Source organism: Actinokineospora spheciospongiae (assembly GCF_003182415.1).
Lineage (GTDB): Bacteria > Actinomycetota > Actinomycetes > Mycobacteriales > Pseudonocardiaceae > Actinokineospora > Actinokineospora spheciospongiae.
In genome coordinates, this window is record NZ_QHCP01000008.1 from 115,343 (window position 1) to 171,974 (window position 56,632).

General features: G+C 72.9%; 54 protein-coding genes (1 of these 54 only partly in view). 38 read left to right on the top strand and 16 right to left on the bottom strand.

From position 1 onward, the window contains the following. Nucleotides 1-66 precede the first annotated feature (66 nt). The 3 genes from DFQ13_RS21425 to DFQ13_RS21435 are packed head-to-tail and all read left to right on the top strand — an operon-like array spanning nucleotide 67 to nucleotide 3,309. Entirely contained in the window at nucleotides 67-1,284 is a 1,218-nt protein-coding gene (locus DFQ13_RS21425) for an aminotransferase class I/II-fold pyridoxal phosphate-dependent enzyme (protein ID WP_035283447.1), read from the top strand. 7 nt (nucleotides 1,285-1,291) lie between these two features. Further along, nucleotides 1,292-2,521 carry a beta-ketoacyl-[acyl-carrier-protein] synthase family protein gene (locus DFQ13_RS21430; protein WP_110081098.1) on the top strand — a complete coding sequence of 410 codons (1,230 nt, stop codon included), beginning with the start codon at nucleotides 1,292-1,294 and terminating at the stop codon, nucleotides 2,519-2,521. Then, nucleotides 2,518-3,309 (top strand): MaoC/PaaZ C-terminal domain-containing protein, encoded by a 792-nt coding sequence (locus tag DFQ13_RS21435; RefSeq protein WP_110081099.1) that lies wholly within the window; start codon nucleotides 2,518-2,520, stop codon nucleotides 3,307-3,309. The genes DFQ13_RS21430 and DFQ13_RS21435 overlap by 4 nt, the downstream gene beginning before the upstream one ends. 63 nt (nucleotides 3,310-3,372) lie before the next feature. Here the strand turns inward: DFQ13_RS21435 and DFQ13_RS21440 are convergent, their stop codons facing one another. Next, nucleotides 3,373-3,924: an AraC family transcriptional regulator gene (locus DFQ13_RS21440; protein ID WP_233438514.1), complete on the bottom strand. Its 552-nt coding sequence runs from the start codon at nucleotides 3,922-3,924 to the stop codon at nucleotides 3,373-3,375. Nucleotides 3,925-4,215: 291 nt separating this feature from the next. Between DFQ13_RS21440 and DFQ13_RS35180 the strand changes: the two genes are divergently transcribed. From DFQ13_RS35180 to DFQ13_RS21455, 3 genes are all read left to right on the top strand, one after another. Continuing rightward, nucleotides 4,216-4,584, top strand: a complete 369-nt coding sequence (locus DFQ13_RS35180; protein WP_233438515.1) for an alpha/beta fold hydrolase — start codon at nucleotides 4,216-4,218, stop codon at nucleotides 4,582-4,584. Between the two features lie 91 nt (nucleotides 4,585-4,675). Continuing rightward, entirely contained in the window at nucleotides 4,676-5,059 is a 384-nt protein-coding gene (locus tag DFQ13_RS21450) for a hypothetical protein (RefSeq protein WP_084175695.1), read from the top strand. 72 nt (nucleotides 5,060-5,131) lie between these two features. Continuing rightward, a complete protein-coding gene (locus tag DFQ13_RS21455; protein ID WP_233427635.1) occupies nucleotides 5,132-5,656 on the top strand; it encodes a DUF3558 domain-containing protein in 525 nt (174 codons plus the stop codon). Between the two features lie 57 nt (nucleotides 5,657-5,713). On the opposite strand, the gene DFQ13_RS35185 is transcribed toward DFQ13_RS21455, so the two are convergent. From DFQ13_RS35185 to DFQ13_RS21495, 8 genes are all read right to left on the bottom strand, one after another. Further along, entirely contained in the window at nucleotides 5,714-5,818 is a 105-nt protein-coding gene (locus tag DFQ13_RS35185) for a S8 family serine peptidase (RefSeq protein ID WP_146241318.1), read from the bottom strand. Between the two features lie 334 nt (nucleotides 5,819-6,152). After that, nucleotides 6,153-7,142 (bottom strand): AraC family transcriptional regulator, encoded by a 990-nt coding sequence (locus DFQ13_RS21465; protein WP_035283452.1) that lies wholly within the window; start codon nucleotides 7,140-7,142, stop codon nucleotides 6,153-6,155. 221 nt (nucleotides 7,143-7,363) lie between these two features. Further along, nucleotides 7,364-8,797, bottom strand: coding sequence for a multicopper oxidase family protein (locus tag DFQ13_RS21470; protein ID WP_110081101.1), 1,434 nt, complete (start codon nucleotides 8,795-8,797; stop codon nucleotides 7,364-7,366). Further along, nucleotides 8,784-9,389, bottom strand: coding sequence for a hypothetical protein (locus DFQ13_RS21475; RefSeq protein ID WP_110081102.1), 606 nt, complete (start codon nucleotides 9,387-9,389; stop codon nucleotides 8,784-8,786). Before DFQ13_RS21475 ends, DFQ13_RS21470 begins: the two co-directional genes overlap by 14 nt. Beyond that, the gene (locus DFQ13_RS21480; protein WP_110081192.1) at nucleotides 9,386-10,048 is read right to left on the bottom strand and encodes a DUF6875 domain-containing protein; all 663 of its coding nucleotides are present in this window, start codon (nucleotides 10,046-10,048) and stop codon (nucleotides 9,386-9,388) included. The genes DFQ13_RS21475 and DFQ13_RS21480 overlap by 4 nt, the downstream gene beginning before the upstream one ends. After that, on the bottom strand, nucleotides 10,045-10,677 hold the full coding sequence (locus DFQ13_RS21485) for a hypothetical protein (protein WP_110081103.1): 633 nt from the start codon (nucleotides 10,675-10,677) through the stop codon (nucleotides 10,045-10,047). The genes DFQ13_RS21480 and DFQ13_RS21485 overlap by 4 nt, the downstream gene beginning before the upstream one ends. A 38-nt stretch (nucleotides 10,678-10,715) precedes the next feature. Beyond that, nucleotides 10,716-12,110 (bottom strand): pyridoxal phosphate-dependent decarboxylase family protein, encoded by a 1,395-nt coding sequence (locus tag DFQ13_RS21490; protein WP_325050949.1) that lies wholly within the window; start codon nucleotides 12,108-12,110, stop codon nucleotides 10,716-10,718. Continuing rightward, entirely contained in the window at nucleotides 12,107-13,675 is a 1,569-nt protein-coding gene (locus DFQ13_RS21495; protein ID WP_110081104.1) for a flavin-containing monooxygenase, read from the bottom strand. Before DFQ13_RS21495 ends, DFQ13_RS21490 begins: the two co-directional genes overlap by 4 nt. Nucleotides 13,676-13,867: 192 nt before the next feature. Between DFQ13_RS21495 and DFQ13_RS21500 the strand changes: the two genes are divergently transcribed. From DFQ13_RS21500 to DFQ13_RS21530, 7 genes are all read left to right on the top strand, one after another. Further along, nucleotides 13,868-14,128, top strand: a complete 261-nt coding sequence (locus tag DFQ13_RS21500; protein ID WP_035283455.1) for a hypothetical protein — start codon at nucleotides 13,868-13,870, stop codon at nucleotides 14,126-14,128. A 10-nt stretch (nucleotides 14,129-14,138) separates the two neighbouring features. Next, a complete protein-coding gene (locus tag DFQ13_RS21505; protein WP_035283457.1) occupies nucleotides 14,139-15,125 on the top strand; it encodes a 3-oxoacyl-ACP synthase III family protein in 987 nt (328 codons plus the stop codon). Beyond that, the gene (locus DFQ13_RS21510; protein ID WP_035283458.1) at nucleotides 15,122-15,886 is read left to right on the top strand and encodes a 3-oxoacyl-ACP reductase family protein; all 765 of its coding nucleotides are present in this window, start codon (nucleotides 15,122-15,124) and stop codon (nucleotides 15,884-15,886) included. Before DFQ13_RS21505 ends, DFQ13_RS21510 begins: the two co-directional genes overlap by 4 nt. 538 nt (nucleotides 15,887-16,424) lie before the next feature. Then, complete coding sequence (locus tag DFQ13_RS21515) at nucleotides 16,425-17,768, top strand: AAA family ATPase (protein WP_035283460.1); 1,344 nt, start codon at nucleotides 16,425-16,427, stop codon at nucleotides 17,766-17,768. 42 nt (nucleotides 17,769-17,810) lie between these two features. After that, a complete protein-coding gene (locus DFQ13_RS21520) occupies nucleotides 17,811-18,209 on the top strand; it encodes a hypothetical protein (protein WP_110081105.1) in 399 nt (132 codons plus the stop codon). Between the two features lie 474 nt (nucleotides 18,210-18,683). After that, nucleotides 18,684-19,142: a PH domain-containing protein gene (locus DFQ13_RS33235; protein ID WP_035283464.1), complete on the top strand. Its 459-nt coding sequence runs from the start codon at nucleotides 18,684-18,686 to the stop codon at nucleotides 19,140-19,142. Between the two features lie 56 nt (nucleotides 19,143-19,198). After that, the gene (locus DFQ13_RS21530) at nucleotides 19,199-19,762 is read left to right on the top strand and encodes a phosphoribosyltransferase family protein (protein ID WP_233438516.1); all 564 of its coding nucleotides are present in this window, start codon (nucleotides 19,199-19,201) and stop codon (nucleotides 19,760-19,762) included. A 200-nt stretch (nucleotides 19,763-19,962) separates the two neighbouring features. Here the strand turns inward: DFQ13_RS21530 and DFQ13_RS21535 are convergent, their stop codons facing one another. Next, entirely contained in the window at nucleotides 19,963-23,325 is a 3,363-nt protein-coding gene (locus DFQ13_RS21535; RefSeq protein ID WP_181400093.1) for an ATP-binding protein, read from the bottom strand. Nucleotides 23,326-23,880: 555 nt separating this feature from the next. On the opposite strand from DFQ13_RS21535, the gene DFQ13_RS21540 reads away from it, so the two are divergent. The 15 genes from DFQ13_RS21540 to DFQ13_RS21610 all read left to right on the top strand — a co-directional run bounded on the left by DFQ13_RS21540 (nucleotide 23,881) and on the right by DFQ13_RS21610 (nucleotide 37,205). Continuing rightward, nucleotides 23,881-24,813, top strand: coding sequence for a MaoC family dehydratase (locus DFQ13_RS21540; RefSeq protein ID WP_110081108.1), 933 nt, complete (start codon nucleotides 23,881-23,883; stop codon nucleotides 24,811-24,813). Beyond that, nucleotides 24,773-26,302 (top strand): AMP-binding protein, encoded by a 1,530-nt coding sequence (locus DFQ13_RS21545; RefSeq protein ID WP_084175689.1) that lies wholly within the window; start codon nucleotides 24,773-24,775, stop codon nucleotides 26,300-26,302. Before DFQ13_RS21540 ends, DFQ13_RS21545 begins: the two co-directional genes overlap by 41 nt. Further along, complete coding sequence (locus DFQ13_RS21550) at nucleotides 26,299-26,562, top strand: phosphopantetheine-binding protein (RefSeq protein ID WP_110081109.1); 264 nt, start codon at nucleotides 26,299-26,301, stop codon at nucleotides 26,560-26,562. The genes DFQ13_RS21545 and DFQ13_RS21550 overlap by 4 nt, the downstream gene beginning before the upstream one ends. A gap of 1 nt (nucleotide 26,563) precedes the next feature. Beyond that, the gene (locus tag DFQ13_RS21555; protein ID WP_110081110.1) at nucleotides 26,564-27,589 is read left to right on the top strand and encodes an anthranilate phosphoribosyltransferase; all 1,026 of its coding nucleotides are present in this window, start codon (nucleotides 26,564-26,566) and stop codon (nucleotides 27,587-27,589) included. Beyond that, nucleotides 27,582-28,409, top strand: coding sequence for a tryptophan synthase subunit alpha (gene trpA, locus DFQ13_RS21560; RefSeq protein ID WP_110081111.1), 828 nt, complete (start codon nucleotides 27,582-27,584; stop codon nucleotides 28,407-28,409). Before DFQ13_RS21555 ends, trpA begins: the two co-directional genes overlap by 8 nt. Then, nucleotides 28,406-28,780, top strand: a complete 375-nt coding sequence (locus tag DFQ13_RS21565) for an ectoine synthase (RefSeq protein WP_035283469.1) — start codon at nucleotides 28,406-28,408, stop codon at nucleotides 28,778-28,780. The genes trpA and DFQ13_RS21565 overlap by 4 nt, the downstream gene beginning before the upstream one ends. 75 nt (nucleotides 28,781-28,855) lie before the next feature. Next, on the top strand, nucleotides 28,856-29,995 hold the full coding sequence (locus tag DFQ13_RS21570; RefSeq protein WP_110081112.1) for an acyl-CoA dehydrogenase family protein: 1,140 nt from the start codon (nucleotides 28,856-28,858) through the stop codon (nucleotides 29,993-29,995). A gap of 1 nt (nucleotide 29,996) precedes the next feature. Continuing rightward, on the top strand, nucleotides 29,997-30,764 hold the full coding sequence (gene trpF / locus DFQ13_RS21575) for a phosphoribosylanthranilate isomerase (RefSeq protein ID WP_219994575.1): 768 nt from the start codon (nucleotides 29,997-29,999) through the stop codon (nucleotides 30,762-30,764). Then, complete coding sequence (locus DFQ13_RS21580; protein ID WP_219994577.1) at nucleotides 30,761-31,483, top strand: beta/alpha barrel domain-containing protein; 723 nt, start codon at nucleotides 30,761-30,763, stop codon at nucleotides 31,481-31,483. Before trpF ends, DFQ13_RS21580 begins: the two co-directional genes overlap by 4 nt. A gap of 483 nt (nucleotides 31,484-31,966) precedes the next feature. Continuing rightward, nucleotides 31,967-33,028: a PfkB family carbohydrate kinase gene (locus DFQ13_RS21585; RefSeq protein WP_110081197.1), complete on the top strand. Its 1,062-nt coding sequence runs from the start codon at nucleotides 31,967-31,969 to the stop codon at nucleotides 33,026-33,028. A gap of 29 nt (nucleotides 33,029-33,057) precedes the next feature. Continuing rightward, nucleotides 33,058-33,822, top strand: coding sequence for a thioesterase II family protein (locus tag DFQ13_RS21590; protein WP_110081113.1), 765 nt, complete (start codon nucleotides 33,058-33,060; stop codon nucleotides 33,820-33,822). A 259-nt stretch (nucleotides 33,823-34,081) separates the two neighbouring features. Further along, entirely contained in the window at nucleotides 34,082-34,918 is an 837-nt protein-coding gene (locus tag DFQ13_RS21595; protein WP_181400094.1) for an NmrA family NAD(P)-binding protein, read from the top strand. 135 nt (nucleotides 34,919-35,053) lie between these two features. Next, nucleotides 35,054-35,683, top strand: a complete 630-nt coding sequence (locus DFQ13_RS21600; RefSeq protein WP_110081115.1) for a hemerythrin domain-containing protein — start codon at nucleotides 35,054-35,056, stop codon at nucleotides 35,681-35,683. Between the two features lie 141 nt (nucleotides 35,684-35,824). Beyond that, a complete protein-coding gene (locus DFQ13_RS21605) occupies nucleotides 35,825-36,601 on the top strand; it encodes an ABC transporter ATP-binding protein (RefSeq protein ID WP_052021655.1) in 777 nt (258 codons plus the stop codon). A 52-nt stretch (nucleotides 36,602-36,653) separates the two neighbouring features. Further along, nucleotides 36,654-37,205, top strand: a complete 552-nt coding sequence (locus DFQ13_RS21610) for an anthrone oxygenase family protein (RefSeq protein WP_110081116.1) — start codon at nucleotides 36,654-36,656, stop codon at nucleotides 37,203-37,205. Nucleotides 37,206-37,266: 61 nt separating this feature from the next. On the opposite strand, the gene DFQ13_RS21615 is transcribed toward DFQ13_RS21610, so the two are convergent. The 5 genes from DFQ13_RS21615 to DFQ13_RS21635 all read right to left on the bottom strand — a co-directional run bounded on the left by DFQ13_RS21615 (nucleotide 37,267) and on the right by DFQ13_RS21635 (nucleotide 40,975). Further along, nucleotides 37,267-38,109 (bottom strand): phosphotransferase family protein, encoded by an 843-nt coding sequence (locus DFQ13_RS21615; RefSeq protein ID WP_233438517.1) that lies wholly within the window; start codon nucleotides 38,107-38,109, stop codon nucleotides 37,267-37,269. Nucleotides 38,110-38,143: 34 nt separating this feature from the next. Continuing rightward, nucleotides 38,144-38,638: a glycine-rich domain-containing protein gene (locus DFQ13_RS21620; protein ID WP_110081118.1), complete on the bottom strand. Its 495-nt coding sequence runs from the start codon at nucleotides 38,636-38,638 to the stop codon at nucleotides 38,144-38,146. 295 nt (nucleotides 38,639-38,933) lie between these two features. Continuing rightward, nucleotides 38,934-39,227, bottom strand: coding sequence for a hypothetical protein (locus DFQ13_RS21625; protein ID WP_146241319.1), 294 nt, complete (start codon nucleotides 39,225-39,227; stop codon nucleotides 38,934-38,936). Nucleotides 39,228-39,445: 218 nt separating this feature from the next. Continuing rightward, nucleotides 39,446-40,273, bottom strand: a complete 828-nt coding sequence (locus DFQ13_RS21630) for an NAD(P)-dependent oxidoreductase (RefSeq protein WP_325050950.1) — start codon at nucleotides 40,271-40,273, stop codon at nucleotides 39,446-39,448. A 63-nt stretch (nucleotides 40,274-40,336) separates the two neighbouring features. Beyond that, nucleotides 40,337-40,975 carry a DedA family protein gene (locus DFQ13_RS21635; RefSeq protein ID WP_110081120.1) on the bottom strand — a complete coding sequence of 213 codons (639 nt, stop codon included), beginning with the start codon at nucleotides 40,973-40,975 and terminating at the stop codon, nucleotides 40,337-40,339. Between the two features lie 187 nt (nucleotides 40,976-41,162). Between DFQ13_RS21635 and DFQ13_RS21640 the strand changes: the two genes are divergently transcribed. The 10 genes from DFQ13_RS21640 to htpG all read left to right on the top strand — a co-directional run bounded on the left by DFQ13_RS21640 (nucleotide 41,163) and on the right by htpG (nucleotide 56,289). Continuing rightward, a complete protein-coding gene (locus tag DFQ13_RS21640) occupies nucleotides 41,163-44,699 on the top strand; it encodes a penicillin-binding transpeptidase domain-containing protein (protein WP_110081121.1) in 3,537 nt (1,178 codons plus the stop codon). 190 nt (nucleotides 44,700-44,889) lie between these two features. Then, complete coding sequence (locus DFQ13_RS21645; protein ID WP_110081122.1) at nucleotides 44,890-46,986, top strand: protein kinase family protein; 2,097 nt, start codon at nucleotides 44,890-44,892, stop codon at nucleotides 46,984-46,986. Continuing rightward, complete coding sequence (locus tag DFQ13_RS21650) at nucleotides 46,983-47,666, top strand: hypothetical protein (protein WP_110081123.1); 684 nt, start codon at nucleotides 46,983-46,985, stop codon at nucleotides 47,664-47,666. The genes DFQ13_RS21645 and DFQ13_RS21650 overlap by 4 nt, the downstream gene beginning before the upstream one ends. Nucleotides 47,667-47,677: 11 nt before the next feature. Beyond that, nucleotides 47,678-49,414 carry a hypothetical protein gene (locus DFQ13_RS21655; RefSeq protein WP_146241320.1) on the top strand — a complete coding sequence of 579 codons (1,737 nt, stop codon included), beginning with the start codon at nucleotides 47,678-47,680 and terminating at the stop codon, nucleotides 49,412-49,414. Next, nucleotides 49,411-51,486, top strand: a complete 2,076-nt coding sequence (locus tag DFQ13_RS21660) for a hypothetical protein (protein ID WP_035286288.1) — start codon at nucleotides 49,411-49,413, stop codon at nucleotides 51,484-51,486. The genes DFQ13_RS21655 and DFQ13_RS21660 overlap by 4 nt, the downstream gene beginning before the upstream one ends. Continuing rightward, on the top strand, nucleotides 51,486-52,622 hold the full coding sequence (locus DFQ13_RS21665) for a hypothetical protein (protein ID WP_110081124.1): 1,137 nt from the start codon (nucleotides 51,486-51,488) through the stop codon (nucleotides 52,620-52,622). Before DFQ13_RS21660 ends, DFQ13_RS21665 begins: the two co-directional genes overlap by 1 nt. After that, nucleotides 52,619-53,098, top strand: coding sequence for a hypothetical protein (locus DFQ13_RS21670; protein ID WP_035286294.1), 480 nt, complete (start codon nucleotides 52,619-52,621; stop codon nucleotides 53,096-53,098). Before DFQ13_RS21665 ends, DFQ13_RS21670 begins: the two co-directional genes overlap by 4 nt. A 67-nt stretch (nucleotides 53,099-53,165) precedes the next feature. Next, nucleotides 53,166-53,759: a hypothetical protein gene (locus DFQ13_RS21675; protein ID WP_110081125.1), complete on the top strand. Its 594-nt coding sequence runs from the start codon at nucleotides 53,166-53,168 to the stop codon at nucleotides 53,757-53,759. A gap of 90 nt (nucleotides 53,760-53,849) precedes the next feature. Next, nucleotides 53,850-54,329: a hypothetical protein gene (locus DFQ13_RS21680; RefSeq protein WP_110081126.1), complete on the top strand. Its 480-nt coding sequence runs from the start codon at nucleotides 53,850-53,852 to the stop codon at nucleotides 54,327-54,329. A 64-nt stretch (nucleotides 54,330-54,393) separates the two neighbouring features. Beyond that, nucleotides 54,394-56,289 (top strand): molecular chaperone HtpG, encoded by a 1,896-nt coding sequence (gene htpG / locus DFQ13_RS21685; protein ID WP_110081127.1) that lies wholly within the window; start codon nucleotides 54,394-54,396, stop codon nucleotides 56,287-56,289. A gap of 90 nt (nucleotides 56,290-56,379) precedes the next feature. On the opposite strand, the gene DFQ13_RS21690 is transcribed toward htpG, so the two are convergent. Further along, nucleotides 56,380-56,632 carry the end of a hypothetical protein gene (locus DFQ13_RS21690; protein WP_146241321.1) on the bottom strand. It continues 350 nt past the right edge of the window, so 253 of the gene's 603 nt are visible here — the last part of the coding sequence; its start codon lies off the right edge, out of view; the stop codon is at nucleotides 56,380-56,382.

Here is a 56,632-nt window from a genome sequence, read left to right on the forward strand (position 1 = left end):
GTGTCGTAGAACAAGCCTCGACGAGGTTTCAAGCGGTCTTGCGGAACCCACGGTGAGGAGAGGCATGTGAACGACTCAGTTGCGTGGCGACACATCACGCCGAAGGTTGAGGCGATCAACCATCGGATCAGGGAGCTGGAGTGGGAGCCCGCCCGCCGCAACAACTTCGTGGCGTACACCCCGGAGGTGGGCACCCCGTACGTCCACCTCGACGGCGAGCGGTTCCTGATGATGTCCGGCTACGGCTACGTCGGCCTCAACGGCGACCCCCGGGTGCTGGAGGCGGCCAAGGCCGCGGTCGACACCTACGGCACCGGCACCCCCGGCGTCCGCGCGCTGGCGGGCACCGTCCCGCTGCACGAGGAGCTGGAGGGCGAGATCGCGAAGTTCTTCGGCCGCGAGGGTGCCCTGGTGTTCAGCTCCGGCTACGCCGCCAACGTCGGCACCATCGGCGCCCTGGTCGGCGCCGGGGACACCATCTTCCTGGACAAGCTCGACCACGCCAGCATCGTCGACGGCGCGCAGCTCAGCGGGGCGAAGCTGACCCGCTTCCGGCACAACGACCCCAAGCACCTCGACAGCCGCCTGGCCGCCGCCGACAAGTCCGGCACGCTGCTGGTCATCGTCGACAGCGTCTACTCCATGGACGGCGACATCGCCCCGCTGCCGGAGCTGCGCGAGGTCTGCGACCGCCACGGCGCGCTGCTCATGGTCGACGAGGCGCACGCCCTCGGCACCATCGGCGCCACCGGCCGCGGCATCGAGGAACACTTCAACTACGAGGTCAAGGCCGACATCAAGGTCGGCACGCTGTCCAAGGCGGTCCCGTCCAACGGTGGCTACCTGTGCGGCTCGGAGGCGTTCCTCCAGTACCTCAAGCGGCTGGCCCGGCCGTTCCTGTTCTCCGCCGCCCTCAACCCGGCGGCGGTCGGCGCGGCCCTGGAGACCATCCGCATCCTGGACCGGGAGCCGTGGCGGGTCACCCACGCGCAGACCGAGTCGGCGCGGTTCCGCTCGATCGTGCAGGAGGCGGGCTTCGACACCGGCCTGTCGCAGACCGCCGTGGTGCCGCTGATCGTCGGCTCCGACGAGAACGCCTGGGACTTCGCCACCGCCTCCCGCAAGGCGGGCGTCATCGGCCTGCCGGTGATGACCCCGGCGGTGGAGAAGGGCCGGGCCCGGCTGCGCATCGCCATCACCGCGGCGCACTCGAAGGACGACGTGGACGCGGGCGCCGAGGCGTTCATCACCGCGGCCCGCCAGCTCCGGCTGATCGGCGGCTGAGGCCACCATGGGCACGACCGAGATCGCGGTCACCGGCCTGGGTGTGGTCACCCCGGCGGGCTCGACCGTGGACGACTTCTGGACCAACGTCGTGGCGGGCAAGTCCATGGCCGCCGACCTGGTCACCGACGAGGACATGAGCAAGATCGGCACCCGCTTCGGCTGCGCGGTGCGCGGGTTCGACGAGGTCGGCATCCTCACCAAGAAGGAAGCCCGCCGGATGGACCCGTTCGCCCGGTTCGGCGTCACCGCCGCCCTGGCCGCCTACCGCGACGCCGGTTCCCCGCAGCCCGACCCGGCCCGCACCGCGATCGTGGTCGGCAACGCCGTCGGCGGTCGCCAGACCACCGACGCCGAGGTCGGCAACTACTTCCTGCACGGCCCGGCGAAGGTCAACCCGCTGCTGCCGCTGGTGTCGATGCCGAACGCGGCGGCGGCCCTGCTGGCCATGCGCCTGGGCTGGCACGGCCCGGCGCTGACCATCGCCACCACCTGCGCCAGCGGCGTCGACGCGATCGGCCACGCCATGCTCATGCTGCGCGACCGCCGCGTGGACGTGGTCATCGCCGGTGGCGCCGAGTCGACGCTGAGCCCGGTCACCCTGGCCGCGTTCAACAACCTCAACGCCGTCTCCTCCCGCAACGACGCCCCCGAGCTGGCCTCGCGCCCGTTCGACGTCGACCGCGACGGCTTCGTCATGGGCGAGGGCGCGGGCTTCGTGGTGCTGGAGCGCCTGGAGGACGCCAAGGCCCGCCAGGCCCACGTGTACGGCCTGGTCTCCGGCTACGGCTCCAGCGCCGACGCATACCACCTGGCCATGCCCCTGCCGGACGGCTCCGCCGCCATGGCCGCCATGCACGGCGCGATCACCGACGCGGGCCTGTCGGTCTCCGACATCGTCCACGTCAACGCGCACGGCACCTCGACCCCGCTCAACGACCGCGCCGAGGCCCAGGCCCTGGCCAAGGTCTTCGGCCCGGCGGGCCCCCCGGTCACCTCCATCAAGGGCGTCATCGGCCACCTCATCGGTGCGGCGGGCGCGGTCGAGGCCATCGCCACCCTGCTGACCCTGCGCGACGGCCTCATCCCGCCCACGGCCAACCACGAAACGACCGAACCCGGCCTGGAGATCGACGTGGTGCACAAGGCACCCCGGCAGATCACCCCCGGCCCCGCCCTGTCGAACTCGTTCGGGTTCGGCGGCCACAACGCCTGCCTGGTGGTGAGCCCCGCATGAGCCTGGAATCCAGCTTCGAGCACGAGGTCTCGGCTGCTGAACTGACCGAGTTCCGCTCGGTGGTCCGGTCGCCGTTGGGCTCCAGTGCCGAGGGTGCGTCGCCGCTGCACGCGTTCGTGCTGGCGCACCGGGGTTTCGACCTGACCTTCGACAAGCTGGCGGTCACCGGGGACGTCTCCCGGGTCCACGTTAGCCAGGAGATCACCGTGCACCGGCCACTGGTCGCCGGGGAACGGGTCACGGTCACGACCGGGGCCCTGGGCGGCAAGCCCGAGGGGGCCGGGGTCCGGATCGCGTTGCGGGGCGTCATCGAGGCCGAGGACGGCACGGTGGTCGCCTCCCTGGTGACCGGCGCGATGCTCTCCGGCGCAACCGGCCCGGAGGCGTTCGGCGAACTGCCCCGCTACCCGATGCACCGGGGGACAGGGGAAGCCGTCACGGTCACCCTGACCATCCCGGAGGGCATGGTCCCGCGCTACGCGGTCGTCGCCCACGACGAGAACCCCATCCACCTGGACCCGGAAGCCGCTGCGGCGGCCGGGTTCCCGGGGGTGATCGCGCACGGGATGAGCGTGCTGGCGGTGGTGACGGAGGAACTGGTCGACCGCTTCGCCGGTGGGGACGCGTCGGCGCTGAAGGGGATCGGGACGCGGTTCTCGAACCCGGTCCGGCCGGGGGTGCCGCTGGAGGTGACGTTCCAGCCCGGGGAGAACGGGGTGGTGGCGTTCACCGTGCGCACGCCGGAGGGCATCGCGCTCAAGGCCGGGTGGGCGCAACTGGCTGTGTAGCGCGGAACCGACGATGACACCGGACGGCCTGGCGGCTGTTCGGTGTTGTTGTCGTCCCCGGGGTCAGCGGTATTCGGTGGGGGTGCAGCCGGTGAGGGCGCGGAAGTCGCGGTTGAGGTGGGGCTGGTCGGTGTAACCGCAGCGGTGGGCCACCTCGGCGAGCGGCAGGGCGGAGGGGTGGTTCAGGAGGGTGACGGCGCGGTGCAGGCGGGCGATCCGGGCCACCGCCTTCGGGGTGAGGCCGACCTGCTCGCGGAAGCGGGTGCTCAGGTGCTGCCGGGTCCAACCGATTTCGTCGGCGACCGCGGGGGTCAGGGCGACGATGATGCCGCGGTTGGCGCCACCCTGCTCGATCACCAGGGGGCGGTCGCGCAGGCCCATGACGGGGGAGGCCGCCGGGGTCCGGCGGAGTGGCGGGGCGGCCAGATCGATCGTCACGGTGACGGCGCCCAAGGGGGCGATGCGCCAGGGAAACGCTTCCGAGTCCGGGAAGTCGTGGGCGGTGCAGGTGAGGACGTGGTCGGCGAGGCTCGGGTGCGGGGTGGCGAAGACGCGCTCGGCCGGAGCCCGCTCGACGTCCCAGCCCGCGTCCACCAGCGACCAGCCCGCGTCCACGGCCGCACCTACCTTCGTCCAATACGGCGCACCGGGGATTTCGTAGGTTCCCCGCATGAGAGGGAATCGACTGGGGGAGTTCAGGTCCGCCCCGGGGCGGGAGCGGTACTTCGCCGCCTACGACCTGGCGATGGCTCGGTGTCCGCAGCCGGACGAGGTGCACGACGTGGTGACGGCGCACGGCAGCACGAGGGTGTACCGGTTCGGGAGCGGAGGGGCACCGGTGGTGCTGCTGCCCGGGATGATGGGGACGGCGACCTGCCACGCGGAACTGATCCCCTCGGGTACGGGGTGCTCGGCGGTCTCGTCAACCGGGACTGGGTGTGGCGGCGGTTCCTGCGGTGGTCGGCCGGGGCTGACGTCCTGGACCGGGCGGACGTGCGGCTGGTGTTGGCCGGTATCCGGGAGTACCGCGTGCGGGTGCCGTTCCAGGTGCGGCCCGCGGCGGAGCAGATCAGCGCGCTGTCGGTGCCGGTGCTGGCGATGTTCGCCGCCCGCAGCGCTGTGCACGACGGGGTTGCCGCAGCTCGGTTGCTGGCGGAGCTGCTGCCTGGTGCGGACGTTGAAGTGCTGCCGGAGGCTGGGCACTTCGTGTACCTGCGGGCACCGGATCGGGACCGGATCGCGGAGCGGGTGCGGGGGTTCGTGGAGCGGGTGTAGCGCGGTCGGGGGAATGTTTCGATGCCCGGGACGAGCTGTGGTTGCGGTGGCTATCGTGATGGCATCGGCACGGAGCGTGAGGGGGCTGGCGATGTACATAGACGAGGGCGCGGGGGCACCGCTCGACGCCATCGGCAAGTCGATCGACGCCTTCGCGGGCGCCGCCGCCGCAGGCCAGTTCGCCGTCAACCGGACAGGCGGCGACGCGCTGTTGGCGGCGATCAAGAAGATGAAGGACTGGATCAACGAAAAGCAGGGTGACCTGGGTGCCTTGGAGCAACAGCCGATGCTGGGCAGCAGCAACGCGGCACAGGTGATGAAGCCGTTCATGCAGCAGGTGGCCACCGATGAGCGGGGCTTCATCACCCAACTCATGGCTTTTCGCGAGACCTTGCAGCAGGCCGAGGACGCGATCAAGCAGGCGATGGAAAACTACCGTGAGGCCGATGAGACGAGTGCGAGCAAGTTCGCGTGAGAGGGGCGTGGTCTTCCGGTGAGGCGTTCGCTGGCGGTTGTCACTTCCGCTGTTGTACTGCTGGGCGGTGTCGTGGGGTGCTCGCAGGAGACGCCGGGAAATCCTGTCGGGAATGCGAGCGCGACCGGTGCGCCCACCACTGGTGATTCCGGTGAGTCGAGCAGCCCGAGCACGACTTCCTCGGAATCGGGTGGTGGTTCGTTGGCTTCGCTCGACCCGTGCGAGATGCTGACCGATGCGCAGAAGCGCACGTTGGGGGTCACCGGGGAGCCGAAGCCGAACGAAACCACGTCCTCCAAGTACTGCCAGTGGCAGGTGGATGACAACCCGGCTGTTCCAGACGGCTATGCCCTGGGGGTGCTCGTGTTCCCGGAGTCGGGGATCGATCAGGTGAATGCCGTCGGGGAGAAGACGCCGGTGACGGTGGGGTCCCGGCGGGCGATCCAGTCTGTCCGCGCTGGTGGCAGCGTGTGTGCGATCTCGATCGAGGTGACGGCGACCTCGCGGGTGGACGTGCAGGCGTCCGGTGATGATGCGCCTGAGTTGTGCACTGCGGCTCTGGACGCCGCCAAGGTGGTCGAGCCCGAACTGCCGTGAAGCTCGACGCGGTCCCGCGCCGGGAGGGTCACCGGCGCGGGACCGCGGTTCAGCGGGTCACAGGCCGCCGGTCTGGCTGCTCTTGAAGAGGGCGGCCACGCCGACCACGTGCGGGGTGGCCACGGAGGTGCCGCTGATGGTGTTGGTGCCGCCGAGGGACATGTTGGCGACCGATGACGGGCGTGGTTGGCGGTGACCCAGTCCATGCCCGCGATGACGCCGGACCAGGTGCCGCTGCCGCCGCGGAGTCGGACGTTCTCGGCGACACCGTGCGCCGCGCCGCCGATGGTGCCCGCGACGTGGGTGCCGTGGCCGTTGCAGTCGTCGTTGCTGCCGTCGACCGAGTCGTGGGCGTTCTGGCCCCGGCCGGTGAAGTCGGGGTGGGTTGGGTGCCTGCGGTGGCCGATCGTCGACCCCGCGCTTGCGGCCGGACGGCGGTCCGGAACGCGAAATCGCCCGCCCCCGGGACGGGGACGGGCGATCGGCGGCGGGGGGCTCAGCCGACGGCGGCCATGTTCTCCACGACGCCCGCGTTCTCCGCGGCCTGGCGCAGGTACTCCTGGGGGCTCATGCCGCGCACCCGCTTGAACGCGGTGCTCAGCGCGAACGAGCTGCCGTAGCCGACCTTGCGCGCCACCGACCCGATGGTGGCGTCCTGCTCGCGCAGCAGGTCCGCCGCGAGTGCCAGCCGCAGGCTGGTGAGGTAGTTCATCGGTGGTTCGCCGACCAGGGCGGTGAAGCGGCGGGCGAGGGCGGCGCGGGAGACGCCGGAGGCGGTGGCCAGGCCCGCGACCGTCCACGGGCGGGCCGGTTCGTTGTGCAGCATCCGCAGGGCCGCGCCGACCACCGGGTCGTGCTGGGCCCGGTACCACGCCGGGGCGCCCTGGCCGGGTGCGGCGAGCCAGGCGCGCAGCACGCTGACCAGGACCAGGTCGAGGATGCGGTCGAGGACCAGTTCCTGGCCCGGGTCGGTCTTGCCCATCTCGGTTTCCAGCAGTTGCACCAGGGCGCTGTCGCCCGCCTCGATCGGGCGGACCAGGACCTGCGGCAGGGCGCCGAAGAGGCGTTGGCCGATCTCGCGCTGCATCTGGTAGGTGCCGCTGAGCATGACCGTCTCGCCGGTGCTGTTGTCGCCCCAGGTGCGGACGCCGAGGGACTTGGCGTCGCCGATGCCGCGGCCGTCGACCGTGGTGCAGATCTGCCCGGGGGAGATGATCACCTGGACGGGGGTGCCGGGCTTGTCGCTGATCGTGTAGGGGGTGGGGCCGCGCAGGATGGCGATCTCGCCGACGCTCAGCGGGACCGGCTCGCCCCCGTCGGGCATGATCCACGCGCTGCCCCGCACCAGGGTCACCAGCGACAGCGGGGCCCGGTCCTCGATGCGCATCGACCAGGGTTCGCTGAGGATCGAACGGAGCAGGAAGGCACCGCGAGCCCGGGGGCCGTCCAACAGCCCCGTCAGGGTCTCGTCCGCCAGCGTTTGCATCACACCATCCTAGACGGTCAGCCATTGCGCGAACCCCGGGCGCGGTCAGCGTCTCAAGGGGCCGCGAATGGGTCCAGCCACTGCATATCGATCATGTCGGTACCGCTTTCAGAGTGCCCTGCCGGGGGCTCGCTAGGGAAGCCCCCCTATCACCGGGCGTGCCCGCCCACTCCGTTGTGGGCGCCCGGATCGCGGCGAACGGGTGACCGGGGTGCGCCCGTTCAGGGCACGATGCGCATCTGCGCCATCATCGCCACCGACGAGTGGTCGACGAAGTGGCAGTGGAACGGGTAGACGCCGGTGTACTCGCTGTCGAACGTGGCCAGGATGCGGACCGTGCTGCCCGGGGGGACGCGGACGGTGTCCTTCGGGTAGGTCTCCCACTCCGGCACCTTCACCCCGTCGCGGTCGAGCACCTTGAACTGGATGAGGTGCAGGTGCAGCGAGTGCGGGATCTGGAACTGGGTGTCGGTGTTGGTGATCTCCCACAGCTCGGTGCTGCCGCGCTTCACGGTGAAGTCCACCCGTTCGGGGTCGAACTGCTTCCCGTTGATGAGGAAGACACCATTTGCCGCGTCGAAGCTGAGCACGACCTTGCGGGTCACGGTGGGCTTGCGGTCGGCCGGGGCCGGGACGAGGGTGGCGGGCACGTAGCTGGTGTCCGCGTTGAACAGACCGGGACCGTCGGCCACGTCGAAGCGCAGCAGTTGCTTCGCCGTGTCCACCTCGCCGTCGGCGTTCTCGAGCATGATCTGGGTACCGGCCTTGAACGGGGCGAAGTCCACCACGACCTCGGCGCGCTCGGCGGGCCAGAGCACGACCTCGGTGCGGCTGACCGGCCTGGGCAGGAACCCGCCGTCGCTGGCGACCTGGAGGAACGACGCGCCGTTGCCCAGGGTGAAGCGCATCGAGCGCTCGTTGGAGCAGTTGAGCAGGCGCAGCCGGTAGCGGCGGCGCTGCACGGTCAGGTGCGGCTGGGCGACGCCGTTGACCAGGACCGTGGAGCGGTTGGGCTGGCCGAACAGCTCCCAGGTCATCGTGCCGTCGGCGCCCAGGTTCACGTCGCGGAACATCAGCGGGATGTCGTGCTTGCCCGACGGCAGGCGGAACCGCGACACCGCGTCCTCCACGATGTAGAGCCCGGACAGGCCGCGGTAGACCTGCTCGGCCTCCATGTGGTGGGCGTGGTCGTGGTACCAGAGCGTCGCCGCGGGCTGCCGGTTCGGGTACAGGTAGGTCCGCGACGCGCCGGGCTTGATCACGTCGAGCGGGTGGCCGTCGCTGGCCTGCGGGGTGTTGCCGCCGTGCAGGTGCACCGCGGTGTCGGCGGCGAGCCGGTTGTGCACGTTGACCTGCACCAGGCGGTTGCGCCTGGCCACGATCATCGGGCCGGGGAAGGTGCCGTTGTAGGACAGGATGGGCGTGCGCACCCCGGGGACGATCTCCGCGGTCGACTTGTCCACGGTCAGGTCGTAGACGTCGCGGTCCAGCCGCAGCCGCGAGGGGCGCATCGGGGTCGGGACGGGCAGCGGGCGGCTGAACGCCCCCGCCGACCAGGACGGGCCGAAGACGCTCGCGGCGACCTTCTCCAGGGGCAGGGCGACCACGGCGCCGGTCACCGCGCCGAGCTTGATCACGTCTCTACGCTTGAGCATGGGTCAGGGTCCTTGGTCTTCCGGCCCGGTCATCCGGTGCGGGGTGGTCGGCGGACACCTCGGGGACGGAGGTGCGCCACGGGGGGCCGAGGACGGCGGTGACCAGGACGGCGCCCACGAACGTGGTGCGCAGCACCTGCACGGCCGACTCCAGCGAGTCGAGCGCCGTCACCGCGCTGCCCAGGGCGGCCCCGGCGACCGCGGCGGTCACCAGGGCCGCGGACAGCGCGGCGAGGGCGGCGAAGACCAGCCTCGGGGTCATCCCGAGAGCGGGCCGCCGCCCGGTGAACAGCCGCCGGGTGAGCGCGGCGGCGCAGGCGATCCCGGCGGCGGCGGGCAGGACCGCCAGCGCCACCAGGCCCACCTGGTTGGCCAGCGCGTCGCCGACCACGTCCGGCGGGGGGACGTACTGGCCCGGCACCGGGCCGTGGTGCGACACCGAACCGGCGAGCGCGTGCGCCTTCGCCGACCCGGAGACCAGGGGCCGCGCGTGCCCGCGCAGCTCCCACGCCGCCAGCGCGGCCACCAGGCCCGCGCCGAGCAGCACGGGCGTTTCCCGGACCCGCCCCAGGGCGTTCCCCCCGCCGCTCACGCCGTCACCCCCACCGGGACGCCGGGCACGCCGGTGGGGCGCAGCCGCACGGTGAGCAGGTCGCGCACCCGCGACGGGATGGCCGGGGCGAACCGGCGCAGGTAGCTGTCCAGGTGCGCCTCGTCGTCGACGACGAACAGCAGGTCGAACACGAGCATCTGCCGGATGGCCAGCAGCGGGACCGGTGACACCAGTGGCCGGAAGTCGTCGTTCCACAGCCCCGGTTCGGCGCACACCGGGTGGAACTGGCCGATCATCAGGCCCTCGGCGACGAACTCGTCCTTGGCCGCCCGCTGCACCGCGTCCAGCTCGGTGGAGTCGGTGTGGTCCAGGTGCGGCAGCGCCACCAGGATCGTCAGCAGCTCGCGGTCGGCGTCGGACAGGTCGGCGGCGAAGCGCTCGTACCAGGACCGCAGCGCGGCCACGGTCGCGCCCAGGTCGCCGGTGCGCGTCACGGCCAGGTGGTAGAGCCCCTTGCGCAGCGACGACTGGGTGTACGGGCACACCGGGCCGGTGCGGCCCAGGTCGGGGTGCGGGGAGACGAGGAACTCCTCGCTCCAGTCCAGGACCGTGCGCAGCACGGCCGCGTGCTCGGCGGGCACCCGCCCGCGGGCGACCTCCTCGGCGGAGAAGAGGAGGACGTGCCGGTCGCCGTTCACGCCCCGGACCTCCGCGCCGGGCGCCACATCGGGCGCAGCACCGGGCCGTCGGGCAGCCGGATCTCCGTGCCCAGCGGCGCGAACCCGTTGCGCAGGCTCACCGCGTACCCGCCGGGGGAGCTGGCCTCGACGTAGGTGGGCACGCCCTCGGCGTCGGCGCGGGCGACCAGCAGGCTCAGCATCCCGGTCATCCACCCGCCCTGCTGCTCGCCGGGGCGCACCGCGCCGAAGGAGGCGTAGTACTGCGGTTCCTCCGACGGGTGGTGCGCGGCCTGCATCGCCAGGATGGTGAACAGCGCCGCGGTGCCGGAACCGACGGCCTCGGCGAGCCTGCGCTGCACGTCCTCGTCGCGCTCCTGCGCCTCCTCCCACCCGGCGGGGGACAGGTACAGCAGCGCCGCGGCGAAGTCCCCACCGACCAGGACCCCGCCGTGCGCCAGCGACAGGTCGACGAAGACCCGGAAGAACGCGGGCAGCGCCGCCGCCCGTTCGACCGGGTCGGGCAGAATCCACGCGGTCAGCGGGTCGTCCTGGAACGCCTCGGCCAGCAGTCCGCACAACCGGTCGGTGTCCTCCGGCCCGCCGGGCCGGATCGTCCGCGCCGCGGTCGCGGGCTCGGTGTAGGTCATGGGGGGATCTCCCTCCGCCTCGTCTGGGGTGCGCGCGGTCATGGGGCCGCGAGCGCGCGGACCCGGTCGTGCAACCGGTCGAGGTGGTCCTCGGCCTCGGGTTTGATCAGCACGCTGCGCGCGATCCGGGCGGGTTCGCCGGGGCGCGCGGCGATGTCGGGGTGGCGGGCGCGCAGGTCGGCGCCGTCGATCCGGAGCACGCTGAGGTACACCGGGTCGTCGGCGGCCATGCCGTCGCGCAGCAGCCGGTCGGCCGCCGCGTCCACGGTGGTCGCGTCGGCGGGGGTGGGTTCCGGGAAGAAGGTGACGATGTCCAGCTCGGGCCGCTGGTACAGGCGCAGCTCGGTGCTCGCCTCGATCCGGTCGGCCCAGCCGGTGGCCGCGCGCCTGCATGCGGCCAGGATCTCGCCGAAACCACCGCGGTCCAACGGGAGCAGCCGCGTGGTTAGCCACAGCGCCGCCGCGGCGGCACCGGCCCGGGAGCACTCCAGGCTGATCTCGCCCAGGTGCAGGTCGCTGTCGGTGAAGTAGGTGTAGGGCGAGTCGTGCGCGAAGTGCCTGCCGATGCCGGGGTCGGCGAAGAGCACCGCGCCGCAGCCGTAGGGTTGCAGGCCGTGCTTGTGCGGGTCGACCACCACCGAGTCCACCCCGGCGATCGCCCGGAACGGGCGGCCGTCAATCTCACCGGAGTCCTTCAACAGCGCGTAGAAACCGCCGTACGCGGCGTCCACGTGCACCCGCACGCCGTACTCCCTGGCGATGGGCAGGACCTCGTGCACCGGGTCGACCGCGCCCAGACCGGTGGTCCCGGTCGTGAGCACGATCGTCCCGATCCGCCCGCCCGCCATCGCCTCCCGCGCCGCCTCGACGTCCAGGCGGCCGAGGTCGTCCACCGGCAGCCGGTGGCCCTCGACGCCCAGCACGTGGCACATCCGCTGGTGGGTGTAGTGGCACTCGCCGCTGTAGGCGATCCCCTTGCCCGGGTGCGCCTGGCGGGCGACGTAGAGCGCCTCCAGGTTGGCGATGGTGCCGCTGGTGGTCAGGTGCCCGACGTGCCGGGGCAGCCCGAACATCGCCGCGAGGTCGGCCACGACCTCCTTCTCCATCGCGGTGGTGGCCGGACCGCCCTCGGCGGCGTGGTTGTTGGGGTTGTGCAGCATCGCGGTCACGTAGCCCACGACCGCCGCCGGGTGCGGCGGCTTGACCATCTGACCCGCGTAGCGCGGGTGGAAGAACGGGTAGTTGTCGGTCATCCGGGCCGCGAACACCTCGAACGCCTCGGCGAAGGCGGACTCGTCGACCCGGTTCGCGGGGTGCGCGGTGAACGGGCCGAACCGCTCGCCCCACGCGGCCACCACCTCGACCGCCCGCGGCAGCCAGTGGCGCAGGTCCACGCCGCTGCCGAGGGCGGGCCGCAGGTCGGTCGCGGTCACCGCGGGCCGGTGCCGGTGCTCCGGGCACCCACCACCGGGGTCGCCACGCCGGTGGTCGCGGTGTACGCGGTGAGGTCGACCTTCTTCGTCTGCTTGAGGAAGCGCCACGAGTAGGTCGGGAACACCGACGGGTTGGTCTCGTGCTCGCCGATGTACCAGCTCTGGCAGCCGCCCGGCGCCCACACGGTGCCGTCGAAGCGCTCCTGGAGCCTGGTGTTGTAGGCCGTCTGCGCCTCGGGCTTGACCTCCAGGGTGGACAGGCCGCGCTTGTCCATCGCCTTGAGCGCGTCGAGGGTGTGGTTGATGCCGCCCTCGATGGTCAGGGTGACCGAGGAGTGCGCCAGCACGGTGTTCGGGCCCAGGATCAGGAACAGGTTCGGGAAGCCCGCGACGGTGGAGCCGACGTAGGCGGTCATGCCTTCCTCCGCCCACGTCTGGGCCAGCGAAACCCCGCCGCGACCGCGGATGCGGTGGGCGATGGGGCGGTCGGTGGCGGAGAACCCGGTGGCGGCGACGATCACGTCGACCTCGCGGCGGGTGCCGTCGGCGGTCACCACGGTGTTGCCCTCGACCCGGGTGATGCCGTCGGTGACCAGCTCGACGTTGTCCTTCTCCAGCGTCGGGTACCAGTCGTTGGAGAACAGCATCCGCTTGCAGCCCACGGTGAAGTCCGGGGTGAGCCGGGCGCGCAGGGCCTCGTCCTTGACGTTCTTCCTGAGGTTCTTCTCCGCCATTCCCTGGAGGGTCTTGGTGGCGGCCTTCGGGCGGGCCAACCAGAACGCGACGATCTCGCGACCCCACTTGTTGAAACCCCGGCGGAACTTCTGGTAGCCGGGCACACCGCGGCGCAGCGCCAACTGGAGCTTGCCGATCACCTTGTCGTTCTTCGGCAGCACCCAGCCGGGCGTGCGCTGGTGCACGTGGAGCTGCCCCACCTCGGGCTGGATCGCCGGGACGATCTGGATGGCCGAGGACCCGGTGCCGATCACCGCGACCCGCTTGCCCCTGAGGTCGACGTCGTGGTTCCAGTTCGAGGAGTGGAACAGCTCGCCGGTGAACGAGTCGAGGCCGTCGATGTCGGGCAGCTTCGCGTCGCTGAGGTAGCCCGCGCCCGCCACCAGGACCTGCGCGGTGAAGGCGCGGCCCCCGGCTTGGACGTGCCAGCGGCCCTCGCGCTCGTCCCACTCCGCGCCGGTGACCTCGTGGTCGAACAGGATGTGCTCGCGCACCCCGTACTTCGCGGTGCAGTCCTTGAGGTAGGCCAGCAGCTCGTCGCGGGTGGCGAAGGTCGTCTTCCACTCGGTGTTCGGCGCGAAGGAGAACGAGTAGAGCAGCGACATGATGTCCCCGGCGCAACCGGGGTAGGAGTTGTCCCGCCAGGTGCCGCCGACCTCGCCCGCGCGCTCGAAGACGACGAAGTCGTCGATCCCCTGCTGCTTGAGGCGGATCGCCGTGCCCAGGCCGGAGAAGCCGGTGCCGATGACCGCGACCCGGAAGTGCGGGGTCGGCGCGCCCTGGCTGTCCGCGGGCGGTTCGACGCGCCCGGGATTGATGGTGCTCGTCATGAGAGATCTCCACTCATCCTCGGCTCCACGGCGAAGCCGCCCATGAGCGAGAGCCAACCCCGGCGAACGCAACAGCCCCGCAACACGGGCCGGGTTGCGCGGCTGTTGCGCCGCCCTGGGTTGTATTCGTCCCAAGCACCGACAGCCGCAACGGAAGTCGGTCGGTCGGAACCAAACCCGAGGAGCGAAGTCATGAGCGCAGAACTGCCCACCGTCGAGGAGCTCGCCACCCAGTTGCAGGCCGTGTCCGGCGCGGACGAGGTGGACGTGGACGCCGCCCTGCTCCAGCTCTCCGACGTCGACTCGCTGGACCTGATGGAGTGGCTCTACGGGTTCCAGAACCAGTACCCGCACATCCCCGCCGACGAGTCGCTGTTCAAGGACATCGACGACAGCACCACGCTGCGCACCGTGCACCAGCGCCTGCTGGACCTCGTCCCGGCCGCGGGCTGAGCGCACGGCCATGAGTGGATTCGAGATCGCCGGCTGGGGCATCAGCGTCCCGGACCAGGTGCTCACCAGCACCGAGCTGGGCGACCGGCTCGGTGTCGGTGAGGACTGGATCGTCAGCCGCTGCGGGATCAACGAGCGGCGGATCGTCGAGGACGGCCAGACCACGGCCTCCCTGGCCATCGAGGCCGGTCGGCGGGCGCTGGACAAGGCCGGTCTGACCGGCGCCGACATCGCCCACCTGATCGTCGCCACCGCCACGCCGGAGCAGCTGTCCCCGGCGACCTCGGCCTTCGTCCACACCGCGCTGGGGATCGCCGGGAGCGCCCACGACGTCAACTCCGAGTGCTCGGGCTTCGTGTACTCCCTGGTCACCGCGGCCGGGCTGATGATGATGGACCCCAGGCCCATCCTGATCGTCGGGTCGGACACCCACTCGCTCACGGTGAACCCGGAGGACCGGGACCTGAGCATCCTGGTGGGCGACGGCGCGGGGGCGGTGGTGCTCACCCCGAGCCCGGACACCTGGATTCGGGCCTGGAACCTGGGCGCGGACGGCTCCAAGCACGACAGCCTCAAGGTGGTGGCGGGCGGCAGCCGGATGCCCACCACGGCGGAGACGGTCGCGCAGGGCCTGCACTACGCGAAGATCAACGGCAACGAGATCTACCTGAACGCCGTGCGGTTCACCGTGCGGACGGTCAAGCAGACCCTGGAGCAGGCGAAGGTGACCGTCGACGACGTCGACCACATCATCCCGCACCAGGCCAACATCCGGATCATCAACTCGATCCTCAGCCACACCGGGCTCGACCCGGCGAAGCTGGTCACCAACCTGGACCGCTACGGCAACACCGCGTCCGCGTCGATCCCGATCGCGCTGGCCGAGGCGCTGGACGGCGGGCGCATCAACAACGGTGACCTGGTTCTGCTGGCCGGTTTCGGCGCGGGCATGACGTGGGGATCGGTACTGCTGGAATGGGGAGGGGTGTCCACATGAGCGGCGCTGGGAACGGTGGGAAGGTTGGAACGCGGCCGGAGCAGCCGGTCGTGCTGGTCACCGGCGGGTCCGGCGGCCTCGGGCAGGCGCTGAGCGTCGAGCTGGACGCGCTGGGCTGCCGGGTGGTCGTGCACTACGCCAGCTCCCGGGAGAAGGCGCAGGCCGTCGCGGACAAGCTGGAGAACGACTCGCTGGTGGTCGGCGGCGACGTCGCCGACTGGGAGCAGGTCCAGGCGATGTTCGCCGAGGTCGAGCAGAAGTTCGGCGGCGTGGACGTCCTGGTCAACAACGGCGCGATCCGCTCGGACGCGCTGATGGCGATGCAGGACCCGGCCGACTGGCGGAGGGTCATCGAGACCAACCTCATCGGCAGCTTCCACACCTCGCGGGCGGCGATCGGCCACATGCTCCGCAAGCGCTGGGGCCGCATCGTCAACGTCGTGTCCCCGTCGGGCATCATCGCCACCTCGGGGCAGACCGCCTACGGCGCGTCGAAGACCGGCCTGATCGGCCTGACCCGCACCCTGGCGGCCGAGGTCGGCCGCCGCGGCGTCACGGTGAACGCCCTGTCCCCCGGCTTCATGATCACCGAGATGACCAAGACGCTGTCCGACGGGGTGCAGGACGCGATCAAGGGCAAGTCCCCGATCCCGCGCTTCGGCACCACCGAGGAGGTCGCATCGGCGATCCGGCTGTTCCTGGACGCGGACTACATGACCGGGCAGGTCATCAGCATCGACGGCGGCATCAGCGTCACCTGAGCCGCCAGCACGTCCCCGACCGGGGTGGTCCGCCGACGCGGACCACCCCGGTTCCGTTTGTGCGGCCAGCCGGTCGCGCGTTGTTCGGCAATTCGTTACGCCATTGCTGTGAATTAGGCCGATCGGCGTACCCGCTGCGACGGTGGATATCTGTTGGGGTGCAATTGCGGTGCTTTTGTCTCACCGCGCCCGCATCGCGGATGTGCGGCCTGACCTGTGGTTTGTTCTCGACCGGCAAAGCCTGGCGCGACAATGGGGTGGACCGGCACGTCCTGTTTGACTGTTTCGAGTGGAGACAGCTAGGATTCGTACCCAATACCGACGCGCATTCACCCGGTGGACCGGGGACAGCCACCGCGGGAAACGCACGCGGTATTGTCCGGATCAGGGGTGGCGGGAGAGGTGGGGCGATGCGGTCGACTACGCGACCCGCCCGCCCCGACGCGCTCGGGCCCCCGGTCGACCGCCGTCCGCCAGCACCCCTGGCCCGACTCCGCGACCACCGGGAACACCGGTCCGCGCGCGCGAGGAGACCCGCATGTCCGTGACCCGCCGTCCCCCCGTACCCCCACCCGCCGACCCCGCCACCCACCGCGCCCACGAACTCGCCGCCTCGCTGCGCAGGCTGGTCGCCCAGCCGTGGCCGCGCGAGGACAGCTCCACCGGCCCCGGCCTGCTCACCGCCCTGGTCGTCGAGTTCGGCGCGGGCGACCCCGGGGTCGCCGTCCGGGTGAACGACATCGCCCTGCGCTTCGGCGGCCAGGACCTGGCCGTGCCGAGGGTCGGGGACAAGCGCGTGCTCAGCGCGCTGTTCCCCAGCGTGTGCGACGCGACCAGGGCGGCGCTGGAGATCGCCAGCATGGTCGTGGTCGCCACCTCGACGGCCCGCGCCCCGGTGGCGCCCGCTGTGTCGATGCCCGCTGTGCCAACGCCCGCTGTGCCGACGTCCGCCGTGCCGATGGCGGCGGTGCGGGTCGTGCTGTGCACCGCCGCCGACTCCGGGGACACCGCCCCCGGGACCGCGGCGCTGCGGCACGCGGGCGCCCTGCTGCCCCGCGCCGCCGCCGGGCAGATCCTCACCACCGCCCCCACCGCGATGGTCGCCGGCCCCACTCTGCCCGCCGGGATCGACCTGCTCGCCCGCGACCTGTGGACCCCGGTCGAGGGCGGCCCGGCCGAGCGGGTGTACGAGCTGCGCGTGGGAACCCAGGCGGTCGACGGGCTCGGGACGTCCAACCTGGACTGGGCCCGCCGCGCCGTGCACGCCGGGGTCACCCCACCCGGGGTCGACGGGGTGATGTCGGCGTGGACCCCGGTGCGCGCCAACACCGCCCGCCTGGTCCTCATCTCCGGCGGCGACGGGGCGTCCCGGATCGCGGTCGCCGCCGAGGCGGCACTGCGCCTGCACGCGGCGGGAGCGCTGGTGCTGCACGGGCGGTGGAGTTCCGGGTCGAGCTGGGGCGCCTTCCGCGAGGCCCTGGGCACCTACGCCGACGGCGTCGAAACCCGCCGCCTCGCCGCCGACCTCGAAGGCTGGGCGGACGAGATCTACCGCGTCCTCCCCGAGGTCGGCGCCCGCGTCGGCGGCCGGACGATGACCCGCACCACGGGCGACCCCGACCGCTCCGGCGTCGTCGAAGCCCTGTGCGCCTGGATCGGAGCCCTCACCAGGAGAACCCCCACGGTCCTCGTCCTGGCCGACGCCCACCGCGCGGACCCGGCGTCGGTGGCGCTGCTGTCGCAGCTCTGGCACGCGCTGCGCGGACAGCCGCTGATGGTCGTGGCGACCACGGAGGGAACCCGGCACCCGGTGACGGACCGGGTGGTGGACGTGGTGACCCACCCGGACCCGGCGGCACTGGTGCGCGTGCAGTTGGCGTGAGCGGTCCGCGCGAGGACGGCGACTCGGGCGGGAGGAGTTCCGGTGTCGGAAGCAGGGTGCGTCGAGTTCGTGGCCGATGGCGTTCGAGCCCTCGTCCCGGGGGTGACCGTCGACGCGCGCGCGTCGGGCGGCCACGGGGGTCACCTGGTGGACGTGGAGGTGCCCGGCGGGCTCGACGCGCAGGTGCTGGTCGCCGACCGGAGCGCGTTCGGCACGGTGCTCTTCGGCAGGTACGTGTTCGACGCGGTGGCGATCGAGCGGCTCCCGGCAGTTGTGGCCAAGCTCGTCACCGGCGATCTGAGCCTGGTGGTCACCGGTCTGTCCAGGAGGACGCTCGAGCTGACCGTCGACGTTGCCGAGGAAGCGCACACGGTGTGGGGCAGCCGTTCGTTCCCGCCGTTGGAGGACTGGGAAGTCGAGGCCCTCGGCGAACAGCGGTAGTCCGATGTCCGGGCCCGCCCGCCGGAGGTGTGGTGCGCCGGTATCGTGCCGTGTCGGCGACGATCTGCGCCGCCTTCCACGTGCAGTCCTTCGTCGACAAGAGGGAGTCGAAGTGATCCAGGCGACCCGGCGCGGATGGTGAGGAGAAGTCGTGGGGGGATCGCAGCATCCCGATGAGGTGTGGTCGTGGGTGGGACCCCGTGTTGTCGTTGCACTTCTGGTCATCTGCGGTCTGGTCTGCGCCGGGTTCCAGGTCCGGGTCTTCGTGGGGTGTGCCCTCGCGGTCATCGCGGTGTGCTGGGTCGGGTTCTGCTTCCGGACCTCCCGGCGGTGGCGGGAACTGGGTGGGCATTCCCGGTGGTACGTTTTCTGCGAGCGGTTCGGTCGCCCCTTCCACTCGGCCTGAGCGGTGAACCGCTGTGCGATGGCGACGAAAGCGTTCTGGGGCAGGGACAACCGCTGGAGGGACCACCCGTGACCGGCCAGTCCTGCTCCGTGACGTCGAAGTGGCGGTGGCTCGTCCTCGTGATCGCCCTGCTGTTCCTCCTGCTCGCCGTCGCCCAGGTGGTGGCGGGGCGGGTGGGGGTGGCGGACGTCGTGCTGGCCGTGCTGTTCGCACTCGTGGCAGCGGGTGCGGGGTGGGCGGCCGTGCGGTCGAGGGTCGAGGCGGGGCCGGAGGGGCTGGTCGAGGTGCCGTTCTTCGGCCGCCGAACCCGGGTCGATTGGGCTGAGGTGGTCGGCATGGAGATCAGTGCGGGCGCTTCCGTCCTGCCGTCCCGGATGCCGGTCATCACCACGGTCCCGCACCGGGAGGACGTGTACCTCTCGGCGCTGTCGTTCTACACCTTCGGCACCGACCACGTGCCCGCGGGCGTTCGGAAGTTGAAGGCCACGGTCGAGGAGCTGGCGGCCGGGGTGGGCAACGGGAGCTGAGTGCCGGGCGCGGGATTCCGGTTGACGGGGCGGTGGGGGGTCTGGACGATCGCGCCGTGAAAGCGGATTCGTCCAGGCGACGGCTGGTCGAGCGGTTGCGGGGGTCGTTCGCGTGGCGGGGTGACCGGACGGACGACCGGAGCCGGGCGGACGTCACCGGGTGGTGGCATGATCCCGGGCTGCTCGCCGAGCTCGGGCCGGGGTTGGCGGACAGCTTCCGCGAGGAAGCCCCGACGGTGGTCATCGGTGTCGAGTCGAGGGGGAGTCTGCTCGGGCCGTTGGTGGCGCTGGACCTGGGTGTGGGGTTCGTCGAGGTCCGCAAGGACCGCTCGCCGCTGGCCGACAGCGATGCCTGGCTGCGGCGGACCACGCCGCCGGACTACCGGGACCGGCACCTGGGCCTGGGCTTCCCCAGGAGGTTGCTGTCGGGTTCGGACCGGGTCCTGCTGGTCGACGACTGGATCGACACCGGCGGGCAGGCCCTGGGGGCGCTCGGCCTGGTCGAGGACTCCGGGGCTTCCTGGGTCGGCGCCTCGGTGATCGTCGACTCCTTGGAGAGCAGTGAGATCCGACGGCGGTTGAACGTCCGGTCGCTGGTGCGGCAGAGGGATTTGCCGTAGCGGCGGGTGGGGATTTGTCCCTGGATGAGGCTTTGCCACCCGTTTCGGGTGGTGGGTTGTCATGATCTTGCGGGTCGTTCGGTATTCAACCGAGGGGCTTGGTGGTGAATCCGGCGCTCGGGTGTTGGTGGTCGAAGGGTTGGTGTGGGGGAAAGGGCTTTCGGATACGCGGGGGTGAGACCCTTGCTGCTGACACCGGGTTACGCGTACCTGCGGACCCCGAGGCTCGCCAGGGTCCAGCTCGCCTCCGTGCGCAGGGCCTCCGCGCACCGGCGGTCGCCGATCTGGTTGCGGTTCTCCAACGCCTGCGCCAACGCGTGCTGGGCCACCGCCATCCACGGCCGCGCCCGGCGGGCCGAGAGCTGTGACAGCGCCGAGGACAGGTGGCGCTCGGCCTCGTCCCACTCGCCGATGACCACCGCCAGCCTGCCCAGGTGGAACGACGAGGTGCCGACGAAGCTGCGGTAGCCGACGCCGCAGGTCAGGTCCGTGTGCGGGGTGAGCAGGGCGCGGACGGCCTCCGCCGTGTTGGGGTCGCCCAGTTCCACCGCGCACAGCGCCAGCACGCCGACCATGTGCGGCCACTCGTCGCCGGTGGGGAGGGCTTCGGCGCCGATGGCGAGGGCGCGGACGGTGAGGTGGGCGGCGCCCCGGTCGCCGCGCAGGATTGCCGCCAGGGCGCGTTCGGCGCTGCCGGGGGTGGTGGTGGCCTCGTCGACCCGGCCGCCGTTGACCAGCCAGCGGGCGATGAGCATCTGGCGCTGGGCCAGGCCGCCGGGGGCGAGTTGGCGGGCGGTGGCCGCCGCGTCGGTGAGCCTGCCCTGGGTGACCGCGAGGGCGACCGCGTGTTCGGCCAGCAGGTCCTCGCCGTCGTCGTCGCTGTCGGCGATGGCCGCGGCCAGGGCGGCCAGGGCGGTGTCGCGCCCGGTGAGGTCGCCGGTGAGGTCGGCGGTGGCGGCGCGGTGGTGCGCGGCGACGACCCTGGCGCCGGTGTCGCCCACGGCCTCGGCGACGGTGAGCGCCTCGGCGGCCAGCGTGGCCCGCCAGGTGAGGTGGTCTGGACCTTCCAGCAGGCGCAGTTCCCCCGTCATCGCGTGCAGTGCCCTGGTGGCCGCCGGGTCGGCGGTGACCCGGGTCAGGTCGCACTGCCGCGCCAGGAGCCTGCCCACCGTGACGTCGTCGACGGTGCCGCCGACGCTGGGGCCCTCGCCCCGGGACAGGGTGCGCAGCAGCAGGTCGATCAGGGCGGCGGCCTCCGGGCGCAGCCGGGGGCGGGTGCGCACCGCGTCGGCCAGGCCCAGGGCGGCCTGCGCGGCGATGGTGAGCCGGTGCCAGTGCAGGGCCTGGATGAAACCGTCGAGGAGGGTCTGGTCGCAGTCGCGGTGGCCCGCGGCCAACTGGGCCAGGCCCAGGCGGGTCAGGGCGTCGGCGTGCAACTCGTTGTCGGCGGCCGGGACGTGGGCGAGGGCCTGCTCGAACAGGCGCACCGCCTCGTTCGGCGAACCCTGGCGGCCTGCCCAGGCCGCGGCGTGCCAGCTCGCCTGGACGGTGCGGGTGTCGCCGTCGGCCTCGGCGCTGGCGGCGCGGTGGTGGGCCAGGGCGCGGCTCTGCAAGCCGAGGTCGCCGGTGCGCCTGCGCTCGATGGCGTCGGCGAAGCGGGCGTGCAGCCACCGGCGCCGGGTCTCGCTGAGCTGCTCGTAGACCGCGCGGCGCACCACGTCGTGCTTGTAGCGGTACTTGGTGACCGGGCGGGAGCCGTAGCCGGTGGCGATCACCTCGGCCACCAGGCCCAGCTCCACCAGCACGTCCAGGGCGTCCATCGCCTCGTCCTGGTCGTGCCCGGCGGCGTCGGCGGCCAGGTCCAGCTCGAAGGCGAAGCCCGCCACGGCCGCGGCGCGCAGGAACCGGCGCGGACCGGGTTCGAGCGCGGCCAGGCACGCCTCGGCGTAGTCGTGCACCCCCGAGGGCAGCCGCCGCCCCGGCTCGGCGGGGCCCTCCTGGTACCAGCGCAGCAGTTCCACGGTCAGGTAGGCGTTGCCCGCGGTGTCGGCGATCAGCCGGTACGGCGGCGGCACGTCGGCGCCCGCCGCGGTGGGGACCAGCTTGCGCGACAGCGCCCGCACGTCCGACTCGTCCAGGCCCGCCAGCGGGACCCGGCGCAGCTTGCCGTACCGGTCGGCCTCCTGGACGAACTCGGCGAACGCCGCGCCGACCCGCGCGTCGGCCCGGCCCGCGGCCCGGCTGCCCGCGGTGGCCAGCAGCAGCACCGAGCCGTTCGTGGCCTCCGCCGCGCCCGCGGCCCGGTTGAGCGCCACCCGGCGCAGCACCGCGAAGGTGCCCTCGTCGGCCAGGTCCAGGTCGTCGACGACCAGGCACAGCGACTCCTGCCCGAGCGCGCCCAGCAGGTCGGCCAGCGCGGTGACCGCCTCGCCGCGGCGCGCGCCGAACCCCGGGTCGGCGGCCAGGGCGGCCAGCGTCTCGCGCGGGCCGGGCGGCAGCACCGGCAGCGAGTCCGGCGGGGTGGCCGCGACGTACTCGGCCAGCGCCTGGGTGATCGGCTGGAACGCGGTGGCGGCCCCGGGCTGGCAGCGGCCGTAGACGACCAGCCCGCCGTCGCGGCCGATCCGCCCGGCGGCCTCGGTGGCCAGCCGGGTCTTGCCGACCCCGGGTTCGCCGGTGACCAGGGCCAGGTGGCAGTCGCCGTCCTCGGCACGCGACCAGGACTCGGCCAGCGCGGCCAGTTCCCCGCGCCTGCCGCTGAACGGCACGGCCGCGCCGGGGGCCGAGCGGGCCCGGTCGCGGCCGACGCGCACGCCGAGCAGTTCCACGTAGGCCGACTGGGTCTCCGGGGACGGGTCGATGCCCAGCTCGTCGGCCAGCACCTGGCGCAGCCGCTGGTAGGCGCGCAGCGCCTCGGCGCGGTCGCCTCCGGTGCTGTGCGCGGTCATCAGGCAGCGGTGCGCGCCCTCGCTCAACGGGGAGCGGCGCACGGCCTCCTCGGCCAGCCGCACCGCTTCCCGGTCGTCGCGCTCGGCCGCGGCGGCGGTGCTGGCCGCCTGCAACGCGGTCTGCAGCAGACCGTCCACGTGGTCGCGGACGCCCTGCACCCACTCGCCCTCGTGGTGCGGCAGGAACGGCTCGCGCAGGTGCTCCAGCGCGGACTGGGCCAGCCTGCGCGCCTCGGTGTGCGCGCCGTCGCCGAGCGCGCGGACCGCCTCGCCGACCGCCCGCTCGGCCAGTTCGACGTCGACCTCGGCGGTGTCGGGGAGCTTGAGCACGTAGCGGCGGCCCTGGGCGACGAGCGGCGGTTCGCCGGTCTCGGTCGGCCCGACGGTGCCCGCCATGAACGCGCGCACCCGGCTCATCAGGCTGCGCAGCGCCGAGGCCCAGGTGTCGGGCAGCCCCTCGGGCCACACGGTGTCGGCGAGCTGGTCGCGCTCGGTGCCGCCCGCCCGCTCCATGATCAGCCGGGCGAAGGCGACCTGCGCCTGGGCGCTGGACATGTGCCGGGGCTGCCCGTCGTCGCCGGTGACCGACACCAGTCCGATGAGCCTGATCAGCATGACCGCACTCCTCGGTGGTCTCGCCACTCCACGATTGTCCGTCGAATTCGCTCCGCGCCGAAATCGGTTCCGGATTCGCGGAGGAACCATACAACCGGGCGGGATTGGCGTGTCAAGTGTTGCCCCTGATGTCGTGTCGACTCTGGAACATCGACTGGGCGAACACCTCGTTAATGGCCCGCCACAATGGCGGAATGGAGTACCGCGTTGCGCCGAACAGTCGAACTGGCGAGACGCGGTCCCGTTTCGCGATCTTCCCTCGCCCTGGGACCGCTGCCTCGAAGGGGTCCGTCGTGGACGGTGTGCACCCGGTGTGAGCACCCATGTTCCAGCGTCTCACCCCGGGGGTGGGGTGCGTGTTGCGGTGCGCTTGCGCGCGGCCCCGTAGAAATGGTCCAACGAGGAGGCACCCGGCGACCACAGGGGTCGGAATGCGCGTCCTCCGGCATTGGTGGCACGGGCGATCGCGACTCGGCCGGATTGTGCGCCGCACGGTGATCCGGCCGAATCCGATTTTCGGGCTGTCGGGGCCAATACGAATTCGAGGAGACGCACGTGAGCACAGTCGCCGCCCGGCCGGGCGAGGCAGCCGCGGGTCGGCACGCGGACCGGTACGCCACCACGGACATGCGGGTGGTCACCGCCGCCGAGATCAGCGACTTCCGCGGCCTGCTGCGCACCGCCATCGAGGCCAGGGCCGCGGCCGGGACGCCCAAGGCGTCGCCGGTGCACCCGTTCCTGCTCTCCTCGAACACCTACGAACAGCTCGTCGGCCAGCTCACCCCGGCCGAGGGGCCGCGCCCGACCGCGGTGCACCTGGGCCAGCAACTGTGGCTGCGCGGCCTGGTCAAGCCGGGGGAGCGGGTGGCCATCGACCTGGAGGTGCTGGCCGCCCGGCGCGAACCGCGCGGGGTGCGGCTGGCCATCCGGTGCGTGCTGGTCGGCGGCGACGGGACCACGCTCTCGGAGCTGCGCACCGCGGTCCTGCTGGTCGGGGCGACCGAGCCCGCGGCCTTCGGCGTGATGCCGGTGGCCGTGGTCCGCGACGCGGAGCCGGACCCGGGGCCGGTCGAGTCGACCGCGGTGACCTGCGTGGTCACCCGGGAGACCGTCGACCGGTTCGCGGCCACCACCGGCGAGCGCAACCCGGTGCACAGCGACGACGGGGCCGCGGTCGCCGCCGGGTTCCCCGGCCGGGTGGTGCAGGGGATGTGCCTGGTGGCGCTGATCGTCGAGGACGTCATCGACCGGTTCGCGGGCGGTGACGCGGAGCGCATCGCCGGGGTGGGGGCGCGCTTCACCGCGCCCGCGTTCCCGGACGAGGCGCTGGAGATCTTGTACACCACCACCGAGAGCGGACCGCTCGTCGGCTTCACGTGCGCCTCGGCGCGCGGCCCGGTGGTCAAGGGCGGATGGGTGCGGATCACCGCCGAAGGAGGCGAGAGCGATGACAACCACGATCACCACGACAGCGGCACCGCTGCCTGAGCCGGTCCTCCCGCACGACGGGCTGGTCGCCGGGTTCCTGCGCCAGGCCGAGAGCCGCCCGGACGCGGTGGCCCTGGTCTGGCACGACACCCGGATCGACTACGGCGACCTGTACGACCTGGTGTGCGTCGAGCGCGACCGCATCGACGGCCTGGGCCTGGCCCCCGGTGTCCCGGTGGGGCTGCTGGCGGACAAGTCGCCGGAGGCGGTGGCGCTGGCGCTGGCCTGCCTGCTGGCCGGGCGGCCGTTCCTGCTGCCGTCCCCGGCGCTGGCCGACGGCGCGCTGGCCACCCTGTTCGCCCAGGCCGGGTGCGCCAGGGTGCTGGTCCCGCAGGGCCAGCCGCGGCGCGAGCTGCCCGCCCCGGCCGCGTTCGCCGCGGTGGAGCCCGCGCCCGCCGACACCGCGCTGATGCTGACCACCTCCGGTTCGACCGGGCTGCCGAAGGTCGTGCCGCTCTCGGGCGGTGCGGTGGACCGGTTCATCGCCTGGGCCGCCCCGGAGTTCGGCATCGGCCCGGGCACCGCGGTGCTCAACGTGGCGCCGCTCAACTTCGACCTGTGCCTGCTGGACGTGTGGACCACGCTGGCCGCGGGCGGGCGGGTCGTGCTGGTGGACCCGGCGCACGCCGCCAACGGCAGGCACCTGGTGGAGCTGCTGTCCACCCAGGACGTGCGGGTCGTGCAGGCGGTGCCGATGTTCTTCGGCCTCATCCTGCAAACCGTGGCCGATACCGACACCGCGTTCCCCTCGGTGGAGCACCTGATGTTCACCGGTGACGCGATGCCCGCGCACGTGCTCGCCGAGCTGCCCCGGCTGTTCCCCGGGGCCAGGCTGCGCAACATCTACGGCTGCACCGAGACCAACGACAGCTTCATCGCCGACGTCGCCCCGACCGACAACCCCGTCCCGATCGGACACCCACTGCCCGGTGTGCAGGCGTTGCTGGTCGACGACGGCGCGGTCGTGGACGGTCCCGGCACCGGGGAGCTGTTCGTGCACACGCCCTTCCAGACGGCGGGGTACCTCGACCGCTCCAGGCACGCCGACAAGTTCGGCGCGCACCCCACCGGCGCCGACGACCTGCGCTGGTTCCGCACCGGCGACCTGGTCCGCCGCGCCCCCGACGGCAGCCTGCTGCTCCTGGGCCGCGCCGACTTCCAGGTGAAGGTGCGCGGCGTGGCCGTCAACACCGCCGAGGTGGAGCGGGCGCTGCTGGCGCACCCGGACGTGCTGGAGGCCGCGGTGCTCGCGGTGCCGGACCCGGTCGCGGGCAGGCTGCTCGCCGCCGCGGTGCGCCGGGCGCCCGGCAGCGGCCTCAACAGCCTGACCCTGCGCGCGCACTGCTCACGGGAGCTGCCGCGCAACGCCATCCCGAAGACGTTGCACATCAGCGACGTCCCCCTGCCGAAGACGGCAACAGGCAAGGTCGACCGAAAGGCGGTCGGCACGCTCACCGAGCAATCCACAGTGGAGAGAAGGGTGTCATGAGCAACGTCGACACGATCAAGTCGTTCATCATCGAGGAGTTCCTGCCGGACGTGGAGCCCGCCGCGCTGGCCGCGGACTACGACCTGCTGGCCAACGGCGTCATCGACAGCCTGGGCCTGCTCAAGCTGATCGCCTGGATCGAGGACCGCTTCAGCGCCCCGATCGCCGACGACGACCTGGACCCGGACAACTTCCGCAGCGTCACCGCCATCGACACCTTCGTCGCCCGCGTGACCGCGGGTGCGGTGACCGGGAGCTGACATGGACCAGGTGATCGCCGCCCTGCTGCGCGGCGGGGACGCGGCCGGGGAGATCGACCTGCCCGCCTGGCGGGCGCTGTGGGACCGGCTGGAGAGCGGCGCCCTCGACCGCGCCGAGGTCTCCGCGCTGCTGGCGACGCTGTCGACCCGCCTCCCGGCCCCGGCCCCGCTGGAGGCCCTGGTGGTCTCGCTGCGGGAGCGGCGGTCCGGTCCGGAGCACCCGGCCTGGCCGGGTGCGGTCAACATCGTCGGCACCGGTGGTGGGCCCCGCACGTTCAACGTCTCCACCGCCGCGGCGTTCGTCGCCGCGGCGATGGGGGTGCCGGTGGTGAAGACCGGGTCGCGCGCCCACACCGGCTCCGTCGGGTCGATCGACCTGCTCGACCGGCTGGGGGTGCGGCTGACCCGCTCGGTGCCTGACACCGAGGACGCCCTGGGGGAGCACGGGATCGCCTTCGCGGGCCCGTTCGTCTACCCGGCCACGCTGACCAGGATGGCCCGCGCGCTGCTCCCGCTGGGGCTCAAGCCCTTCGGGCGGTTCCTCAACGCGCTCGGGCCGTTCCTGGCCGCGGTGCCGGTCTCCGCCCAGGTGACCGGGGTTTCCTCGGCCGCCCCGCTGGAGCCGCTGCGCCACCTGGCCGCGACCGCGACCGACCGCACGGTCTGGTTGTGCGCCAACGACGTCGGCTGCGACGAGCTCCTGGGCTTCGCCGACAACGTGATCCACACCGGCGGTGACCCCGTCACCCTGTCGCCGGGCGACCTGGCCCCCGGGCACGGCTCGCTCGACGACCTGGCCGAGGCGCACCCCGACAGCCTCGTCCCGCACTTCCTGGACGTGCTCTCCGGCCGCGGCACCACCGCGGCCACCGAGGCCGTGTGCCTCAACGCCGCCGCGCTGGCGATGGCCGGTGGTCACGCCGCAACGTGGCCCGGGGCTTTCGCCGCCGCGACCGAAGCCGTGCACGGCGGTGCCGTGGTGGCCCTGGTCGACCGGGTGCGCGCGAAGGCGGTGGCCCGTGGCTAGGTTCTTCGACCAGCTCACCCCGGACCACCCCGGGCTCGCGCTGTTCCTCAACGCCGGTGACCCGCCGCTGGACGTGCTGGCCGAGCTGCTGCCCGCGCTGGACGAGATCGGCGTGGACTGCCTGGAGCTGGCCGTGCCGTTCCCCGGTTCGGTCACCGACGGCAAGACCGTCCGCGACTCCGCGGACCGGGCCCTGGCCCAGGGGGTGGACCTGGACGTGGCGTTGGAGTTCGTCGCGCGGGTCCGCCCCACCCTCAAGCGGCTCCGGATCGCCCTGCTGGCGGACTGGAGCCACTCCCTCAAGCGCCGGTCACTGGCAGCGGTGGCCGGGGAAGTGGTCGACAGCGGTGTCGACGGATTGCTGGTCCACGGCCTGCCACCGCGTCTGCGGGCCGAGTACCACCGGGTGACGACCGAAGCGCAGCTCCCGATCGTCACCACCTGCTACCACGGGGTCAGCACCCCCGAGGTGCAGCGGGAAGCCGCCGCGCACGCGACGGCCTACCTGTACCTGGTGGCCCACTACGGGCGCAGCGGGACCGCGCCCGCGGCGGGCTACGCCGAACTGGCGGACACCGTGGTCCGCCTGAACGCGACGGCCACCGCGCCGATCGCGGTCGGCTTCGGCGTCAAGACGCGGCACGACGTCGAAGCGGTGCACCGGATCGGAGCCAACGCCGCAATCGTTGGCTCCGCCGGCGTCGGGGTGGTCGAGCGCGCCCTGCACAGGCGCACGGACCTGGTCGCCGAGTTCGGCGACTTCGCCCGCTCGCTCCTCCACCCCATCCACTACCCCCTCGCATCAGGGAGCACACCATGATCATCCGTGATCTCGGCACCGTCAAGACCGTCGACTGGGGCAACGGCACCAGCGCCCGCCTGCTCGTCGCGGCCGACGGCCTGGGTTACACCGTCTGCGACACCGTCGTCACCGCCGGGTCCAAGTCCAAGCTCCAGTACCGCAACCACCTGGAGGCCTGCTACTGCATCGGCGGCTCCGGCGAGGTGCAGGACATGGACGGCAACTCCTTCCCGATCACCCCGGGCGTGCTCTACGCGCTCAACGAGCACGACGAGCACTGGCTCATCGCGAGCCCGGACGAGGACCTGCACCTGGTCTCGGTGTTCACCCCCGCCCTGCGCGGCGACGAGGTGCACAGCCTCGACGGCTCCGGCGCCTCCGCGTACTGAGCCCGTTCCCCGCTGGGCGGTTCCCCGCCCCGCCGCACCGGTGATCCCACACAAGACCAGGAAGGGCGTTTCGCCGTGATCGAGTGGACCGCTGATCAGGAAGACCTGCGCGCGGGCATCGCGCGCTGGTGCGAGGCATTCAGCGCCGACCATGTCGAGCGCGACGAGGAGGGCACCTTCTCCTGGGAGAAGTGGAAGCTGGTGCGGCGGGCGGGGCTGCTCGCGCTGCCGTTCGACGAGCGGTGGGGCGGCGACGGCCTAGACCTCATCACCGTCATGGGTGTGCTGGAGGCGCTCGGCGAGGGCAACCGCGACGCGGGCCTGACGTTCTCCGTGACCACCAGCATGTGCAGCACGGGCATCCCGCTGGAGGCCTTCGGGTCGAAGGCCCTCAAGGACCGGTACCTGCCCCTGATCACCTCGGGCGAGGCGATCGGGGCGCACGCGATCACCGAGCCGTCCGGCGGGTCGGACGCGCTCGACATGCGGACCACCGCCAAGCGCGACGGCGACGAGTTCGTCCTCAACGGCAGCAAGACCTTCATCAGCAACGGTCCGGTCGCCGACCTGTTCGTGGTGTACGCGCTGACCCGCCCCGGCGCGGGCGCGCTCGGCACCACCGCGTTCCTCCTCCGCCGCGACACCCCCGGGCTGGTCGTCGGCAAGCCGATGAAGAAGATGGGCCTGCGCACCTCCCCGCTCTCGGAGCTGTTCTTCGACGACTGCCGGGTGCCCGCCGACCACGTCATCGGCCGGGTCGGCGCCGGGTTCATGGTGCTCGACCACGTGATGAAGCGGGAGATCCTGTTCTCCTTCATCACCAACGTCGGCGAGATGGCCCACCGGCTCGACCGGTGCGTGGCCTACGCCAAGGAGCGCACGGCGTTCGGCCGGCCGATCGGGTCCTACCAGGCGATCCAGCACAAGCTCGTCGACATGAAGATCAAGCTCGACACCGCGCGCAAGTGGCTCTACGACGTGGCCGAGCTGCTGGTCGCGGGCAAGAGCGTCACCACCGAGATGGCCATCGCCAAGCTGCTCACCAGCGAGGCGAACCTGGCGTCGAGCCTGGCCGCGGTGCAGGTCTTCGGCGGGCACGGCTACATGGCCGAGACCGGCCTGGAGAAGGACGTGCGCAACGCCGTCGCCGGGACCATCTACTCCGGGTCCACCGAGACCCAGTACAACCGCATCGCGTCGATGATGGGCCTGTGAGGTGACCGTGCGCTCCCTGCTGAACCCCCTGCTGAAGGTCTGCGGCGCGACCGCGGAAGCCGACATCGACCTGCTCGCCGCCGGTGGGGTCAACCTCGTCGGCCTCTGGCACGGCGTCCCCGGCGGCCCGGCCGAGCTGCCCCTCGACCGGCTCGCCGACCTGGCCGCCGCCGCCCGCTCGACCGGACGGCTGCGGCCGGTGCTGGTGACCTTCCTGGCCGACGCCGACGCGATCGCCGACGCCATGGAGCACTCCGGCATCGAGTGGGTGCAACTGCACGCCTACCAGCCGCCCGCGCTGGTGAAGGCCCTGCGGCAGCGCAGGCCCGGGGCGCACATCCTCAAGGTGCTGCACGTCGCCGACGGGCAGTGCGTGGAGAAGCGGCTCATCCCCGCCTACGAGCGCGCCGGGGTCGACACGTTCCTGCTCGACCGGGTCGGGCTCAACGGCCAGGTCGGCAGCACCGGGCTGCGACTGGCCGAGTCCGACGTGGTCGACCTGGTGGCGGGCATGACGATCCCGTTCGTCCTCGCGGGCGGGATCGACGCCGACAGCCGCCCGTCCTACCCGCGGCTCTCGGTGCACCCCGGGATGCTCGGCGTGGACGTCGACACCGCCGCCCGAGGCGGCGACGGCCGGTTCGACCGGCACGCCGTGGCCGCGCTCACCGCCTCCTGGGGCGGGGAGCCGGAAACGGAGGTCCTGAAGTTGACGGTGCCGACGGCGCGGCCGGTCGTGGTCGGCCAGGAAGGGGCGGTGGCACCGTGAGCGCCTTCGTCGACAGCCTGCTCGCCGGGCGCCCGCTGATCATGGAGGTCAAGCGGAAGTCCCCGCACGGCGAGGACCTGATGGCCGGGCGGCCGGTCGCCGAGGTCGTCGCCTCCTACGCGGCGGCGGGCGCGTCCTGCGTGTCCGTGGTGACCGGCCGCTGGTTCGGCGGGACCCCGGAGCTGCTGGCCGAGGTCGCCGCCGCCACCGCGCTCCCGGTGCTGCAGAAGGACTTCCTGACCCGCCGCGACCACCTGCACCGGGCCCGGGACCTGGGCGCCTCGGCGGTGCTGCTGACCGCCGGGCTGCTCACCCGCTCCAGCCTCACCACCCTGGTCGAAGGGGCGCTGGCACTCGGGCTGACCCCGTTCGTCGAGGTCACCACTGAGGCAGAGGTGGCCGCGCTGCCCCTGGCGGAGCACTGCGTCATCGCGGTCAACAACAAGGACATCAAGACCGGCGAGAAGGACGCGGGCGACCTCGGCCGCAGCGAGCGGATGCTCCCGCACGTGCTCGCCGCGGGCACCCGCTGCCCGGTCAGCGCCAGCGGCATCGCCGACCCGGCGGTCGCCGCGCACCTGGTGCGCACCGGCTACAGAGGACTCCTGCTCGGCACCTCCCTGCTGCGCGCCGGGAACGTCGCCGACTGGGTGTCGGAATTCGACACCGCGCTGGGGTGGGTTCCTGCGGCCGAGATCCCCGTCGTGGTGCCCGGGTGAGTGGATGTGCTTGCCCGGGGTGCGGTCTTTTGGTTGGTGGTGCCCGGGTGGGTGGATGTGCTCAGCTTTCGAGCCCGGGGTTTTGGTGGGTGTGCCCGGGTGGGTGGATGTGTTTGGCCGGGGCCCCTATGGCGATCATGTGCTCCAGTGTGACCGGGTGGGGCTGAAAAGATGCCCCACCGCCCAGGCAGGCTGTCACATGATCGCCACCCCCGGCCAAACACATCCACCCACCCGGGCAGTCGCTCGCCAGGCCGGCGGTTTGTGGGGCGGTCGGCTGGCCGAGCGCATCCATCCACCCAGGCATTCGATCGCCGGGCCGGCGGTTTTCGGGGTGGTCGGCTTGGCGTTGAAGACATCCGCCCGCCCGGGCGTTTCCGTAGTCGGGCCGCCGGTTGGGGGCGGCCGGCGGAGTCAGGGACAGCTCCCAGCACAACCGCGGGCGGCGTGCCCGCGGTCTGAACCGGAAGAGGGATGGTCAGCATGCGCGTCACCGTGACCGGCTCGATCGCCACCGACCACCTGGTGGCCTTTCCCGGCGTGTTCAGCAGGCGGGTGCTGGCCGACCTGCCGCACGGGTTGGCGCTGGACGCCGTGCTGCGCACCCCCGCGCCCCGGCCCGGCGGCACCGGGGCGAACACCGCCTACGGCCTGGCCCGGTTGGGGCTGCGCCCGGTCCTGCTCGGTGCGGTCGGCCCCGACTTCGACGGGACCGGGCTCAGCGCGCTCGGCGTGGACACCGGGTCGGTGCGGGTGTGCGCGGAGCCGACCGCCCGCTTCCTGTGTGCCACCGACACCGGCGGCAACCGGGTGGCGGCGTTCCGCCCCGGGGCCATGCGCGCCGCCCGGCACCTGCGGTTGAGCGCGGTCGCCGACCGGCTCGGGTCGCCCGGCCTGGTGCTCGTCGCCGCCGACGACCCGGTTGCGATGGTCCGGCACGCCGAGGCCTGCCGCCTGTACGGGCACCCGTTCGCCGTGGCGCCCTCGCGCCAGGTCGGGTGCCTGGCCGGGGACGAGTTGCGTGCCCTGGTCGGTGGGGCGCGGGTGCTGTTCACCAGTCGCCACGAGGTGGCGCTGCTGCTGGAGAAGACCGGCTGGTCGCACCGGGAGGTGCTGCGCCGCGTCGGGACCTGGGTGACCACCCTCGGCGCCGACGGGGTGCGGTTGGAGGTGGTGGGTGAGCGGCCGGTGACCGTAGCCGCCGTCGAGGTCGTCGCGGTGGACCCGACCGGGTCCGGTGACGCCTTCCGCGCCGGTTACCTGGCCGCGCTGGGCTGGGGGCTGGACGCGGTGTCCGCCGCCCGGCTCGGCTGCGCGCTGGCCGCGCTCGCGGTCGGCTCGCTGGGCGCGCAGGCCTACAACCCGGACCCGGTGCGGCTCACCGCCTTGCTCGCCGACGCCTACGGGGTCGAGGCGTGCGTCCCGTTCGGACCGCACCTCGGCGTTCCCACCGTGCCGCTGACCGTCCCGCGCGCCGCCGCGTCGACCGTGCCGCCGATGGGCGCGCGGCGGTCCGGCGCGGCGGGCGTCCCGATCGCGTCCTGACCCCGACACCCGCCCCAGGGAGCCCAGCCATGTCCGCCGCACTCGCCACCCCGCCCGCCGCGACCGAGGAGCAGGCCGCGCCGTTGCGGCTGGTCTGCTTCGCCCCCGCGGGCGGGTCCTCCGCCTCCTTCAAGACCTGGCCCAAGGCGCTCGCCCCGGAGTTCCTGGTGCAGGCCGTGGACCTGCCCGGCCGGGCCACCCGCCGCGCCGACCCGCCCGCCGAATCGTTGGTGCAACAGGCCGACGAGCTGGCGCCGAGGTTGGCCGGGTCGGGGCCGTACGCGCTGCTCGGGCACAGCCTCGGCGGTCTGCTGGCCTACGAGGTCGCCAAGCGGATCAGCCGCGACCCGGACCTGCGCGACCCGGAGTTCGTGGTGCTGGCCGGGTCGCGCCCGCCGCACCGGTCGTCGTCGAAGGTGTTCGCGCCGCTGGTGGAACTGCCCGACGAGCAACTGCTGGACGCGTTGACCGAGATCGGGGCGGTGAACCCGATGCTGCGCACCTCGCCGCTGCGCGGGCTGTTCATCCCCGCGCTGCGCAACGACCTGCGCCTGGTGGTGGGCTACCACCCGGACCCGGCGGAGGAGCCGCCCCGCATCTCCCTGGCCGCATGGCACGCCGAGGACGACCACCTGGCCCCGCCCGCGGTGGGCACCGAGTGGGCCCGGTACACCAGTGGGGACTTCACCCACACCGCGTTCGGCGGCGACCACTTCTTCCTCTACGACCGGATGTCGACCGTGGCGTCGACCCTGCGGGCCGCGCGGGACCGCGCCGCGCGACCCCTCCGGTGAACCGCCGCCCGTGATCGGGCGCGGTGTGTCACTCTTTCCCGCGCATTTGTCTCGGCAATCGAAATACGCCCGCCCGCCCCGGCAGTGTTTGTGCCGGGACGAGCGGGCGTTTTTGCCTTCCGGCAACCTTCTCGCCATCCGCGCAGGTCAGCGTGTCGCATAGGGTCGTCTCGCGGCCGCTGCCGGGTGGAGACGCCCGGAGATGGGCCTGAGCTTCTTGACTATGGCTCAATTCCGCGCAGACCGGTTGACTACGGGTATGGGAGAGCGAGCGAGCCGTGACCGGGCGAATGAGGTCCTGGTGATCGGGGGTACCGGCAAGACCGGCCGCCGGGTCGCCGCACGGCTCGGCGCCCGGGGGGTGCCGGTGCGGATCGGCTCCCGGTCGGAGACCCCGCGCTTCGACTGGAACGACCACGAGACGTTCGCGCCGGTCCTCGACGGGGTCCGGGCCGCGTACGTCACCTACATCCCCGACCTGGGCTTCCCCGGTGCCGTCGCCGACATCACCCGGTTCTGCCGGGCCGCCGTCGACGCCGGGGTCGAACGGCTGGTGCTGCTCTCCGGCCGCGGCGAGGAGGCCGCGCAGGAGAGCGAGCGGGTCGTGCAGCGGTGCGGGCTGGAGTGGACGATCGTCCGCTGCAGTTGGTTCAACCAGAACTTCAGCGAGAACTTCATGCTGGAGGCGGTGCTGGCCGGTGAGATCGCGCTGCCCGCGGGCGACGCGGTGGAGCCGTTCGTCGACGCCGACGACATCGCCGACGTGGTGGTGGCGGCGCTGACCGAACCCGGGCACGCCGGGCAGGTCTACGAGCTGTCCGGGCCGCGGCTGCTGGGGTTCCACGACATCGCCGCGGAGATCAGCAAGGCCACCGGGCGCGACGTGCGGTACGTGCCGCTGAGCCCGCCGCAGTACGCCGCCGCGCTGCGCGAGCGCGGCATGTCGCAGCACTTCGTCGGCCTCTTCGGCGAGGTCCTCGACGGGCGCAACGCCTACCTCACCGACGGGGTGCGCCGGGCGCTGCGCCGCGAACCCCGCGACTTCACCGACTTCGCGCACGACACCGCCGCCAGCGGTGTCTGGAACGCCGACTGAGACCCCCGCGCGCCGCGCGCCGCGGCACCGCCGACTGAGCAGAACCGCACCACTAGCACCACCAGCACCACCAGCACCACCAGCACCAGGACCGCCGACACCGCAGAACCCGCACGGAACCGCAGGGAGCACGCCATGACCGCAGGACTGTCCAGTGAGCACGGGCTCGACGGACTCCCCGAGAACCTCCACGGCTTCGCGCTGCTGCACCGCGCGATGCGCCGCGACGCCAAGAAGCTGCTGGCGGTGGCCCCCAAGCTGTCCTCGTCCAAGCGGGCGAGGGTGGCCTCCTGGTGGGACCAAGTGCGCGCCACCATCGACTGGCACCACCACACCGAGGACGACATCCTCTGGCCCGAGCTGCGCGCCAAGGTGCCCGGCTTCGCCGAGCGGGAGGTCGACATGCACGCCGACCACGCCGCCCTGGACCAGGCGATGGACGCCGTCACCGCGGCGCTGCGGCTCGACGACAACGCCGCACTGGTCGAGGCCGCGACGCGGTTCGACGCGATCATCCACGACCACCTGCGCGCCGAGGAGACCATCGTGCTCCCCGCGTTCGTCGCCATGGGCAAGCGCGCCTACGGCGGCGTGGAGCGCCGCATCATGCTCAGCGCACCGCCGGGGGTGCTCGCGTTCCTGCTTCCGTGGATGTTCGACGGCGCGGGCTCCGGGCGGGCCGCCGCGCTGATGCCGCTGCCGGTCCGGCTCATCGGCCTGACCGCGCTGAACTTCCGCTACGAGCGGTCCTACCGCTGGTGGTGATCGGCGGGATCTCCTCCCGCACCAAGGACTGACCGGTGTCGGCGCACAGGGCGGTGTGCGGGCACGGCGCGAGACCCGCGCCTGCCGTCGGGTGGACGGCAGGCGCGGGGACAACCGGGATCAATGCGAGGGGACAGGGCCATGGGCTGGCTGAACGGGGCGGACGAGGCGTCCGGTGGCGTCATCGCGACGTCCACTGTGGTCGACCGCGTGCCCGGACAACGAACACGCAGGGGCACGGTCCTGGCGGTGTCCGGACTGGGCTACACCACAGACGACGGGCGCGGCGTCGTCCGCGACATCGGTTTCGAGGTCGCCGCCGGGGAGGCGTACGGCCTGGCCGGGCCCACCGGGTCCGGCAAGAGCACCATCGTGCGGCTGGTCACCGGCCTGCTCGGCGCCGACACCGGCAGCATCACCGTCGGCGGCGAGTCCATCGACGCCTACGACGGCTTCCAGTTGCGGCACGTCGTCAGCTACGTCCCGCAGAGCGCGGTGATGGTCCCGACCGCCACGATGGCCGAGACCCTCGCCTTCTGGGCGCGCTTCCACCGCATCCCGCGCGCCGAGCGCGCCGACCGGATCGCCGAGGCCCTGCGCCGCGCGGGCCTGGCCGCGCACGCCGCCGTCCCGGTCGACCGCTGCACCGGCGGCGAACTGCGCGAGCTGTGCCTGGCCATGTCCCTGCTGATCCGCCCCAGGATGCTGGTCCTGGACCAGCCCACCGCCCACATCGACCCCGACAGCCGCGTCCGCCTCCTCACCACCCTCAGCGACCTGCGTGACCAGGGCATGTCCGTGCTGTACGCGGGCAGCGACCTGCTGGAGGTCCGCTGGCTGTGCGACCGCGTCGGCCTGCTCGACGAAGGCACCCTCCTCCCGGACGGCGCCGACACCCTCACCGGCTCACTGGCCTGACCCGCGAACCCGTCCCACCGACCCATCCACGACCCACAGGGGAGAATCCACCATGTCCGACCTCCGCAACGCGCAGTTCGCCCAACAGGTGGGGCCGCCAACGGGCAAGAGCAAGCTCGCCACGCCCGTGCTCTGGCTCGCCACCGCCTGCATGGGCCTGATGGCGGGGACGTTCTTCACCTTCGCCAACGCCGTCATGCCCGCGCTGGCCAAGACCGACAACCGCACCTTCATCGACTCCATGCAGCAGATCAACCGCGCCATCCAGAACAACACGTTCGGCTCGGTCCTCGCGGGCGCCTTCATCTTCACCGGCGCGGCGGCCATCATCGAGCACAAGCTCGGCAAGCGCACCGCCGCCCGCTGGGTCCTGGCCTCGCTGGCGCTGTACGTGGTCGCCATCGGCATCACCATGGGCATCAACATCCCCCTCAACGACCAGCTCGAGGCGGCGGGCCTGCCCACCGACCTCAACGAGCTGGCCCGCGTCCGCGGGGCGTTCGAGGACCCGTGGAACAAGTGGCACCTGGTGCGCACGATCGCCAACGTGCTCGCCTTCGGCGCGCTGGCGGGCGCACTGCTCTCGCACAAGCGCTCCAACTGACGCTCTCCTGTGGACAGGCCGCCGGGTTCCCCGGCGGCCTGTCCGCGTCTTGGCTTGGTTGTCACGTTGTGGGGACAGGTGAGCCCAGACGCCAGTTCGCGCAGGTCTGGGCCAAGCGGGCGCGGTGGCGGGCATCGTGACCGGCGGACAGGGACAGGTGGGTCCAGAAGCCCGCGACGTACGCCGCGAACGCCGTCAGCGCATCCGGGGTGGCATCCGCGTAGGCCGGGATGGTCCGGGCCCACGACTCCGCCTCGGCGGGAGTGTGACCCGCGTCGACCAGGCGGAGGGTCATGAAGGCCGTGTCCACCCACGGGGCGCCACTGCCGGGGAACCCCCAGTCGATGACGTGCACTCGGTTGGTTTCGCTGATCAGGAATTGGTCCGCGTGGAGATCGGTGTGGAGCAGGCTGGTGCCGTCGACCAGGGCCGGGGCGGCAGCGGAGACGCGCGCCATTTCGCGGGCATCCCAACCGCGGATGTGCTCCGGGGCCTCGTCGGCCAAGCGGGTCCACCAGTCAGTACCGGACCAGCGGTCGCGCAGTGGACGCAGGTCTGGAGTCCGGACGCGGTTGATCCTCGATAGCGTCTCGGCGACCAAGGGGAGATCCGCCGAGCCGGGGCGGAGGTCTGCGCGGCGGCCGGGGACGTAGGTGAAACCGACGATGAGCCAGTCATCCACGTCAGCGTGGAAGACGATGTTGGGGGCGATTCCGGGGGCGCGCAGGGAGCCGGTGATCTCATTGCGAAGCCAGCGCATACGCCTGCTCACGCCACGGACACCTTTCACGAACGCCGGCTCCCCGGACACCCCACGCACGACCACTGCCAAGTCGCTGCTGTCCCCCCGGTCCACGTCCACCGCCCCGACGACTCGGCTCATCCGCTGCTCGACGGCGGACACAACGGCAGCGGGCAGCTCCGGCCAAGTCGTCACGTCAGTCCTTGCCGCGATTGTCCGAGTTCTCGTTGCCGTCGCCACCGCTGGCGTTGCAGTTGCCCTCTTCGTGGCAACTCCCGCAGCGGTCCGTGCCGCTGAACCACAGCTCATGGTCCACCACATAACCGGCGGCCTCGATCGCGGCAGGCGTACGACCGACCCGGCCACCGGCCCCGGTCGGAGCCGACCCGGGCGCGTCGTCGGGGACGTGGTGGATGAAGCGGCCTGCGATGCGGTGGCAGAACTTGGTGTATTCCCTCGTGTAGAGCAGGAAGGCGTGCCAGCCCAGATCCACCCCGGCACTGGGGCTCAGCGGTTCGCCGACATGCCGGGCCGATGCCGCCAGGAACGCCAATGATTGATCAACCGCGCGCTCGGCCATCTCTCGATCCACACCCGCGTCCGTGACCACCCGGCTGACCAATCGCTCGAACAGCTCACCGCCAACCAGGTCCCGCCCCGACGCGAGTGGGGTGCCCAATACCGTGGTCATACCCGATCTCCTTCCGGTCAGTGGCTTCCATCCTGGCGGCACACGACCACCGGGTGCGTCCTCCATCAGGGGCGACACGACCAGCGAGACAAGGACCAGGTCAGCAGCACCTCGCCGGGGACGTTTTGGCCAACGCTGAAACAAGGATCTGAGCAGGTGAGGCGCCTTGGAGTTCCGACAGCGGATCGCCACGTCCTGGCTCGGTGGAAAGGTCTCGAGTGCAATCACAGCCGTCCCCACCGAACAGGCCGCCGGGAAGCGTTGCCCGGCGGCCTGTCCACATCCGGGTGGCGGATCACCACATGTCGTCCAGTTGGTCGAGTTGCTTGCGCAGTAGCCGTGCGTCCTTCGGTGGCAGCACCGCCACCACGGCGTGGAGGAACAGGCGCAGTTCCGGTGGGTCCGGGCAGCACTCGGAGACCCCGCAACCCTCTGCCTCGCTCCACAGCCTGTGCCCGGGGGTGCGGACGAACCAGGCCCACGTCCGCAGGGCGCGGGCGGCGCCGCCCGGATCGAAGCGCTCGCGTTCGAGCCGGGCGATCGCGGCCACGCCCCGGCCGGACAACCCGGGGATCGGGCGGTGTCTCACGCGGGTGGGCTGCCAGGGAGGTCGCCTGCGGCGGCGCACGGGCGGGTTGGCCATGACTCGTCGGTTGGCCGCCGCTCGTCGGGCGGCTCTGGTGCGCTTTCGCGTCACTCGTTCGGCGATGGCGGCGCGCACGCGCGCCGGGGACTTACGCCCCATTGTCCTTTCGGGCAAGCGTCATGCCGCACATCTTCGCACACCGCCGGTCCCCGAGGGGGCGGTCAGAAGCCCTTGTTGACGGCTGCCATGTCGTCCGCGCCGTGGCCCCTGGCGGAGGACTCGGCGTAGACCTGGTTGATGGCGGTCATCACGCGGTTGTCCTTGCCCGCCTGGGCGAGGGCCTCGGCGATGAGGGCGGAGTCCTTGACCGCCCCGTCCAGGGTGAACGACGGCGGGTAGGTGTCGGTGATCATGGCCCGGCCCTTGAGCTGGGCGTAGCCGCTGTCGAGGGGGCCGCCCTCGATGATCTCCAGGAACAGGGTGGGGTCCAGGCCCAGGGCGCTGGCCAGTTCGATGCTCTGGGCGGTGGCGGCGGTGAGGGAGACGACCCAGGCGTTGGCGGTGAGCTTGAGGCGGTGGCCGTCGCCCGGGGTTTCGCCGACCCAGATGGTCTTGGCGCCGATCGCGTCGAAGACGGCGGTGGTGGTGTCGGTGGGGTGGCCTGCGGCGAGGACCGTGAGTTGGCCGTTCTCGGCGGGTTGGCGGGTGCCGAGGACGGGGGCGTCGACGTACTCGACTCCCGCGTCCGCCGCGTGCCGCGCCAGGGAGATCGCGCCGTCGAGGCCCACCGTGCCGGTCTGGACCCACACGCCCCGGACGTGCGGGAGGGCCTGGGACATCACCGCCTCGGTGGCGGCGAGGTCGAACAGCGCGGTCACGACCGCGTCCGCGCCGTCGACGGCGGCGGCCGGGTCCTGGGCCACCTCGGCGACGTCGGCGAGGGCCTCGGCCTTGGCCGGGTCGCGGTTCCAGACCGTGACGGCCAGTCCGGCCCTGGCCAGGCTCCGCGCCATCGCGGCGCCCATGATCCCGGTTCCGAGCACTGTCACCTTGAGCGTCATACGCCCTTCATACCCACTCCGGTGGGACGGGAACACCCGGGGGCGAGCCGGTCAGTCGGTGGTGTCGGCGGGGACCTGCTCCGGCGCCGGGTGCGCGTGCATCCGCCTGCGGACCACCAGCGTGACCACGACACCGGCGAGCACCGCCGCGAGCAGGCCGAACCAGGAGAAGCGGGAAAGCCACTGCTCGGCGACCGTGCCCAGGTAGTACACCAGCACCGTCGTGCCGCCCGCCCAGGCGATGCCGCCCGCGGCGTTGGCGACGAGGAACCGGCCGTAGTGCATGTGCAGGGAGCCTGCGAGGGGTCCGGAGAGGATGCGCAGCAGGGCGATGAAGCGGCCGAAGAACACCGCCCACACCCCGCGCCTGGCGAACATGGCCCGCGCCTTGCCGATGATCTCGGGTCCGAAGTGCTTGGGGAACTTGCGCCCCGCCCAGGCGAACAGCCGCGGCCCGCCCCGCTTGCCGATCAGGTACCCGATGCTGTCGCCGACGACGGCACCCGCGATGGCGCACGCGCCGACCCACACCGGGCTCACCGCGTCGCTCTGCGAGGACAGCAGGGCGGCGCTGACGAGGACGATCTCACCGGGCAGCGGGATGCCCAGGCTCTCCACGCCGATGACCAGCCCGACGACGAGGTAGATCGTCAGCGGTGGGATGGAGTTCAGGATTTCCTCGACGTGCACCGGACTTCCTCCCCAGCGTGGTCCGCGACGCCGACACGATACAGCGGGCTGAAGGGTGACCGGCCCGACCTCGGGCAAGCCCCCGAACGGGTAACGGTCGTCGGTACCCTGGCGACTGACGGTGTGATCTTCGGGCACCATCCGCCGATCCACCCGGGTCCCCCCTCGACGGAGGTCGCCGCCGACCATGAGCTCGCTGCTCACCATGTTCTTCGACGGGCTCACCGGCTTCAGCAGGCTGTTCCTGCTGGTCGGGCTGGTGCTCGCGGTCGTGAACACCGCGCGGTTCCTGGCCCGTGGGCGGTCGGTCGCCCTGCACGCGGTGAACGCCCCGCCGCCCGCCGACCTGACCACCCTCAACTCACCCGTCCGGGGGGCGGTGCCGGGGGTGTGGTGGCCGCTGGTGCTGATCGCGCTGGGGTTCGTCGTCGGCGGGCGGTTCCGGTCGACGCCGTGGGTGGTGGCGGTGGCGATCCTGGTGGCGGCGGCCGTCGGGCTGGGGTTGCGCGCGCTGCGGGTGGCGCACGGCCGCCGCGGCGACGCCGAGGTGGCCCCGGCCGCGCTCGCCGCCCTGCTCAGCGCCGGGGCGCTGCTGCTGTTCGGGCTGCTGCTGACCGTGCGGCTGGTGGTCATCCCCGACCCGGCGACCCGCGTCGGCGACGCCTTCACCGCCGAGTCCGGCGACGCCGCCGCGCGCGCGGTGCTGCTGCCCGCCCTGGCGCTGGCGCTGGTGGTGGCCGCGATCGCCTGGGCGCAGCGGCCCCGGCCGGAGCGGCTCGGCCCGCCGAAGCGGCGTGCGATCCGGCTGCGGCTGCCCGCGTTCCCGCTGACCGAGAAGGGCCACCTGGTCGGGCTGCTCGCGGTGTTCGCGCTGTTCGCGGCGCCGCTGCTGGACGACCGGCTGACGATCTTCGGCATCGCCACCCCGGAGTACGGCAAGGTCGTGTACTTCGTGGCGCTGGCGGCCATGCTCGGCGCGTACGCGCACCTGTACCGGGTGGGCGCCGCGGCCCGCGGCGGCAGCCCGCTGGAGGTGATCCGGGCCCGCAGGCACCTGTGGTACCCGATCGGCACCTTCGCCGCCGTCGGTGTGGCCAGCGCGCTCAAGCAGGACATCGGGCCGATGATCCCGGTGTTCGTCGGGTCGGTGGCGGTGTTCGCGCACCTGCTCGGCGTGCAGGCCGACCGGGCGCCGGAGGTGCTCGGCGAGGTGGGCCGGGCGCGGGCGCGCGCCCGGCGGCGGGTCGCGCTGCGCTACTCGCGGCCGCTGTGGGCGCCGGTGGGCGGGTTCGTGCTGATCGGCGTGGCCGCCATGGTCGTCACCCCGTACATCTCCGAGCGCGGCGCGGTCTGGGTCGACCCGTGGACCTACAACTGGGCCGCGGCCTGCGAGCCCGCCCCCGAGGGCGCCACCCCGCCGCCGACGCCGGAGGGCACCAGCGCCTGCCAGATCTCCTACTCCTCCGCCGAGGCCAGCAGGCGTTCGCAGATCGCGCAGTCGCTGGCGGTCATCGCCGACGGCGGGCTGTGGGGGCGCGGGCTCGACGACTCGACCTCCGGCCGGGTGCCCGCGGGCAGCACCGACTTCGTGCTGACCGTCATCTGGAGCAAGCTCGGCGGCATCACCATCCTGCTGCTGGCGGGCCTGCTGGCGCTGCTGGCCGCCGCGCTGAGCCGGATCGGGCCGCAGGTCACCCGCACCGAGGCGGGCGGGGTGGACCCGGCGCGGCTGTTCGTCGTCGGGTTCCGGGCGATGGTGCTCGGGCAGTTCCTGTTCGTCCTCGCCGCCACGGTCAACGCGCTGCCGCACTCGGGCATCACCGCGCCGTTCCTGTCCCGCGGCGGGCACTCCACGATCGCGCTCGGCCTCGGCGTCATCGCCGCCGTGGCCGTGTCCTACCTCGGCGCGCCCGCACCGGCCACCCCGGCGGCGCAGCCCGTACCGGCCGCGCCGCCGCGCCGCGCGCTGGCCCCCGCCGCCGCGCCCGCGCGGGTGTCGACCTGGTGGGCGCGGCCGACCGTGCCCGGCGCCGCGTGGGTCTACCTGCTCAGCGCCACCCTCGTCGTGGGCATCACGCTCTCCCCGTACACCGGGCTCGCCGAGGACCGGCCGTTCTGCACCACCCAGCAGCCCAGGGTGGACCCGGAGCAGTGCTCCACCGACCGCATCGCCTACGACCGGACCACCGTGCGGGTCCTGGTCGACGGCAAGCCGCAGTGGGTGCGCGACCGCTCCGGCGCGCGCTGGGAACCCCTCGGCACCCCCGACCTCTCGCTGGCCGACCTCGGCGGGCTGCTCCAGGTCGGCGGCGACCGCGGGGTGCTGGAGGCGGGCCTCACCGACATCGTCGACGGCTCCTCCGGCACCTCGCTGGGGCAGCGGCTCGCCCCGCCGTCGAGCGGCCGCCCGGACGGCGCGGTCGAGCTGACCGTGGACCCGGCCATCCAACGCGCCACGACCGGGGCGCTGCTCGCCGACGGCCCCACCGGCGGGCCGCTCGCGGGCGGCGCCGTGGTCGTCGACGCCAAGACCGGCCACGTCCTCGCCGCCGCCAGCGCCCCCGTGGAACCGGGCGAGGAGGGGACCGCGCGGCCGGTGGACCAGACCGCCCGCCGCGAGTTCACCGGCGACCACGGCTTCGGCTCCCGCGACGGGCAGGGCAACCTGGACGAGAGCACCGACTGCGTCGAGTCCGACGACGAGCGCGTGCTCGCCGACTGCTACCGCTGGTCGCTGGCACCGACCCAGGCGGGGGAGACCCCGCAGGCGCAGGACCGGCTGCGGCGCTTCGTCGAGGACGACAAGGCGGTGGCGGTGCCGTCCCCGCAGGTCAACCGGGCACTGGGCCGCCAGTACGGGCTCGGTTCGACGTTCAAGGTCGTCGTCGCCGCGGCGTTCATCAAGACCAGGGGCGCCACCGCGCAGACCGTGATCGACGCGCCGCTGACGGTCACCGTCAACAACCAGGTGATCCGCAACGCGGGCAACGGCGCCTGCGGGCAGGCCACCTCGGGCCGGATCACGCTCCAGATGGCGCTCGCCGTGTCCTGCAACACCGCGTTCGTGCGGCTCGCCCAGGACCTGGGCTGGGACGTCATCCGCGACACCGCGAAGGCGATGGGCTTCGTCGTCGGCAGCACCGACGCCCGCGCCGACCGCCAGCCCGCCTGGCTGGCCGGGACCCCGGTCGGCGTGGACTCCCGGGTGCCCGCGACCGCCGACGACGGCAGCATCGGCAACAACGTGCTCGGCGGCGGCGGGGTCGTGGGCACCCCGCTGGAGATGGCCACCGTGCTCGGCGCCGTCGCCAACGGCGGCACCGCCGTGCAACCCACGGTCGTGTCCGCGGTCACAGACCCGCGCGACGGGGTCCGCCGCGAGGTCACCGGGACGAGCACCCCCGTGCTCACCCCCGAGCAGGCCGAACAGCTCCGCCAGGCGCTGTCGGCGACCACCACCTCGGGCACCGCGCGCAAGCTGGTGCTGCCGCAGGGGCAACGGGCGTGGGTGAAAACCGGTACACAGGTGCAGTACGAACCGGGGACGGCGCCGCGGGGCACCTTCCTGCACCAGATCGCCTGGCTGGTGGGCTTCGTCGACACCGCCTCGGGCCCGGTCTCGTTCGCGGTGGCGGTGGAGACCCGCGACGAGGGCAGGGGCGCCGACCGCGCCCGCTTCCTGGCCGAGAAGATCATCGCCGCGATCACGGCGGCCAGGGGATGAGGCCGGTCGCGGTGGCGTCCGGTGGAACGTCGACCCCCACCCGCACGTCCATTGGGTGGAGAACGTCGGTCGTCGGCGGCACGGCAGTCATCGGAGGAACGGCAGTCATCAGGACCACGGCAGTCAACGGGAGAACAGCGGTCGTCCGGGGAACGGCGGTCATCAACGGAACGGCAGCGGGGGCGGGGCGATGACCGAGCGGGACCGGCCGCGCTTCGAGGAGCAGGTGCGCGCCGCGGCGGGCGGTGAGCTGCGCAGGCACCTGGCGTCCGCGTCCGCCCCGGCCGGGGCCAAGGTGCTGGTCCGGGTGCTGGTGCGGACCGAGACCCCGCTGACCCCGCAGGCCATCGAGGCGGTCCGGGAGACCCTGGAGGAGGTGCGCGCGGGCTTCGGCGACGTCGTCACCCAGGTGTACTTCGAGGTGACCCCCGGCCTGCCCGACGGCTACGACGTGCGCTGCGAGCCGGTCACCAACGCCGGTGCCGCCGCCGAGGCCGAACGCCCCGGCCCGCGCGGCCCGCTGGTCCGCCAGCGGCTGCTGACCTTCGCCTTCGGCGGGCTGCGGTTCGACTACCTGCTCGCCGAGCCCGCCGACCGGTGGCTGCCGCTGCAACGGCCCGCCGACCGGCGCGGCGGCATCGGGTTCGTGCTGCCGCAGTCGATGGCGGCGGTGCCCAGCGGCCCGCTGCTGTCGCTGCGCATGGTCGACGGCGAGCTGATGGCCCGCCGCACCTGGGAGCGCCCGGAGATCGCCGTCCTGGTCAACGACGCGCTGCTGCACCCGAACCTGGAGACCGGCCTGGCCGTCGCCCCGCGCGGGTGGATCGGCTACCAGCTCGCCGACACCGGGCAGGCGCTGAGCAGGCTGGAGTACGAGCTGGCCGACTGGGCGCCCGCCAGCCCCACCCAGGCGGGCACCCCGGACACCGGCGACGGCTCCGCGCACGAGGTGTGGCTGACCGTCGACAACGAGACCCACCCGCTGCGCATCGCCCCGCCCGAGCCGGGCAACCGGGCCGCCGAGCGGCGCTTCCCGATCCAGTCCGCCAGCCCCGACGGCCACAGCCCGCACCTGGACGTGCAGGTCCTCTACACCCGAGGCCAGTGGCGCGGGCCGCGCGAGGACCAGTGGCACGTCAAGGTCTACCGCTGCGCCACCCCGCAGCACGCCGACCAGCTCCGCCGCTACCTGCGCACCCAGGCCGCCTTGGTCGACACCGCCAACGCCGCGGTCGGCGGCACCGGGCAGGCCCCGCCGTGGGCGGTGGCGCCGGTGACCCTGGTGCAGCCGGGCGCCGACTACCGCGGTGAGCTGCGCCGCACCGAACTCGCGGTGACCGACCGCGACGTCAGCGACGACCCGGAGAACCGGCTCTCGGCGTGGTTCGGCGTGCCCGAGCAGCCGCAGCCGCACTGCTACGTCATCGCCGTGTCGCCGATGCTGCGCAAGGTCGGCTGGGCCGACTCGTCGCTGCGCCGGGTGGCCCCCGGCCTGGAGCAGCTCGACGACCTGGTCAGCCTGGCCCAGGGCCTGGACCGGCTGCACGAGCTGGGCATCGCGCACTGCGACGTCAAACCGGAGAACGTCTGCCGCAACCAGCGCGACTCCGGCGGCACCGGCTACGTCCTCATCGACAGCGACGCGGTCTGCCGCACCGTGGAGCGGCTGGTCGACCTGCGCCTCACACCGACCTACGCCGCACCCAGGATCATGTCCCAGTGGCGCCGCTCCTACGACGGGCAGACCCCGGCCGACCTGCGCGAGCACGACCGGTTCGGCTTCGCGCTGGTGGTGCTGGGCGCGCTGGCGGGCAGCGACCGGGTGGCGTTCCTGGTGCAGGACGACGAGGACGGGAGGCGCCCCATCGACCAGCCGACCGTGGTCACCGACGCCATCCGCACCTGGTGGCCGGACCCGCGCTGGGCCCGCTTCACCGAGGTCCTCGCCGCCCCGTTCCAGTACGACGCGCTGGTGGGCGACCAGTGGTCGGCGGTGGGCTGGCTGCGCGAACTCGACGCGCTGGGCGTGCCCGCGCCGGAGCCGGTGGCCGAGCGGGTCGCGCCGGTGTTCGCCGGGGAGTACGCCGGACACCTGCACCGCATCCGGGCCGAGGTCCGGTCCACCCCGCGCGGCCTCAACGCCTGGGTGCCCGCGGTGCTGGAGCGGGTCGCCGCGCACCAGGACGAGATCGCGCACCGGGAGTTCCGCAGGGTCGTCTGGCTGGCGGGCGCGCTGCCGCTGCTGGTGGCCGTCGTCGTTCTGATCGGGGTGGTGGCGGGCCGATGAGCACTCAACCCGAGGAGCCGGGCACCGAGCCGGTGACCCCCAAGGGGCCGGAGCCGGCGCCGGAGCCGGTGCCGGAGTCGGCGCAGGAGATGTCGACCGCGCGGACGCAGAAGATGACCAGCCCGGGGCCGCTCCCGCCGCTCCCCGGCGGGCCCGGTCGCCCGGGGCCGCCCGCCGCGCGCAACCCGGGTGCGGCGCCGAACGCCACGCCGAACGCCACCAGGGTGCAGGCCCCGCTGCCCGGCGGCGCGCCCGGACCCGACCGGCGCTCGCCGCTCACCGGTGCCGAGCGCGAGGCCGTGATGTTCCGGGTGCCCGAGGCCAGGCCGTCGAGCGGTCCGCCGCGACCCGCAGGCCCGCCCGCCCCCGCGCCCGAGCGGCCGAAGTCCGGCCCGCGCGAGTGGTACCGGCGCTTCGGACCCGGCTCGCTGTCGGGGGAGTTGGCCGCCGTGCGGCCCGGGCAGCTCGACGACGTCACCACCCGGGCGGTCGGCAACTGGGTCTCGCACGAGGAGGCCACCGCCCGGCTGGCCGAAGCGCGCGCCGAACCGCACCTGCACGAGCACCTGGTCCGCGCCGGGGTCGTCGGGCGGCGGCAGGGCTGGCGGGTGTGCGCGGTGCTGCTGTGGCCGCTGGCCGCGGTGCTGATCGCGATCGCCGTGTGGATTCTGGGGGCCTGATGAACCACCCGATGAACGGCGGCAGGGGCGAGCTGCTGCGCTGCCCGGCCTGCGACGACGACCTGGGCACCCCGCGCACCCGGGAACCCGACGGGCGCCCGCGCAGGCCCGCGCTGCGGCTGGAGCTGTGCGTGGAGCAGCGCGGCGCGGTCGACTGGCGGCTGAGCCTGTTCGACGGGTCCCGGTTCTGGCCGCCGTCACCGGGTTTCCACCCGGCGCGGGTGCGGCTGGTCTACCGGGTCTGCGGCGACGGGCACGTGTTCCTGGAGCACGTGGTGACCGGCGGGGCGGCGGCCATGCCGACCTGGCGGGTCGACCAGTTCGACGTGATCGCCGCGATCGGGCAGGCCGCCACCGGCAAGAGCTACCTGATGCTGCGCACCCTCAGCCAGCACCTGACGATCAGCGGGCTGACCCACGTGGACACCCCGGTGCCGCCCGCGCAGGTGTCGGTCTACAACGCCGACTGGCTGCTGGAGGCCGAACCGCTGGAACTGCTCAAGCGGCAGTACCTGCAGACCGAGATCCGCGGCATGACCATCGAGCCGACCCTGGCCCGCGACCTGATGCCGTACGAGTTCCTCACCGACAACGTGGCCGCCGGGGTGGTGCAGCAGATCCTCGACATCCACACCGAACTGCTCGGCCGCGACAGCGTCGACCGCGACTCCTGGGGCCAGCGCATCCGCCAGCCCATCGTGCGCCGCTACCAGATCGGCAACCGCAGGGTGATGGCCGCGGTGGCCGACCTCGCCGGGGAGAGCTTCGCCAGCAACGCGGTGCAGAGCCTGCACAACCGGTTCCTGCTGCGCAACTACGGCACCCTCGTGTGGACGATCGACCCGGTGGTCTGCACGCCGTTCCCCAAGTTCCTCCCCGCCGGGACCGACCGGACCTCGCTGGCGGCGAGCATGCGCCCCGACGGCCTGCTCTACGACCGCACCGACGAGGTCCGCCGCGAGCGCAACGTGGTGCAGCGCCAGCTCGCGGGCACCCTCACCGAACTGGGCACCATCTCCGAGGACGTCGGGCCGGTGCAGTACCTGCTGGTCTGCGTCACCAAGGCCGACCTCGTCCGGCACGCGCTGGCCGGGGGCGCCTCGCTGCGCAAGCTGGGCAGCACCGACGCGGTGGTGCGCGGCACCGCCCGCTACCTCGCCGACGTCGCCGCCCGCGCGGGCGGCCCGCACCCGTCGGTGGTGGTCGAGGACGCCGCCTGGCGGCAGGTGATCGGGCGCATCGCCGGGTTCGCCCACGACCCGGCGCTGGGCACCAGGGTCGCCTGGCAGTTCGCCGACGCCATCGTCAACCACCACGACCAGCCGGACACCTTCTGGGAACTGGTCGACGGGGGCGGCGGCGGCGTCATCGACGTGCCCGAGGGCGTCCCCGAGGCGGTCCTGCCGCCGGGGCGGCTGACCGTGCCCACCCTCGACGACCACGTGGCCGGGTCGCTGGTGCCCGGGCAGAGCGGGGTGCTGCGGCTGCGCGACCTGGTGATGTCCGCGCTGGGCTGCGGCATCGCCTACGGGCTGGGCTTCGAGCAGAACATCGATATGCTGCTGAGCCAGCCGTGGCGGGAGCCGCGGTTCTTCCTCTGCTCGGCGCTGGGCGAGGTGCCGGTCCCCGGGTCGAGCGAGGAGCTGATCAAGCCGATGGACTCCGACGCGTCGTTCCCCGACTTCGACACCCGCTCCGCGGCGCTGTCGCAACTGCTGCTCTGCATGCTCCGGAGGGTGCGGCCGTGAACGAGTCCACGATCGTCGAGTGGGGCGGCAGCGGGGCGGGCTTCGTGCTGCACGAACCGCCGGGCAGGCCGCGCCCGCCCGCCGCGTTCGTCTCCGCCGCCGACAAGCTGATCAAGTACCCGGTGGTGCAGCCGACCGCCGACCTTGGCCCGCACCAGGCGTGGAGCCTGGTGTGGACGCAGGTGGAGGAGCACGGGCCGCACTGGTGCTTCGCGGTGCAGGGCCGCGGCGGCGCGTTCGGCCGCTCCGGCGGCTGCCAGTTCCTGTTCACCCCGGCCCGGCACGAACCCGCCGACGTGTGGCTGCACGGGCTGACCATGATCGGCCCGGACGGGCGGCTGGCCCCCGAGCCGGTGCGCGAGGTGCCGTGCTCGCCCCCGGTGCCCCGGGACCTGCTCGCGCCGCTGGCCGCGCTGACCGCCGACACCGCCCGCGTCCCCCTCGACGGCGAGCCGCTGGAGGTGGCCGGGTCGGTCGCCGTGCTGCTGAAGGTGCTGCCGCGGCAGGTGGTCCGCTCCCGGGTGTGGTCGACGTTCCTGCTCAAGCCACCGGTGCTCGACGACTACAACATCGTCTCCGGGCACTGGCCCGCCGAGCTGGCCGACCGCGACAGCGCCGCCCGCACCCGGCACTGGCTGGGGGAATCGGCGCACCTGCCCGGCCCGCGCGACGACCAGGACGCCGCCGCGCAGCGCTGGATCGCCGAACAGGCAGGCGACCAGGTGACCCTGGGCGAGGAGTACCGCGGCCTGCCGGACATGCGGTCCTTCGTGGACAGGGTGGCCCGCGAGGCGCTGGTGCCCGCCGCGCACGAGGTGCCGCGGCTGCTGGAGGAGGCCCCGACCCGGCTGCTCACCCCCCGGGCGCACCCGGCCGTGGTCCGCTGGGCGCACGACGACCCCGACCGCGCCATCGCCCACCTGGTGGCCGACCGGGTGCCCGGCGAGCTGGTCGACGTGGTCTTCGAGGGCCTGTTCGCCCGGCACGAGGAGGGCGGCAACCCGATCAGCTTCCCGCCCGCGGACGTGTCCCGCTTCCCGCGCTGGCCCGACCTCCTCGGCGACGCGGTGCGCCGCTGGGTGCCCGAGCAGCGCGACCGGGTCGCCTTCGTCGAGCGCACCCTGCTCGCCCCCGGCCGCCCGCTGGCCGACCCGCGCGCCCTGGCCAGGTCGGTGCTGTGGCTGGAATCCCTGGGCATCGGGGCGGACGACCTGCCGCCGTCGGTGGAGTCCATCGCGGTGGCCCTGGGCCGCCGGGGCAGGCTGGCGCAGCGGCAGCGCGACTACCTGCGCTCCACCGGCGACCAGGTCGGCGTGCTGCGGGACCTGGTGGGGCGCATGGACTTCGTCAGCGTCGCGGTCACCGCCGAACTGCTCGACGTGGCGGGGGAGGAGTCGACCCGGCGCGGGCTGGTGCGCACGGTGCTGGCGCACAACTCCGAGCACGCCGACCGCGGCCGCGGGTCGATGGCCACCTGGGTCGCCGACCTGGTGGACCGGCGCCCGCAGGACCAGTCGGCCGTGGTGGAGGGCGGGTTCGGGCTGCTGCGCGAAAACGGGCTGCTCCCCGACGGGCTGCTCGCGCTGGCGCTGAGCCACTACGCCGACCGGCTCGACGTCTCCGAGGTCGGCCGCGGCCTGCTGCTGGAGGCGGCGGACCGGGTCAACACCGCGTCCCGCGCGCCCGCGCAGGCGCGCACCGAGGCGTTCCCCAGCGGTGACCCCGGGTGGGGGCAGGACGACCCCCAGCGCGGGGACTCCCTGCACAGCGGTCGCAGGCAGCGGCGCGCGGGCGCCGGGGACTTCGGGCCCAGCGGCCAGGCGGACGCCGGGGCCGGGTACGGCGCCCAGGGCTTCGGCGCGGACCGCTACCGCCGCGCGGAGGCCGACACCGTGGCACCGCAACCGCTCGACGAACCGGTGCCCGCGGGCAACACCGTCCCGGTGCCGCGCGCCCGCCGGGTGGGCCGCGAGCAGGAGCTGCCGCCCGCGCTGCGGCTGGCGCTGATCATCGGCATCGCGGCCGTGGTGGTGTTCGTGCTGTACCAGCTCTTCTTCGCGCGGTTGGGCTGATGGACACCTCCGCAGCCGGGCGGGTGGGCGTGCTCGTCGCCACCGCGCTGAACCGGGTCGACCGGATCGCGGGCACCCGCCCGTCCAACCGACCACCGCACCTGGCGCAGCTCACCACGGTGTTGCAGGCGGCGGTCGCCGAGGCGCGCACCGCCGAGGACCACCCGAAGCGGGTCGGCCGCGACGCCGACCTGTGGCGGCTGCGCGAGCCGGGGTACCTGCGCGGCATCGTCGAGCACCCGGTGAGCCGGGCCGGGAGCGGCCTGGTGCTGCTGCCGGTGGTGCTCACCTGGGTGCTGCTGGGGGCAGCGGAGTTCCTGTACGTGCGGGAGTACGTGGCGGTGCCGGTGGGGTCGCGCCCGTCGTTCTTCGCCGACTGGCTGGCCCAACCGTGGTACCGGGGCCCGTTCGTGCTGTCGGCGGTGATCGTGCTGACCGTCGTGTGGATCATGCTGGGCTACCGCGGGCCCGCCCGCGAGCAGGCCGCCGCGGACGAGCTGGACCGGGTGGTGCACCAGTTGGAGGTCGACCTGCTGCCCCCGCTGACCGTCCTGCGCTCCCGCCTCGCCCCCGCCTCCCCGGTCGAGGTGACCCGCCAGGCCGCCGCCGACCTGACCGCGGCGTCGGCGAAGTTCGCCGCCGCCACCGACACCCTCGCCACCGCCGCCTCGGTCGTCGACCGGCTCGCGGCCGTCGTCGAACGCCTCGCCGCGGCGGTCCCCGACCTGCGCGCGCAGGCCGACCGCCTGGCCGACCTGGACGGCCGCCTGGAGCGCTCCGTCGCGGAAACGGCCCGCCAGGTCAAACCCATGACCGACGCGGTGGAAGCGGTGACGTCGGCCGCCGCGACCGCCGCCGACACCACCTCCCGCTCCGAGGCCGTGCTCAAGGAGGCCACCACCCGCCTGGACGAGGCCGCGGCCCTGGCCACCCGCACCGCCGAGCACCAGAGCACCCTCGCCACCGCCCGCGAACCCTTCACCGAGGCCGCCACCGCCGTCGCCAGCGCCGCCACCAAGCTCGACACCGCCGCGTCCGCCACCCGCGACACCGCCGCCCGCCTGGGCGAGGTCATCAAGGACGTCAACTGGCTCACCATGGTCGCCGACGGCCTCCGCCACCCCGACCACCGGTGAGGCGCCGCTTCCCCCGCGGCGACGCGGGCCCGATCGGGGCAGCGGGCTGGCTGTTCGCGGAACTGGCCATGGTCCTGGTCATCATCGCCATCGGCTCCGAGGTCACCGCCCCCTCGGCCGTCGTCCTCGACCCATCGGCGACCGCCACCCCCACCACCGCCCCCTCGCAGGGCCTGGCCCTCACCACGGTCCGCTTCACCATCCCGGCCACCGCCGACGACGCGACGGTGCTCGCCGACTTCCGCGCCGCCCTGGACCGCACGGTCGGCCCGCAGGGCCGGGTCGGCCTGATCCTCCTGTTCGGCAAGTCCACCACCGCCAACCCCGCCCAGGGCACCCGCCTCTCCGAACGCCTCAAAGCGGTGGTGACCCCCGCGAACCTCCCCCAACTGCGCACCACGGTCGACATCCGCCCCTACTTCGGCGGCGACGGCACCCCCGGCCAGGTCATGGTGGAACTGTTCCTCCTGACATGACCCCACCCACCCCAGCCCCCGCCCGCCTCGGCGTGCCGGCCCACTCCGCCACCCCGGCGGGCTCGGCATGAGCGTCGCCATCCTCGACGGGACCGACACCTCCGCCGCCGACACGCTCCGGACGGCGTTGGGCACCCCCGCGCACCTGTCCGCCCCGGAGGACCTTCCCGGGGCGGGTGCGGCGGCGCTCCTGCTGCTGCCCGCCCACGCCCCCGTCCTCCCGACCGAGGCCCTGCGCCTCGTCGCCGTCCTGGAGTCGCTGGCCCTCAACCCGCCCGGCCACCGCACCCCCCTGGTCCTGACCTGGGTCGCCACCCCCGCCCACCGGACCCGCATGTCCTACGCCGCGGGCCGCAACCACGCCGACCTGCTCCTCGGCAAGCACTGGACCCGCGAGCTGGCCCACCACCCCACCCCCACCGCGGCGGCGGCCTGCCGGGCCGCCCGGGTCCGGAAGCTGATGCGCGCCCAGCCCCGCCTCGGCGGCATCCCCGTCACCACCCTCCACCGGACCCTGAGCACCCTCGATCCCCACTTCGTCGAGGCGCTTTGCGTGCAGCTCCCCGACGGCACCTGGCACAGCCCCGCCGCCGTCGCCGCCGCGGTGGAACTGCGCGGCGCCGCCGCGGTGGAGCTGCGCGACCCTGCGCCGAGTGGGTGATGTCCGGCGGTTTCCCGCCGCGCGGTGAGCCGGGCGCGCGATGGTGGGCCCGTCCCGCACCGACCCGGTGCGGCTGGAGGGGAGAACACCATGGGCATGGCCGTACTGGGGGCCGTCACCGCGCTGGTCGTGAGCCTGGCGCAGGCGGGCGACCCGTCGTCCCTGGGGTACACCGCGGAACCGGGGGCCGGGCCGGTCTCCGGCAGCCGGACCTGGACCGAGCCGACCGACGAGGTGCGCGCGTTCGAGCTGGACGGCGTGCTGGTCGTCGACGGTGAGGACAGTTCCGGGTGGGACTGGTTCCGGGTGGAGCTGGCGGGGGCGGGCGGGGCTCCGCTGGGTGTGGGCAGCTACACCGGGGGGAACTTCCGGCTGCACCCGGAGGCCGCCGGGGTGAACCTGATCTCCGACGGGCTGGGCAGCGGGGACGGCCCCGCCGAGTTCACCATCAGCACCCTGGAGCGCGACCCGGTCACCGGGCGGGTGAGCGCCCTGGACGTGGAGGTGACCGTGCACAACGGGTCGCCGACCGGGCCGCGGATCGACATCCGGGCGCACTACGAGGCTTGAGCGACCACCGCGCGCGGCGGCCGGTAACATCGCGCGCGGACTTTGGACTTGCTAGGAGGAAAAAGTGACCGCCCAGGTGGAGACGTTCGAGTTCCAGGCCGAGGTCCGGCAGCTCTTGCAGCTTATGATCCACTCGATCTACTCGAACAAGGACGCGTTCCTGCGCGAGCTGGTCTCCAACGCCTCGGACGCTCTGGACAAGCTGCGCCTCGAAGCGTTCCGGGACAAGGATCTCCAGGTCGACACCGACGACCTGCACATCGAGTTGGCCGTCGACAAGGACGCGCGGACGCTGACCGTGCGCGACAACGGCATCGGCATGACCCGCGACGACGTGGTGCGGCTGATCGGCACCATCGCCAAGTCGGGCACCGCGGAGTTCCTGCGGCAGGTGCGCGAGTCGCAGGACGCGGCGGGGGCGCAGGACCTGATCGGGCAGTTCGGGGTGGGGTTCTACGCCAGCTTCATGGTGGCCGACAAGGTCGAGCTGGTGACCCGCTACGCCGGGGAGGCCGAGGGCACCCGGTGGGAGTCCGGCGGTGAGGGCACCTACACGATCGAGCCGGTGGCCGACGCCCCGCAGGGGACCTCGGTCATCCTGCACCTCAAGGCGGCCGACGCCGAGGAGCAGCTCACGGACTACACCACCCCGTGGAAGCTGCGGGAGATCGTCAAGCGGTACTCGGACTTCATCACCTGGCCCATCCGGATGGAGACCACCAAGCCCGCCGTCGACGAGGACAGCGAGCCCACCACCGAGGTGGAGACGCTCAACTCGATGAAGGCCCTCTGGGCCCGCCCGCAGAGCGAGGTGACCGCCGAGGAGTACTCCGAGTTCTACCGCCACATCGCCAACGACTGGGCCGAGCCGCTCAAGACGGTCCAGATGTCGGCCGAGGGCACCTTCGAGTACCAGGCGCTGCTGTTCATCCCCTCGCACGCCCCGCTCGACCTGTTCATGCGCGACGCGCACCGCGGCATCCAGCTCTACGTCAAGCGCGTCTTCATCATGGACGACTGCGAGTCGCTCATCCCCGAGTACCTGCGCTTCGTCAAGGGTGTCGTGGACGCCGCCGACCTGTCGCTGAACGTCTCCCGCGAGACGCTGCAGCAGGACCGGCAGATCCAGCTCATCCGCCGCCGCCTGGTCAAGAAGATCCTGTCCACGGTCAAGGACCTGCGCGGCGTGGACGCGGAGAAGTACAAGACCTTCTGGACCGAGTTCGGTCGCGCGGTCAAGGAGGGCCTGGTCCAGGACACCGACAACCGCGACGCGATCCTGGAGATCTGCTCCTTCGACTCGACCCTCGACCCGGAGCAGCCCACCTCGCTGCGCGGGTACGTGGAGCGGATGAAGGAGGGCCAGCAGCACATCTACTACATGACCGGGGACTCGCGGTCGGTCATCGAGAACTCCCCGCACCTGGAGGCGTTCCGGGACAAGGGGTACGAGGTCCTGGTGCTGACCGACCCCATCGACGAGATGTGGGTCGACGCCGTCCCGGAGTACGACGGCAAGCAGTTCCAGTCCATCGCCAAGGGCCAGGTCGACCTGGACACCGAGGAGGACGAGGAGCGCAAGGCCGAGTACGCCGACTTCCTCACCTGGATGTCGGAGTCGCTCAAGGACGCGGTGAAGGAGGTCCGCCTGTCCAAGCGCCTGACCACCTCCCCGGCCTGCGTGGTGGGCGACTCCGGTGACCTCGCCCCGAACCTGGAGAAGATGTACCGGGCGATGGGGCACGAGCTGCCCCAGGTCAAGCGCATCTTGGAGCTGAACCCCACCCACCCGCTGGTGGCGGGCCTGCGCGCCGCGCACGCCGAGCGCCCGGAGGACGAGTCCCTGGCCGAGACCGCGTCGCTGCTGCACGACATGGCGGTCCTGGCCGAGGGCGGCGAGTTGGCCGACTCCGCCCGCTTCATCCGCCTGCTGGCCGGGCGGCTGGAGCGCTCGCTCTAGCCCCCGACCGGCACAGCGCACGACCAGGAGCCCCGGCACACCACAGCCGGGGCTCTTGGCCGTGCGGGTGGCATCCCGCGGCCGGATCGGCTACTGCTTGACCTTCAGGTCGATGGTGATGGGGTTGTCCTTGTCGACCACCAGGAAGTTGATGATTTCGGTGTCGACGAAGCAGTCGGCGAACCTCGGCAACCGGTAGCTGCCCGCGAGGGTTCCGCCGACGGCCGGGTTGAAGTTCCCGGACGACTTCAACTTGATTTCCACCGGGGCGGTGGTCTTGCAATTCGGCAGCGGAATGCCGATGTTGAAGTGCCCGACCTCGGTGATCTGGATGTCGAACTTC

What these genes read in the sequence shown, in the direction of transcription:
- DFQ13_RS21430 (WP_110081098.1), top strand. Translation starts at nt 1,292, where the DNA reads ATGGGCACGACCGAGATCGCGGTCACCGGCCTGGGTGTGGTCACCCCG.
- DFQ13_RS21435 (WP_110081099.1), top strand. Translation starts at nt 2,518, where the DNA reads ATGAGCCTGGAATCCAGCTTCGAGCACGAGGTCTCGGCTGCTGAACTG.
- DFQ13_RS21450 (WP_084175695.1), top strand. Translation starts at nt 4,676, where the DNA reads ATGTACATAGACGAGGGCGCGGGGGCACCGCTCGACGCCATCGGCAAG.
- DFQ13_RS35185 (WP_146241318.1), bottom strand. Translation starts at nt 5,818, where the DNA reads ATGTCCCTCGGCGGCACCAACACCATCAGCGGCACCTCCGTGGCCACC.
- DFQ13_RS21465 (WP_035283452.1), bottom strand. Translation starts at nt 7,142, where the DNA reads ATGCAAACGCTGGCGGACGAGACCCTGACGGGGCTGTTGGACGGCCCC.
- DFQ13_RS21470 (WP_110081101.1), bottom strand. Translation starts at nt 8,797, where the DNA reads ATGCTCAAGCGTAGAGACGTGATCAAGCTCGGCGCGGTGACCGGCGCC.
- DFQ13_RS21485 (WP_110081103.1), bottom strand. Translation starts at nt 10,677, where the DNA reads ATGACCTACACCGAGCCCGCGACCGCGGCGCGGACGATCCGGCCCGGC.
- DFQ13_RS21495 (WP_110081104.1), bottom strand. Translation starts at nt 13,675, where the DNA reads ATGACGAGCACCATCAATCCCGGGCGCGTCGAACCGCCCGCGGACAGC.
- DFQ13_RS21500 (WP_035283455.1), top strand. Translation starts at nt 13,868, where the DNA reads ATGAGCGCAGAACTGCCCACCGTCGAGGAGCTCGCCACCCAGTTGCAG.
- DFQ13_RS21505 (WP_035283457.1), top strand. Translation starts at nt 14,139, where the DNA reads ATGAGTGGATTCGAGATCGCCGGCTGGGGCATCAGCGTCCCGGACCAG.
- DFQ13_RS21510 (WP_035283458.1), top strand. Translation starts at nt 15,122, where the DNA reads ATGAGCGGCGCTGGGAACGGTGGGAAGGTTGGAACGCGGCCGGAGCAG.
- DFQ13_RS21515 (WP_035283460.1), top strand. Translation starts at nt 16,425, where the DNA reads ATGTCCGTGACCCGCCGTCCCCCCGTACCCCCACCCGCCGACCCCGCC.
- DFQ13_RS21535 (WP_181400093.1), bottom strand. Translation starts at nt 23,325, where the DNA reads ATGCTGATCAGGCTCATCGGACTGGTGTCGGTCACCGGCGACGACGGG.
- DFQ13_RS21545 (WP_084175689.1), top strand. Translation starts at nt 24,773, where the DNA reads ATGACAACCACGATCACCACGACAGCGGCACCGCTGCCTGAGCCGGTC.
- DFQ13_RS21550 (WP_110081109.1), top strand. Translation starts at nt 26,299, where the DNA reads ATGAGCAACGTCGACACGATCAAGTCGTTCATCATCGAGGAGTTCCTG.
- DFQ13_RS21555 (WP_110081110.1), top strand. Translation starts at nt 26,564, where the DNA reads ATGGACCAGGTGATCGCCGCCCTGCTGCGCGGCGGGGACGCGGCCGGG.
- DFQ13_RS21565 (WP_035283469.1), top strand. Translation starts at nt 28,406, where the DNA reads ATGATCATCCGTGATCTCGGCACCGTCAAGACCGTCGACTGGGGCAAC.
- DFQ13_RS21585 (WP_110081197.1), top strand. Translation starts at nt 31,967, where the DNA reads ATGCGCGTCACCGTGACCGGCTCGATCGCCACCGACCACCTGGTGGCC.
- DFQ13_RS21590 (WP_110081113.1), top strand. Translation starts at nt 33,058, where the DNA reads ATGTCCGCCGCACTCGCCACCCCGCCCGCCGCGACCGAGGAGCAGGCC.
- DFQ13_RS21595 (WP_181400094.1), top strand. Translation starts at nt 34,082, where the DNA reads ATGGGAGAGCGAGCGAGCCGTGACCGGGCGAATGAGGTCCTGGTGATC.
- DFQ13_RS21600 (WP_110081115.1), top strand. Translation starts at nt 35,054, where the DNA reads ATGACCGCAGGACTGTCCAGTGAGCACGGGCTCGACGGACTCCCCGAG.
- DFQ13_RS21605 (WP_052021655.1), top strand. Translation starts at nt 35,825, where the DNA reads ATGGGCTGGCTGAACGGGGCGGACGAGGCGTCCGGTGGCGTCATCGCG.
- DFQ13_RS21610 (WP_110081116.1), top strand. Translation starts at nt 36,654, where the DNA reads ATGTCCGACCTCCGCAACGCGCAGTTCGCCCAACAGGTGGGGCCGCCA.
- DFQ13_RS21620 (WP_110081118.1), bottom strand. Translation starts at nt 38,638, where the DNA reads ATGACCACGGTATTGGGCACCCCACTCGCGTCGGGGCGGGACCTGGTT.
- DFQ13_RS21640 (WP_110081121.1), top strand. Translation starts at nt 41,163, where the DNA reads ATGAGCTCGCTGCTCACCATGTTCTTCGACGGGCTCACCGGCTTCAGC.
- DFQ13_RS21645 (WP_110081122.1), top strand. Translation starts at nt 44,890, where the DNA reads ATGACCGAGCGGGACCGGCCGCGCTTCGAGGAGCAGGTGCGCGCCGCG.
- DFQ13_RS21650 (WP_110081123.1), top strand. Translation starts at nt 46,983, where the DNA reads ATGAGCACTCAACCCGAGGAGCCGGGCACCGAGCCGGTGACCCCCAAG.
- DFQ13_RS21655 (WP_146241320.1), top strand. Translation starts at nt 47,678, where the DNA reads ATGAACGGCGGCAGGGGCGAGCTGCTGCGCTGCCCGGCCTGCGACGAC.
- DFQ13_RS21665 (WP_110081124.1), top strand. Translation starts at nt 51,486, where the DNA reads ATGGACACCTCCGCAGCCGGGCGGGTGGGCGTGCTCGTCGCCACCGCG.
- DFQ13_RS21675 (WP_110081125.1), top strand. Translation starts at nt 53,166, where the DNA reads ATGAGCGTCGCCATCCTCGACGGGACCGACACCTCCGCCGCCGACACG.
- DFQ13_RS21680 (WP_110081126.1), top strand. Translation starts at nt 53,850, where the DNA reads ATGGGCATGGCCGTACTGGGGGCCGTCACCGCGCTGGTCGTGAGCCTG.